39 protein-coding genes, 1 tRNA gene and 2 pseudogenes (1 of these 42 running past the window's edge) are annotated in these 57,671 nt (G+C 70.9%); 29 read left to right on the forward strand and 13 right to left on the reverse strand.

Annotation, left to right across the window (positions count from 1 at the left end; genetic code table 11):
* A protein-coding gene (locus ACF061_RS20095) for an AMP-dependent synthetase/ligase (protein WP_392268248.1) crosses the window boundary here: on the reverse strand, nt 1-1,527 show its 5' portion. The gene continues 300 nt to the left of window position 1, outside the view; the window shows 1,527 of its 1,827 coding nt (coding positions 1-1,527); it begins with the start codon at nt 1,525-1,527; its stop codon lies off the left edge, out of view.
* Nucleotides 1,528-2,097: 570 nt separating this feature from the next.
* The gene (locus tag ACF061_RS20100) at nt 2,098-2,961 is read right to left on the reverse strand and encodes a LysR substrate-binding domain-containing protein (RefSeq protein ID WP_392268365.1); all 864 of its coding nucleotides are present in this window, start codon (nt 2,959-2,961) and stop codon (nt 2,098-2,100) included.
* A 193-nt stretch (nt 2,962-3,154) separates the two neighbouring features.
* On the opposite strand from ACF061_RS20100, the gene ACF061_RS20105 reads away from it, so the two are divergent.
* The gene (locus ACF061_RS20105; RefSeq protein WP_392268249.1) at nt 3,155-4,201 is read left to right on the forward strand and encodes a bile acid:sodium symporter family protein; all 1,047 of its coding nucleotides are present in this window, start codon (nt 3,155-3,157) and stop codon (nt 4,199-4,201) included.
* A 205-nt stretch (nt 4,202-4,406) separates the two neighbouring features.
* On the opposite strand, the gene ACF061_RS20110 is transcribed toward ACF061_RS20105, so the two are convergent.
* Nucleotides 4,407-5,324, reverse strand: coding sequence for a zinc-binding alcohol dehydrogenase family protein (locus tag ACF061_RS20110; RefSeq protein ID WP_392268250.1), 918 nt, complete (start codon nt 5,322-5,324; stop codon nt 4,407-4,409).
* A gap of 141 nt (nt 5,325-5,465) precedes the next feature.
* Between ACF061_RS20110 and ACF061_RS20115 the strand changes: the two genes are divergently transcribed.
* Nucleotides 5,466-5,903, forward strand: a complete 438-nt coding sequence (locus ACF061_RS20115) for a MarR family winged helix-turn-helix transcriptional regulator (protein WP_392268251.1) — start codon at nt 5,466-5,468, stop codon at nt 5,901-5,903.
* An 81-nt stretch (nt 5,904-5,984) separates the two neighbouring features.
* Here the strand turns inward: ACF061_RS20115 and fdhD are convergent, their stop codons facing one another.
* Nucleotides 5,985-6,833 carry a formate dehydrogenase accessory sulfurtransferase FdhD gene (gene fdhD, locus ACF061_RS20120; RefSeq protein WP_392268252.1) on the reverse strand — a complete coding sequence of 283 codons (849 nt, stop codon included), beginning with the start codon at nt 6,831-6,833 and terminating at the stop codon, nt 5,985-5,987.
* A gap of 419 nt (nt 6,834-7,252) precedes the next feature.
* On the opposite strand from fdhD, the gene ACF061_RS20125 reads away from it, so the two are divergent.
* Both ACF061_RS20125 and ACF061_RS20130 read left to right on the forward strand, forming a co-directional pair.
* The gene (locus tag ACF061_RS20125) at nt 7,253-8,200 is read left to right on the forward strand and encodes a beta-ketoacyl-ACP synthase III (protein ID WP_392268253.1); all 948 of its coding nucleotides are present in this window, start codon (nt 7,253-7,255) and stop codon (nt 8,198-8,200) included.
* A gap of 467 nt (nt 8,201-8,667) precedes the next feature.
* A tRNA-Leu gene (locus tag ACF061_RS20130) sits at nt 8,668-8,752 on the forward strand.
* Nucleotides 8,753-9,816: 1,064 nt separating this feature from the next.
* Here the strand turns inward: ACF061_RS20130 and ACF061_RS20135 are convergent.
* From ACF061_RS20135 to ctaD, 3 genes are all read right to left on the reverse strand, one after another.
* Complete coding sequence (locus ACF061_RS20135; protein ID WP_392268254.1) at nt 9,817-10,617, reverse strand: N-formylglutamate amidohydrolase; 801 nt, start codon at nt 10,615-10,617, stop codon at nt 9,817-9,819.
* 298 nt (nt 10,618-10,915) lie between these two features.
* Nucleotides 10,916-11,518: a hypothetical protein gene (locus tag ACF061_RS20140; protein WP_392268255.1), complete on the reverse strand. Its 603-nt coding sequence runs from the start codon at nt 11,516-11,518 to the stop codon at nt 10,916-10,918.
* A 3-nt stretch (nt 11,519-11,521) separates the two neighbouring features.
* Nucleotides 11,522-13,270 carry a cytochrome c oxidase subunit I gene (gene ctaD, locus ACF061_RS20145; protein WP_392268256.1) on the reverse strand — a complete coding sequence of 583 codons (1,749 nt, stop codon included), beginning with the start codon at nt 13,268-13,270 and terminating at the stop codon, nt 11,522-11,524.
* A 758-nt stretch (nt 13,271-14,028) separates the two neighbouring features.
* Between ctaD and ACF061_RS20150 the strand changes: the two genes are divergently transcribed.
* From ACF061_RS20150 to pglX, 8 genes are all read left to right on the forward strand, one after another.
* Nucleotides 14,029-14,490: a hypothetical protein gene (locus ACF061_RS20150; RefSeq protein ID WP_392268257.1), complete on the forward strand. Its 462-nt coding sequence runs from the start codon at nt 14,029-14,031 to the stop codon at nt 14,488-14,490.
* An 8-nt stretch (nt 14,491-14,498) separates the two neighbouring features.
* Nucleotides 14,499-16,322 (forward strand): alpha/beta hydrolase, encoded by a 1,824-nt coding sequence (locus ACF061_RS20155; RefSeq protein WP_392268258.1) that lies wholly within the window; start codon nt 14,499-14,501, stop codon nt 16,320-16,322.
* Nucleotides 16,323-16,390: 68 nt separating this feature from the next.
* Nucleotides 16,391-16,999: a hypothetical protein gene (locus ACF061_RS20160; RefSeq protein WP_392268259.1), complete on the forward strand. Its 609-nt coding sequence runs from the start codon at nt 16,391-16,393 to the stop codon at nt 16,997-16,999.
* Between the two features lie 313 nt (nt 17,000-17,312).
* Nucleotides 17,313-18,551, forward strand: coding sequence for an Ig-like domain-containing protein (locus ACF061_RS20165; protein ID WP_392268366.1), 1,239 nt, complete (start codon nt 17,313-17,315; stop codon nt 18,549-18,551).
* A 237-nt stretch (nt 18,552-18,788) separates the two neighbouring features.
* Nucleotides 18,789-19,628: a hypothetical protein gene (locus ACF061_RS20170; RefSeq protein ID WP_392268260.1), complete on the forward strand. Its 840-nt coding sequence runs from the start codon at nt 18,789-18,791 to the stop codon at nt 19,626-19,628.
* A gap of 64 nt (nt 19,629-19,692) precedes the next feature.
* Complete coding sequence (locus tag ACF061_RS20175; RefSeq protein ID WP_392268261.1) at nt 19,693-20,280, forward strand: hypothetical protein; 588 nt, start codon at nt 19,693-19,695, stop codon at nt 20,278-20,280.
* Between the two features lie 227 nt (nt 20,281-20,507).
* Nucleotides 20,508-25,184 carry a BREX system serine/threonine kinase PglW gene (gene pglW, locus ACF061_RS20180; protein ID WP_392268262.1) on the forward strand — a complete coding sequence of 1,559 codons (4,677 nt, stop codon included), beginning with the start codon at nt 20,508-20,510 and terminating at the stop codon, nt 25,182-25,184.
* Nucleotides 25,181-28,795 carry a BREX-2 system adenine-specific DNA-methyltransferase PglX gene (gene pglX, locus ACF061_RS20185; protein ID WP_392268263.1) on the forward strand — a complete coding sequence of 1,205 codons (3,615 nt, stop codon included), beginning with the start codon at nt 25,181-25,183 and terminating at the stop codon, nt 28,793-28,795. Before pglW ends, pglX begins: the two co-directional genes overlap by 4 nt.
* Here pglX and ACF061_RS20190 read toward each other — a convergent pair.
* A complete protein-coding gene (locus tag ACF061_RS20190; protein ID WP_392268367.1) occupies nt 28,722-29,282 on the reverse strand; it encodes an ATP-binding protein in 561 nt (186 codons plus the stop codon). The genes pglX and ACF061_RS20190 overlap by 74 nt on opposite strands.
* 191 nt (nt 29,283-29,473) lie before the next feature.
* Here ACF061_RS20190 and ACF061_RS20195 point away from each other — a divergent pair, with 191 nt between their 5' ends.
* From ACF061_RS20195 to ACF061_RS20225, 7 genes and pseudogenes are all read left to right on the forward strand, one after another.
* A complete protein-coding gene (locus ACF061_RS20195; RefSeq protein WP_392268264.1) occupies nt 29,474-30,304 on the forward strand; it encodes a helix-turn-helix domain-containing protein in 831 nt (276 codons plus the stop codon).
* Nucleotides 30,301-30,495, forward strand: a complete 195-nt coding sequence (locus tag ACF061_RS20200) for a DUF397 domain-containing protein (protein WP_392268265.1) — start codon at nt 30,301-30,303, stop codon at nt 30,493-30,495. Before ACF061_RS20195 ends, ACF061_RS20200 begins: the two co-directional genes overlap by 4 nt.
* 230 nt (nt 30,496-30,725) lie before the next feature.
* On the forward strand, nt 30,726-31,088 hold the full coding sequence (locus tag ACF061_RS20205) for a hypothetical protein (protein ID WP_392268266.1): 363 nt from the start codon (nt 30,726-30,728) through the stop codon (nt 31,086-31,088).
* Nucleotides 31,085-32,377, forward strand: a complete 1,293-nt coding sequence (locus ACF061_RS20210; protein WP_392268267.1) for a hypothetical protein — start codon at nt 31,085-31,087, stop codon at nt 32,375-32,377. The genes ACF061_RS20205 and ACF061_RS20210 overlap by 4 nt, the downstream gene beginning before the upstream one ends.
* Nucleotides 32,378-32,398: 21 nt before the next feature.
* Nucleotides 32,399-33,388 carry a hypothetical protein gene (locus ACF061_RS20215; protein WP_392268268.1) on the forward strand — a complete coding sequence of 330 codons (990 nt, stop codon included), beginning with the start codon at nt 32,399-32,401 and terminating at the stop codon, nt 33,386-33,388.
* A 134-nt stretch (nt 33,389-33,522) separates the two neighbouring features.
* Nucleotides 33,523-33,624 (forward strand): annotated as a pseudogene (locus ACF061_RS20220) (IS5/IS1182 family transposase); the annotation flags it as partial.
* Nucleotides 33,625-33,688: 64 nt separating this feature from the next.
* Nucleotides 33,689-34,564: a hypothetical protein gene (locus ACF061_RS20225; RefSeq protein ID WP_392268269.1), complete on the forward strand. Its 876-nt coding sequence runs from the start codon at nt 33,689-33,691 to the stop codon at nt 34,562-34,564.
* A 67-nt stretch (nt 34,565-34,631) separates the two neighbouring features.
* Here the strand turns inward: ACF061_RS20225 and ACF061_RS20230 are convergent.
* A pseudogene (locus ACF061_RS20230) lies at nt 34,632-35,003 on the reverse strand (transcriptional regulator); the annotation flags it as partial.
* 71 nt (nt 35,004-35,074) lie between these two features.
* Here ACF061_RS20230 and ACF061_RS20235 point away from each other — a divergent pair.
* Nucleotides 35,075-35,746, forward strand: coding sequence for a hypothetical protein (locus ACF061_RS20235; protein ID WP_392268270.1), 672 nt, complete (start codon nt 35,075-35,077; stop codon nt 35,744-35,746).
* Between the two features lie 499 nt (nt 35,747-36,245).
* On the opposite strand, the gene ACF061_RS20240 is transcribed toward ACF061_RS20235, so the two are convergent.
* Entirely contained in the window at nt 36,246-36,644 is a 399-nt protein-coding gene (locus ACF061_RS20240; protein WP_392268271.1) for a PIN domain-containing protein, read from the reverse strand.
* Nucleotides 36,641-36,937 carry a hypothetical protein gene (locus tag ACF061_RS20245; protein ID WP_392268272.1) on the reverse strand — a complete coding sequence of 99 codons (297 nt, stop codon included), beginning with the start codon at nt 36,935-36,937 and terminating at the stop codon, nt 36,641-36,643. The genes ACF061_RS20240 and ACF061_RS20245 overlap by 4 nt, the downstream gene beginning before the upstream one ends.
* 119 nt (nt 36,938-37,056) lie before the next feature.
* Between ACF061_RS20245 and ACF061_RS20250 the strand changes: the two genes are divergently transcribed.
* From ACF061_RS20250 to ACF061_RS20265, 4 genes are all read left to right on the forward strand, one after another.
* Nucleotides 37,057-40,947, forward strand: coding sequence for a phage resistance protein (locus tag ACF061_RS20250; protein ID WP_392268273.1), 3,891 nt, complete (start codon nt 37,057-37,059; stop codon nt 40,945-40,947).
* The gene (gene pglZ, locus ACF061_RS20255; RefSeq protein ID WP_392268274.1) at nt 40,944-43,865 is read left to right on the forward strand and encodes a BREX-2 system phosphatase PglZ; all 2,922 of its coding nucleotides are present in this window, start codon (nt 40,944-40,946) and stop codon (nt 43,863-43,865) included. Before ACF061_RS20250 ends, pglZ begins: the two co-directional genes overlap by 4 nt.
* Nucleotides 43,866-44,186: 321 nt before the next feature.
* Nucleotides 44,187-45,536 (forward strand): BREX system ATP-binding protein BrxD, encoded by a 1,350-nt coding sequence (gene brxD, locus ACF061_RS20260; protein WP_392268275.1) that lies wholly within the window; start codon nt 44,187-44,189, stop codon nt 45,534-45,536.
* A complete protein-coding gene (locus ACF061_RS20265; protein ID WP_392268276.1) occupies nt 45,536-47,743 on the forward strand; it encodes a DEAD/DEAH box helicase in 2,208 nt (735 codons plus the stop codon). Before brxD ends, ACF061_RS20265 begins: the two co-directional genes overlap by 1 nt.
* A gap of 145 nt (nt 47,744-47,888) precedes the next feature.
* Here the strand turns inward: ACF061_RS20265 and ACF061_RS20270 are convergent, their stop codons facing one another.
* Nucleotides 47,889-48,341: a hypothetical protein gene (locus ACF061_RS20270; RefSeq protein ID WP_392268277.1), complete on the reverse strand. Its 453-nt coding sequence runs from the start codon at nt 48,339-48,341 to the stop codon at nt 47,889-47,891.
* A gap of 370 nt (nt 48,342-48,711) precedes the next feature.
* On the opposite strand from ACF061_RS20270, the gene fusA reads away from it, so the two are divergent.
* The 5 genes from fusA (at nt 48,712) to ACF061_RS20295 (ending at nt 56,192) form a co-directional block, all read left to right on the forward strand.
* Nucleotides 48,712-50,808: an elongation factor G gene (gene fusA, locus ACF061_RS20275; protein ID WP_392268278.1), complete on the forward strand. Its 2,097-nt coding sequence runs from the start codon at nt 48,712-48,714 to the stop codon at nt 50,806-50,808.
* A 777-nt stretch (nt 50,809-51,585) separates the two neighbouring features.
* The gene (locus tag ACF061_RS20280; RefSeq protein ID WP_392268279.1) at nt 51,586-52,902 is read left to right on the forward strand and encodes an ABC transporter substrate-binding protein; all 1,317 of its coding nucleotides are present in this window, start codon (nt 51,586-51,588) and stop codon (nt 52,900-52,902) included.
* Nucleotides 52,903-52,907: 5 nt separating this feature from the next.
* Complete coding sequence (locus tag ACF061_RS20285; protein ID WP_392268280.1) at nt 52,908-53,906, forward strand: carbohydrate ABC transporter permease; 999 nt, start codon at nt 52,908-52,910, stop codon at nt 53,904-53,906.
* Entirely contained in the window at nt 53,899-54,804 is a 906-nt protein-coding gene (locus tag ACF061_RS20290) for a carbohydrate ABC transporter permease (protein WP_392268281.1), read from the forward strand. Before ACF061_RS20285 ends, ACF061_RS20290 begins: the two co-directional genes overlap by 8 nt.
* Nucleotides 54,801-56,192 carry a GH1 family beta-glucosidase gene (locus tag ACF061_RS20295; RefSeq protein ID WP_392268282.1) on the forward strand — a complete coding sequence of 464 codons (1,392 nt, stop codon included), beginning with the start codon at nt 54,801-54,803 and terminating at the stop codon, nt 56,190-56,192. The genes ACF061_RS20290 and ACF061_RS20295 overlap by 4 nt, the downstream gene beginning before the upstream one ends.
* Nucleotides 56,193-56,292: 100 nt before the next feature.
* Here ACF061_RS20295 and ACF061_RS20300 read toward each other — a convergent pair whose 3' ends face one another.
* A complete protein-coding gene (locus tag ACF061_RS20300; RefSeq protein ID WP_392268283.1) occupies nt 56,293-57,114 on the reverse strand; it encodes an SAM-dependent methyltransferase in 822 nt (273 codons plus the stop codon).
* Nucleotides 57,115-57,671 lie beyond the last annotated feature (557 nt).

Here is a 57,671-nt window from a genome sequence, read left to right on the forward strand (position 1 = left end):
GGGGCGGTCGTTGCCGACGACGATGCACTGGGAGACCAGCGGGTGGTCGCGCACCCGTTCCTCCAGCACGCCCGGCGCCACGCTCTTGCCGCCGGAGGTGACCAGGATCTCCTTCTTGCGGCCGGTGATGGTGAGGTAGCCGTCCTCGTCGAGGGCGCCCAGGTCGCCGGTGGCCAGCCAGCCTTCGTGCAGGGTCGCGTCGGTGGCCTTCTGGTTGTTCAGGTAGCCCTGGAAGACGTTGCCGCCGCGCAGCCAGACCTCGCCGTCGTCGGCGATGTGCACCGTCACGCCCGGGATCGCCCGGCCGACCGTTCCGTACCGGGTGCGCTCGGGCGGGTTGGCGGTGGCGGCGGCCGTGGACTCGGTCAGCCCGTAGCCCTCGTAGATCTGTACCCCGGCGCCCGCGAAGAACAGTCCGAGCCGGCGGTCCATGCCCGAGCCGCCCGACATCGCGTTGCGGATCCGGCCGCCCATCGCGGCGCGCACCTTGGCGTACACCAGCTTGTCGAAGAACTGGTGCTGCACGCGCAGGGCGGCCGACGGACCCGGCCCGACGCCCCAAGCCTTCGCCTCCACGGCGTCCGCGTACTTCACGGCGATCTCGACGGCCTTCTCGAAGGGCCCGTCCCGGCCCTCCCGCTCCGCCTTGCGGCGGGCCGCGTTGAACACCTTCTCGAAGATGTACGGCACCGCGAGGACGAACGTCGGCCGGAAGGCCTGGAGGTCGGGCAGCAGGGCGGCGGCGTGCAGTTGGGGCTGGTGGCCGAACCGGACCCGGCCGCGGACCGCGGCCACCTCCACCATCCGCCCGAAGACGTGGGCGAGCGGCAGGAACAGCAGGGTCGACGCCTCGTCGCCCTTCTTGGAGTGGAACACCGGTTCCCAGCGCGAGAGGACCGTGTCCGCCTCGAACATGAAGTTCCCGTGCGACATGACGCAGCCCTTGGGGCGGCCGGTGGTGCCGGAGGTGTAGATGACCGTCGCGACCGACTCCGGGGTGACCGCCTCGCGGTGCCGGTGCACCACGTCGTCCCCGATGTGCGCGCCCGCGTCGTACAGTTCCGGCACGGCGCCCGAGTCCAACTGCCACAGCCTGCGCAGGTTCGGCAGCCGGCCGATCACGGTGGCGATCGTCATCGCGTGGTCCTCGTGCTCCACGACCGCCGCCGTCACCTCCGCGTCGTACAGCATCCAGAAGCACTGCTCCGCCGAGGAGGTGGGGTAGACCGGCACCACCTGCGCGCCGATCGTCCACAGCGCGAAGTCGAACAGCGTCCACTCGTAGCGGGTGCGGGACATGATGGCGACCCGGTCGCCGAACCGGACGCCCTGGGCGAGCAGCCCCTTGGCCAGGGCGAGGACCTCGTCGCGGAACTCGGCGGACGTCACGTCCCGCCACGTCCCGCCCTCGTCCTTGCGGCCGAGCGCGATGTGCGCCGGATCGTCCCGGGCGTGCTGGAACACGACGTCGGCCAGCCCGCCCACCGGTGGTGCCGCCGTCGACGGAGGGCTGGTGAACTCGCGCAAACCCCGCTCCCGCTCCTCTGGCTCACTTGTGACGCTCCGCACAGCGCCGTGAAAGCTACCCCACGGGGCGGTGGGGCGGGAGGGGGGTCGAGAGCGGGGGCGCTCGCGTACGCACTGGTCAGCGTCGGAAAAAGCGCTCACATGGGGCGCGGCCGGACAGAAATCCTTACGGTTCCGTAAGTTTCGGTGCGGTAATCTCCACCGACCTCCACCGAATCTGTACGCCGCCCGGCCGGCGCCCCCGTGCCTACGACGTCCCCGTGCCTACGACGTCCCCGTGCCTACGACGTCCCCGTGGCTACGGCGTCCCCGTGGCTACGGCGTCTCCGTGGGTACGGCGTCCCTGTGCGCATGGCGTCCCCCGTGCCGTGCTCGCCCGCGCCCCTGGCCGCGTGACCCCCCGACCGCGTGAGCGCGCCGGATCGCGGCACCGCGGCACCCGCCCGGACCGCGGCACCCGCACCGGCCCGCCGGACGCGGACCCGCACTCGCACGACCGGCCACGACACGGGCGCGCAGTCGGCCGCGACACTGCTCGCAGGCGGCGGCCGACCGCAGGCGGCGGTGGCCTCAGCGGCGGTGGAGGCGGTCGCCGCCGGCCAGGATCGCCGCCGCCAGGGCGTCGGCCGCGGACTGGGCGGAGGGGCGGTGGCGGCCGTGCACCAGGACGAAGTCGACCCGGCCCAGCTCCGGCAGCCCCGCCCGCTCCGGGATACGGACCAGACCCGGCGGGATCAGGCCGCGGGAGTGCGCCATCACGCCGAGGCCCGCGCGGGCGGCGGCGATCAGCCCGTTGAGGCTGCCGCTGGTGCACGCCACGCGCCAGGGCCGGCCCTGGCGCTCCAGCGCCTCGAAGGCGAGCGCCCGGCTGATCCCCGGCGGCGGATAGACGATCAGCGGCACCGGACGGTCCGGGTCCAGGCGCAGCCGCTCCGCGCCGATCCACACCAGCCGGTCGTGCCAGACGGGTTCGCCGCTCGGGTCCTGCGGACGCCGTTTGGCCAGCACCAGATCCAGCTTCCCGGCGGCCAGCTGCTCGTGCAGCGTGCCCGACAGCTCGACCGTCAGTTCGAGATCGACCTCCGGATGCTCGTAGCGGAAACCCTCCAGGATCTCCGGCAGCCGGGTCAGCACGAAGTCCTCGGACGCGCCGAACCGCAGCCTGCCGCGCACCCGCGTGCCCGTGAAGAACGCCGTCGCCTGCTCGTGCACCTCCAGGATCCGCCGGGCGAAGCCCAGCATGGCCTCGCCGTCCTCGGTGAGCTCCACCGAGTGGGTGTCGCGGGTGAACAGCAGCCGTCCGGTGGCGTCCTCCAGCCGGCGCACGTGCTGGCTCACCGTCGACTGCCGCAGCCCGAGCCGCCGCGCCGCCCGGGTGAAGCCGAGCGTCTGGGCGACTGCGAGGAAGCTGCGCAGCTGTGCGGGGTCGTACACACCGGACAGGCTAGACCCCTTCATCATGATCCGCGATGACAGTCAGAGCGGTAGGACGGATTCCCGATCGCCCTGGTGAGGAGGACCATGGACCGGGAACCCGCCGCTCCCGGGACGAACGGGCACGGGGCGGGCACGGACGGGCATGGCGCCCTGCCCCGTACCGCCGACGAGCACGAGTGACTGGAGCGATGTGAAACGCCTGCGCTGGCCGAGCTGGATGCCGGTCGACCCGTACATCGTGCTGCTGATCGGCACCGTCGGTCTGGCCGCGCTGCTGCCTGCCCGCGGCGCGGCCGCGGACGTGGCCTCCGGCGCCTCGACGGCCGCGATCGCCTTCCTGTTCTTCCTCTACGGCGCCCGGCTCTCCACCCGTGAGGCGCTGGACGGGCTCAGGCACTGGCGGCTGCACATCACGGTCCTGGTTTGCACCTTCGTCGTCTTCCCGCTGCTCGGCCTCGCCGCCCGCGGTCTGGTTCCGACCCTGCTGAACCAGCCGCTCTACCAGGGGCTGCTCTTCCTCACGCTGGTTCCCTCCACCATCCAGTCGTCGATCGCCTTCACCTCCATCGCCCGGGGCAACGTGCCCGCCGCGATCTGCGCGGGCTCCTTCTCCTCGCTGGTCGGCATCGTCCTCACCCCGTTGCTCGCGGCCGCCCTGCTGGGCAGCGACGGCGGCGGCTTCTCCGCGCACTCGCTGGTCACGATCGTGCTCCAGCTCCTCGTGCCGTTCGTCGCCGGGCAGCTGCTGCGGCCCTGGGTCGGCGCTTTCGTCACCCGGCACAAGAAGGTCCTCGGGCTGGTCGACCGCGGCTCGATCCTGCTCGTCGTCTACACCGCGTTCAGCGAGGGCATGGTGCGCGGCATCTGGCACCAGGTCAGCCCCGTGCGGCTGGGCGGGCTGCTCGCCGTCGAGGCCGTGCTGCTGGCCGTGATGCTCGCCTTGACCTGGTACGGCGCCAAGGCGCTGCGCTTCGGCCGGGCGGACCGCATCGCCATCCAGTTCGCCGGTTCCAAGAAGTCCCTGGCCTCCGGGCTGCCCATGGCGAGCGTGCTGTTCGGCGCCCACGCCTCCCTGGCCGTGCTGCCGCTCATGCTCTTCCACCAGATGCAGCTCATGGTCTGCGCGGTGATCGCCAAGCGCCGGGCGCACGATCCCGAGGCGGCTGAGGAACCCGCCGAGGCGACCCAGCCCGCGGCGCCACGGCCGACGGTCGGCACGGCGGCCCGCTCCCGTTGACACCGGCGCGCTCCCGTTGACACCGGAGCACTCCTGGCGACACCGGCGGGCTCCCCGGGAGGCCGGCGCGCTTCCGCTTCCGCGCCCGGGGAGGCCGGGGCGCTTCCGCGGGGACCGGGGCGTCGCCGGCCCGGCCGGAGCCAGGGCGAGGGCGGGCCCGCCGTCGCGCGGCCGGGCGGCCCTGATCCGCCGGTCGAGCGGCGGATCAGGGCCGCAGGACCACCTTGCCGAGGTTGCCGCGGGACTCGATGACCTCGTGCGCCTTCGCCGCGTCCGCCAGCGCGAACTCGGCGTGCACGACGGGCCGCACCGCGCCCCGCGCGAACAGCCGCCACAGTTCCCGCCGCCACCGCTCGTACCGCTCTGGCTCGTCACGGGCGATCCGCGCCATCTGGAAGCCGATCACCGACTTCGCGCCCACCAGCAGGTCGTACGCCTGGATGGTTCCGCCGCCCGAGCTGTACGCCACCAGTCGTCCGCCCGGAGCGAGTGCGGCGATCGCCGGGGTGAGGAGATCGCCGCCGACCCCGTCCAGGACGTGGTCGACCGGTTCCCCCCAGGCGTCGTCGCCGTAGCGGACCACCTCGTCGGCGCCCAGCGAACGGACGAAGTCCGCCTTGTCCGAGGAGGAGACCGCGCCCACCACGCGGGCGGCTCCCCGGATCCGGGCGAGCTGCACCGCGAGGTGGCCGACGCCGCCGGCCGCCGCCGTCACGAGTACCGCCGCATCGCGCTCGGGTCCGGCCGCGGCCAGCGCGCCGAGGGCGATGAGGCCGCTGCGGACCAGGGCGACCGCGTCCACGGCGCCGGCCTCGTCGGGCAGCGAAGAGGCCATCTCCTCGCGCAGCGGCGCGTAGTCGGCGTAGCCGTGCCCGAAGCACAGCCCGGTCACCCGGTCGCCGCTCCGGTAGCGGGTGACGCCCGCGCCCACGGCCACCACCTCACCGGCGATCTCCCCGCCCAGCGCGATGGGGTCGGCGGCCTCGGTGACCTTCCGGACGACGGGCAGGGTGACGCCGACGGCCTCGCAGCGCACCAGGAGCTCGCCGGGGCCCGGCTCGGGGACGGGCACCTCCTCCAGGAACAGCGGGCCGCCGGTGGACTCGTACCGGACGCGTCGCATCGCACCTCCAGAACTCACGGGGACTCATCGGGATCTCATGCCGAAGCCGGGGAGTCACCCGAACTCGTTGGGGCTCCCAATGAAATGGACGATAGCGACTTTCATTGGGAAGTCCAACGACTTTCTCGGTAGGCTGCCGTCATGGCCGAAGCCCCCCTCGCCGAGATCCGCTCCCTGCCCAGCTGGCTGCTCGGCCGGGCCGCCGCCCGTGGCCGGGCCCTGGTCGCCGAGGCGCTGGCCGCCGAGGGACAGAAGATGTGGCACCACGTGGTGCTCTCCGCCGTCCGTGACCTCGCCCCCGTCGCCCAGGCCGACCTCGGCCGCGGTGTCGAGCTCGACCCCAAGGACCTCGTCGGCGTCCTCAACGACCTTCAGTCCGCGGGTCTCGTCCTGCGTGAGCCCGACCCGAAGGACCGGCGCAAGAACGCCGTCTCCCTCACCCCCGAGGGCGGCCGGCTGCTGGCGCGCTGCGAGAAGGCGGCACGCGAGGCCAACGACGAACTGCTCGCGCCGCTGTCCCCGGCCGAACGGGGGCGGCTCACGGAACTGCTGGCCCGGGTCTCGGGCACGCGGGAGTAGCACCGCCGGCCGGCCCCGACCCCGGCCGGTCGCGGCTGCCCCCTCAGCCCCGATCGCCGCTCGGCCCCCGACCGACTGCCCTCAGCCCCGGGGCGACGCCGTCCGCAGCGCGATGCGGTCCTCACCCGCGTACACGTTCATGGAGGCGCCCCGCAGGAAGCCCACCAGGGTCAGACCGGTCTCCGCCGCCAGGTCCACGGCCAGTGAGGACGGCGCGGAGACCGCCGCGAGCACCGGAATGCCCGCCATCACGGCCTTCTGCGCCAGCTCGAAGGAGGCCCGGCCGGAGACCAGCAGGATCGTGCGGGACAGCGGCAGACCGCCGTTCTGCAGGGCCCGGCCGACCAGTTTGTCGACCGCGTTGTGCCGGCCCACGTCCTCCCGTATGTCCAGCAGCTCGCCGTCCTCGGAGAACAGGGCCGCCGCGTGCAGCCCGCCGGTCCGGTCGAAGACCCGCTGGGCCGCGCGCAGCCGATCGGGCAGGCCGGCGAGCAGCCCGGGCTCCACGCGCAGCGGCGGCGTGTCCGCGATCGGCCAGCGGGTCGTCGTGCGCACGGCGTCCAGACTGGCCTTGCCGCACAGACCGCAGGACGAGGTCGTGTAGACGTTGCGTTCGAGGGTGATGTCCGGGACGGTGACGCCCGGAGCGGTCCGCACGTCCACCACGTTGTAGGTGTTCGAGCCGTCCGCGGTCGCCCCCGCGCAGTAGACGATGTTCAGCAGGTCCGAGGTCGCGGCCAGCACGCCCTCGCTGACCAGGAATCCCGCGGCCAGCGCGAAGTCGTCGCCCGGGGTGCGCATGGTGATCGCGAGCGGCTTGCCGTTCAACCGGATCTCCAGTGGCTCCTCGGCGACGAGCGTGTCCGGCCGGGCGGAGACCGCGCCGTCCCGGATCCGGATGACCTTGCGTCGTTCCGTCACTCGTCCCATGTCGTGATCAGCCCCGGTTCTCGTACGCACTGGTGGCCGGAAAGGCCCTTTCCCGCAGAGATTGCCACGGGACACCCCGGCGTGGTGCCCCGAGGTGACCTCGACGGACCGGCCGCCCCGGACGCGTGGGGTGGCGGCGCCGCGGCGAACTCCGTCGCGGGCCCGCTCCTCGCGGTCCGCGGCCACGCCCGACCCGTCCCGGATACCCACCGGGCGCGTTCCGACTCAGGTCCCGACGGCGTCGGCCCCGCGGGACACCCGCGGGCACGGTCGCCGCGTCGCACGTGCGCGCCGAACCGGTCGCTGACCGAAGCCGACAAGCCGGCCCTCCGTTTCCTGTGGTTTCACCCGCAGTCCTACCCGCGGGTCACTGATCAGACTGGGGGCTCACGCCAGCCACGGCAACGAGGGGACCACCGATGAACGGCTCGCGCATCACCGCCGTCGGCCACTACCAGCCGGCCAAGGTGCTCACCAACGACGACCTGGCGGCCATGGTGGACACCAGCGACGAGTGGATCAGCAGCCGGGTGGGCATCCGGACCCGGCACATCGCCGGGCCCGACGAACCGGTCGACGAACTCGCCGCGCACGCCGCGGCCAAGGCGCTGGCGGCGGCCGGGCTCGCCCCCGCCGACATCGACCTGGTCCTGGTCGCCACCTCCACGGCCGTGGACCGCTCCCCGAACACCGCCGCACGCGTCGCGGCCCGCCTCGGCATCCCGTCACCGGCCGCGATGGACGTCAACGTGGTGTGCGCCGGCTTCACCCACGCCCTGGCCACGGCCGACCACACCGTACGGGCCGGGGCCGCGACGCGCGCCCTGGTCATCGGCGCCGACAAGATGTCCGACGTGACCGACTGGACGGACCGGACGACCTGTGTGCTCGTCGGGGACGGCGCGGGCGCCGCCGTGGTCGAGGCCTGCCGGCCGGGCGAGGAGGCCGGGATCGGGCCGGTGCTGTGGGGTTCGGTGCCCGAGATGGGACACGCGGTACGGATCGAGGGCACGCCCCCGAGGTTCGCGCAGGAGGGACAGAGCGTCTACCGGTGGGCCACCACCCAGCTTCCGCCGCTGGCCCGGCGCACCTGCGAGCGGGCGGGCATCGCGCCCGAGGAACTGGCCGCGGTCGTCCTGCACCAGGCGAACCTGCGGATCGTCGAACCGCTCGCCCTCAGGCTCGGCGCCGTCGACGCGGTGGTCGCCCGCGACGTCACCGAGTCCGGCAACACCTCGGCGGCCAGCATCCCCCTGGCCCTGTCCAAGCTGGTCGAGCGCGGCGAGGTGACCGCGGGCGACCCGGTGCTGCTGTTCGGCTTCGGCGGCAACCTCTCCTACGCCGGGCAGGTCGTGCGCTGCCCGTGACCGGCGGGCGGACGAAGATCCCTCCGTCCGTCCGGCGCACGACACCCCCGTCGCACAACCCCCACGGCGCGGGGCCCGCCGCGCCCCGGCACGGCGGGGGCTCGGCAGGACGGGCTCCGTCCGCGAGCCGGTGAGCGCGCCGACCGGTGCATTCCGGCCCGTGCGTCCCGCGCATCCCATGCATCCCGCGCATCCGGTGCACGCGGTGCATGCGCTGAATGAGGTGCGCGCGGCGCACACGGAGCGCTCCGGGCCGTCGTCCCCCGTCGCCCTCCCGTGGCCGGCAACGGTCGAGCGCGACGAGAAGTGACATCGCCGTCACACCCCGCGCCCGGCGCCGCCGGGCCGTGACTCCGCGGGTCCGTACGGGTGCGGACAGGGCGGATACGCAGGTGAAAGGCGCTCCGAAACCTTGGTATTGTTGTCCATGTCGCCGCGGGGAGAACCCGCGAAGCGGCAGACACCTGGTCCGGGTGGCGGAATGGCAGACGCGCTAGCTTGAGGTGCTAGTGCCCTTTATCGGGCGTGGGGGTTCAAGTCCCCCCTCGGACACTTTGGGAAAACCCCCGCTCAGCGGGGGTTTTCGCGTATGCGTGGCGCTGACCGCCGAGGCGGGTCGGGGCCCGGCCCGCACCGCGTCGACGGTGTGCCTCCGAACAACGACCGGTCCGGCGCCGCGGGTGGCGGACCGTGCGGCACCCCGGAACGCGACCGTGCGGACGGGCGCGGAACCTCCACATGTCGCAGGCGCGCCCATACCGGACGGACGGTCCCGTCACTTGGCGCACGGGCCCGGTGCCGGTCGGGCACAATACGGCTGTGCCCGAGGAGCAGCACGAGGCCACGCTGCTCACCGTCGCCCACCAGCTCGCGCACGGCCTGGCCACGGCACACCTCAACGGGCTGGTCCGCGGCGCGCTCACGCCCCGCTGCGTGCTGATCGCCGGACGCGACGTCCAGATCACCGGCTGGATGACGGCGTCGGTGCGCGGACTGGCCGACCGGCACCGCGCCCCGCACCGGCCGGCACCGCGCCCCGCACCGACCGGAGCCGCGCTACCGTGCCCCCGAGGCGTCGGACCCCGACCACCGGCCGACGCCGGCGACGGACGTCTGCGCCCCGGCCGCGTCCTCGTCGAGACGGCGACGGGCCGCCCGGTGACCGGCGACCCCCCCGACGTCCTGGATTCTTCGGTGCCGGGGCTGCGTCCCGGTCTTCGCGACAGTCTGCTGGCGTGCCTGACCCGTGATCCCGGCGGGAGATCGACCGCGCACGAACTGGCGCGCACCTTCGAGGCCCTCGCCGGTGAACCCGAGCAGAAGCGCTTGGCGGTGACCATCGGGCGGAACGCCGTGCGGGCCCCGGTGCGACTCGATCCGGAAAGCGGAGCGAGCGGCTGCCACGGGCCGCACCTGCTGTGCCGGGGCCGACGGTCCCGCACACGCAGGGACCTCCTGCACCGGGTCCTGGACCAGCTGATCCGGCGCGATCCCGAGGGCATGGCCTTCGTCCTCGCCGACTACAACCGCAGCAGCGGCCTCGACCGGTACGCGGACCACCAAGCCGCAGCCGCAGCGACGCCGTATCCGTGGCCGCGCCGCAGCCCCCGGGGGCGTCAGCCCCGGCCCACCGCGTCCACGAGCTGGGCCAGCGCGTCGGCGAGGGCGTCCAGGCCGGGGCCGGCCGGGCCGCCCGGTTCGCTCATGTACACGTCCCGGCGGATCTCGATCATCAGCGCGCTGACCCTCGGGTCCTTCCCGTAGTACTCCAGCGGTACGTACGTGCCCTGGAAGGGACTGTTGACGCCGGTGCCGCCGAAGTCCGCGAACGCCTTCTCCGCCTCGGCGAGGAGATCGGCCGGGGTGTGGAAGCCGTCGTGCCCCAGGCAGATCGGGGGACGCGGGCCGTCGCCGTGCAGTTCGTAGGGGAGCGGGGCGGTCGGGTACGAGTGCACGTCCACGATCACCGCCCGGCCCACGGCCGCCAGCCGTTCGCGGACCGCTTCGGTCATGGCGGCGGCGTACGGGTGGAAGTACCGCTCCACCAGCGGCCGTCCGTCGTGACCGGCCGGACGCAGCTCCTCCCGGTGCGTGGTCCGCGTGTACACCGCGCCCATGCCCACCGACAGCATCTCCTCCCGCTCGTCGGGGAACCGTTCGGGATCGACCACCAGCCGCGAGAGCCGGTTGACGAACCGCCACGGCGTGAGTGAGCCGCGGGCGGCGGCGGCCGACGCGATCCGAGCCGTGTGCGAGTCGGTGATGTGGTCCAGTTCGCGTTCGAGCGCGGCGTCGTCGAGGGTGATTGTCTCGCGCACGTCCGCCGGGATGGTCCGCGAGGAGTGCGGGACGTGGAGGACGACGGGGGAGTCGGGCGAACCCGGAAGGTACTCGAAGGCGGATGACACGTTGTTCATCTGGAATGTCCTTGTGGCGCGTTGAGGTGGGTCGTACGTCGGGAGGCAAGCGCGCCTCCCGCCCGGCTGACCGGACGGCGCCTCACACCGTCCGATCAGGTGCGCTGATCATAGGACATGTCCTGGCTGCCGCCGCTGCCGCCGCTGCCGCCGCTCCTGCCGCTCGCGGTCGGTACCGGTGGCCGAAGCGGCGGTTGGCGCCGCAAGCGCGGAACGGGACGGCCCGGATGCCCTGGTGCGCCGGTGCCAGGGCGAGTTCGGGGGAACACCGGGCGGCGGAGGCCCCGGGCGTCGCCCGTCAGACCTTCCGCCGGGCCGCCTTCCCGCCAGGGGAGTCCCCCGGCCGGACGGTCGTCGAGGTGGTGCGGCGGGCCGCCCGGGCGCAGGCGGCCGCCGCGGCGAGGAACACGGCCGGCACGGCGGCCGGAGCGGCGGCCGCCGACCGGCCCGCGCCGCCCGCCGCGCCGAGGACGGCGTGCGGGGGCAGGGCCGCGACGGACACGGCGGCGGCCGCACCGCACCCCACCATGACGGCGACGGCGACGGCGACCCGGGCGCGGCCCGGACCGGCCGGCGGCGGAACATGGCCCAGCCGTGCCCAGTGGCGCGCGGTCTCCCGCGCCTCGTGCCGGCGCCGTACGGCCGCGTACAGGCGCAGGACGGTCGTGGCGGCGCCACCGACGACCGCCGCGGTGAGCGGGGTCCACCACCCCTCGGCCACCAGCAGCAGCACCGCGAGGACGCCCGCGCCGGCCCAGCCGGTCACGCAGGCCGCCGCCGCGATACGCCGTGAGTCGGGCCGGTCGGCGCCGGCCCGCAGGTCGGCGAGGGCCGGCAGGTACCACACGCAGCCGGCGGCGGTGAGCGCCGCGGTCCCCAGCGCGGCGACGATGTGCGACACGGCCTACCTCGCCGCCGCTTCCACCACGGCGGTCCCGGCTTCGGCGTCCGCCGCGTCGGCCCCGGCGATCTCCGGATGGTGCAGGTCGAACGCCGGGGACTCGCTGCGGATCCGGGGCAGGGAGGCGAAGTTGTGCCGGGGCGGCGGACAGGACGTGGCCCACTCCAGCGAACGGCCGTACCCCCAGGGGTCGTCGGTGTTCACCGGCCGGCCGTACTTCGCGGTGCGCCACACGTTGTAGAAGAACGGCAGGACCGACAGGCCCAGCAGGAACGCGCCGATGGTGGACAGGGTGTTGAGGGTGGTGAAGCCGTCGGCCGCGAGGTAGTCGGCGTAGCGGCGCGGCATGCCCTCGGCGCCCAGCCAGTGCTGCACCAGGAAGGTGAGGTTGAAACCCACGGTGAGCGTCCAGAAGGTGATCCTGCCCAGCCGTTCGTCGAGCATCTTGCCGGTGAACTTCGGCCACCAGAAGTGGAATCCGGCGAACATCGCGTACACCACCGTGCCGAACACCGTGTAGTGGAAGTGCGCCACCACGAAGTACGAGTCGGAGACGTGGAAGTCCAGCGGCGGAGAGGCCAGGATCACGCCGGTCAGCCCGCCGAAGACGAACGTGACCAGGAAGCCCACGGTCCACAGCATCGGGGTCTCGAAGGAGAGGCTGCCTTTCCACATGGTGCCGATCCAGTTGAAGAACTTCACCCCGGTCGGTACGGCGATGAGGAAGGTCATGAAGGAGAAGAACGGCAGCAGCACGCCGCCGGTGACGTACATGTGGTGGGCCCACACGGTCACGGACAGTCCCGCGATGGCGATGGTCGCGCCGACCAGGCCCATGTAGCCGAACATCGGCTTGCGGGAGAAGACCGGGATCACCTCGGAGACGATCCCGAAGAAGGGCAGCGCCAGGATGTACACCTCCGGGTGCCCGAAGAACCAGAACAGGTGCTGCCAGAGCAGGGCGCCGCCGTTGGCCGCGTCGAAGATGTGGCTGCCGAACTTCCGGTCGCACTCCAGCGCGAAGAGCGCCGCCGCCAGCACGGGGAAGACGATCAGGACGAGCAGCGCGGTGAGCAGCACGTTCCACACGAAGATCGGCATGCGGAACATGGTCATGCCCGGCGCGCGCATGCAGATGATCGTGGTGATGAAGTTGACCGCTCCGAGGATGCTGCCGAAGCCGGAGAGCGCCACACCCATGATCCACATGTCGGCGCCGAGCCCCGGCGAGTGGACGGCGTCCGACAGCGGGGCGTAGAGGAACCAGCCGAAGTCGGCGGCCCCGTCCGGAGTGAGGAAGCCGAAGGCGGCGATCGACGAGCCGAACAGGAACAGCCAGAAGGCGAGCATGTTCAGCCGCGGGAAGGCGACGTCCGGGGCGCCGATCTGCAACGGCATGATCCAGTTAGCGAAGCCGGTGAACAGCGGCATCGCGAACATCAGCAGCATGATCGAGCCGTGCATCGTGAACGCCTGGTTGAACTGCTCGTTCGACATGATCTGCAGCCCGGGCCGGGCGAGTTCGGCACGCATCGCCAGCGCCATCACCCCACCGACGACGAAGAACACGAAGGCGGTGACGAGATACAGCGTCCCGATCCGCTTGTGGTCGGTGGTGGTCAGCCACTGCACCCAGGACGGCCGGCGGGAGGCGTGCCCTGTGCCCGCGGGCGGCGCCTCCCGCCCGCGGCCGGGCGCGACCTCGTCTCCCGGCCCCGCTGCTGTCGCCTGTTGTACCCGCACCTCGTCCACCGGACGGTGCCTCCCGCTCTGCTTGCTGCGACCTCGGAACGACGCGCCGGAGGAGCGCGGGCACGGGCGCGGACATCGGCACCGGCCCCGGCCCTTCCGGCCGCCGCCCAATGATCACCAGGGCGCCATGGAGTGCCGTAGGGCCGAGCAGCCCTCGGTTCGAGGGCCCGGTGGGCCTCGGGGCGGGGACCGACGGTCCTGTCTGCCGGTTCCCGGCAGCTTGACGCCCCTGGTTTCGCCGCGCCCGCCCCCTGGAAGGACCGGCCCCGGTCACTCATGCTGTCCCCATGGTCTTCACCAGCCATGCGGTGGTCGTCGAACCAGTGCCCTTCCCCTGGCTGGTCGACGCCCTCGCCGTGGTCCGCTCCGCGGCCGAGGAGAGCCGGGCGGAAGTTCGACGACTGGTGGGCCGCGGCGGACACCGGCCGTGCCCCGCCCTCCGCTCCGGCGTCGGCGCGTATCGACCACCGATGGGCGCGCGCCGAGGCACGTGCCGTGCCCCGACCTCGCGACCAGCCGCTACGCCGAGGCCTCCAGCAGGCGCCCAGTGGCCGATTCCTGCTGGAGTCCGCGCGCGTGCGGTGACGGAACTCGGCTTCCCCCGTCCGGGTACGGATACTCAGGGGCCAATTGAGTGATCGCGCGGATCCGGTACAGCGCACGCGCCCTATAGCGTCGGCCGCGGTGATCTCAACGCACACTGGGGAAGCTGGACGACAGTTCCGGGAGCACCCGGGCCACGGGGGAGGAGACCACGCATGGCGTGGGACGAGTGGGAGCAGCTGAAGCAGGACGCCGCCGACCGGCACACGACGCACATGCAGCTCAATCAGTATCCGGCCGGTGACGGTCCCGGCCCGTCGGTCAGCGGCGTCACCGGCGGCGTGAAGTCCACCCAACAGGCGTGGAACAAGGCGGCGGAGGGCGTCGACGGGCTCAGGACGAACGTGGGCAAGGCGCTGAGCCGCCTGGACGACGGGCAGAAGGGGCTCGGCGGGGACTCGGGATGCCTGTCCGCCGGCGCCCAGAAGGAGGTGTACGACTCCTGGGCCCGCTACGTCAAGAGCGTCGGCGAGCGCTGCGGCAGCGTCAAGGGGATCCTCGAACAGGTCGGACACGACCTGCTGATGACGGACGACTCCGTCAGGTCGGCGTTCGGCGTCATCAAGACCAAGTACGCCGACACACCCGCGGTCGGCGGCCAGGACGCCGGACGGTAGCGGCGGCCATGGACCTCGCGACACTCAAGCAGTTGGAGCCGTCCGAGTTCGAGGAGGCGGCCGACGGTTACCGCGCCACCAGCGACATGGCGAGCGCGGCCAAGGACCACCTCGACAATGTCGTCGTCGCGGGCATGCGCAAGTCCCTCAAGGGCCAGGCCCTCGAAGCGGCCCTCGGCGAACTGAAGGACCTCTCGGCCGACTTCCACTACACGCAGATCGAATGCGGACTGGTCAGTACGGCGCTGAGTGGCTTCGCCCACGACATCGACGCCGCTCGCAGAAGGCTCCTGTCCGCCCTGGACGACGCACAGGCCATGAAGTTGACGGTCAACGCGGACGGCAGCGTCACCTACCCGGAGGCGCCGGCGAAGGACGGCTCCGGGACGCCCGCCCAGGGCGGCACGGTCAGCGGGGCGACCGACCCGGCGGTGCAGGGCATCGCCCGCCAGTCCGCCCACTTCGACCCCAACCCCCACCACGCCGAGGCCCTCGACGTCGCCGACCGGATCACTGCCGCGCTGAGGGAGGCGACGGAGGCGGACTCCAAGTGGGCGCCGAGAATACGGGCGTTGAAGGCAGACGACGACCTCACTGTGTCCAACCAGGACCTCAAGGACGCGCAGTCGGACATGGCCGGCGTCCGCGACGCGGCCAAGAACTACCTGGATTCCATCGCCGCCCCTCCCCAGGACGGCAGCCCGCAGCAGAACGCCGACTGGTGGAAGGGGCTCAGCCCCGAGGAGCGGGAGGCCTACCTCTCGCTCCATCCGGACGTTGTCGGGCGGCTGGACGGGCTCCCGTCCGAGACCCGCGACGAGGCCAACCGCATCGTCCTCGACGAGAAGCAGGCCGAGTACCAGCTCCGGATCGACTCCATCCCGAAGCCGCCCGCCAACGAGTGGACGTGGATCAACGCGGGCGGATGGGCGTCCAAGGTGCACACCGACGAATGGATGGAGTGGGACAAGAAGTACGGCGACGAGTACCGGCACCTGGAGTCGTCGCTGAAGGGCATGAACGCCATCCGGACCCGGTTCGACCAGACGGGCGAGGGCGGGCTGCCCGAGGCGTACCTCCTCGCGTTCAGTCCGGAGGGCCACGGCCGGGCGGTCGTGGCCACCGGGAACCCCGACACCGCCCAGAACCAGGCGGTCTATGTGCCCGGCACGACGGCCAACCTCGGGAAGGTCGGCGGCGACATCGACCGGATGACCGAACTGTGGCGCCAGACGCAGCAAGCCACCCCGAACGCGTCCGTGTCCACCATCACCTGGCTCGGCTACGACGCCCCCCAGGACATCGTCAAGGACTCCCCGTTCGAGCACTACGCCTACGACGGGGCACCCGCCTACCGGCAGTTCATGGACGGCTTGGACGTCTCGCACAGTGGCGCCGGCGATGCGCACCGCACGGCCATCGGGCACTCCTACGGCACCACCCTCATCGGGGCGGCCGCCCAGACCGGGAACCTCAATGCGGACGACGTGATCTTCGCGGGCAGCCCGGGCGTCAAGGTCGGCTCGGCGGAGGAGATGGACGTTCCAAAGGGACATGTGTGGAACGAGGAGGCGGACGGGGACAAGGTCCCGGACATCGGTCGCTGGGGCCACGGCGGCAGCCAGTGGAAACTGGGCGGCGGCACATTCATCATCCCCAGCGACGACATCTTCGGGGCCCATCAGATGAACACGGACGCCGAGGGCAGCGGCCCGTCGGCGACCACCGGAGCGGAGGGCCACAGCCAGTACTGGAACAAGGGCTCGACGGCGCTGAAGAACCAGGCGCTGGTCGTGGTCGGCGAGTACGGCGACGTCACGGCTCCCCGGTAAAGCGCGCCCCGGCTCGTAGAGTCACACCCGAACCACCACGGACCTGCCGAACGACACTTAGGACCTGCATGCTCCGCGCACCGTTCACCACTCCTCATCGGCATCGCCTGGGCAGCGCCTCCTTCACCCTCGCTCTCGTACTCACCGGACTCCTCCTCAGCGGATGTGGCATGACGGACGACGACAACACCAAGCCCCCGACCGCCGGCGCCGGCACGTCGGACGACGCCGGCACGAAGATCCCCGACGCGGGCACCGCCTCGACCGACGACGCGGCCGCCAAGGTGAAGTCCGTCTCCAGCCAGATCTACGACTTCCTCGGCGTTCCCGGCAGTGCCTCAGAGCCCGGACCGGGTGTGAGGGCGTGCGAGGGCAGGGACCCCGACACGTATTTCCAGGTTTACCATCCCTGGAACTTCAAACCCGCCTCAGGCGCCGACGTCGACGTGGCCATGAAGAACCTGAAGGGGAAACTGTCCACGGGCGGCTGGGTGATCAAGAGGTCCTACCAGGACAACAGCGCCAACAAGAACCTCAACATCATCGCCGACAACGACGCCGCGAAGGCGAGCGTGTGGATCGTCGCCTACAGCAAGCGGACCACCCCGAGCATCGGCATCGAGGTCACCTCCGGCTGCTACCGGGCACCCGAGGGGGAGACGGTACGGCACTCCTGACAGCGCCCTGACCGACGGGCCGGAGCGACCCGGACGCGCCGGGCGGATCGAAGGCGACCCGGGCGTGCCCGGCGGGCAGGAGGCGGTCGGCGGGGCGTCTGCGTGCAAGTACCGGCGCGGGCCGGGTTCGGTCACGCACGGTTGTGACCTTCGGGCAGGGCGTCGCGGGCGGCACACTCGGCGGCACGTGGCCTTCGGCACACTATGCCCATTTTGGTCTAGTCGGTGTGTAAAAGTGGTGCGAAAGGTGGTTGCACTCCTCCGGTGGCCAGCTTCGAAGACTCACAGACCAAGGGCATGGGAGAAGCGTTTGATCACGGCACGTAAACGACACACCAGGTTGGCGGCCGCCGCCGGCGTACTCGGCGGTGTGCTCGCGGTCACGGCCCTCGGCGGTACCGCCATGGCTGCCACCGGGAACGACGGCGCCGGGAACCACGTGAAGGCGCAGGCTCCGGCGGATCAGGCCGCCGCCCAGGACGCGTCCGACGCCCAAATAAAGATCACGCCTGGGCAGGGCGCCCACAATGTCGGGGTCAATGCCCCGGTCAAGGTCACCGTCAGCGACGGCAAGCTCACCAAGGTGACCATGACCGCCGTCGCGACCGGCACCGTGCTTCCGGGCACCCTGTCCGCGGACGGCACCTCCTGGAAGCCGGACGGCGGGCTGGAGCGGGCCACCAAGTACCAGATCGCCGCGGAGGCCGCGGACGCCGAGGGCCGCTCCGCGGCCGAGAACGCCACGATCACCACGGTCTCCCCGGCCAACGACTTCATCGGGCACGTCTCCCCCCAGGACGGCTCGACCGTCGGCGTGGGCATGCCGGTGTCGGTCACCTTCGGCAAGGCGGTCGGCGACAAGGCCGCCGTGCAGTCGAAGATCCAGGTCAGCTCCAGCAGCGGTCAGCGAGTCGTCGGCCACTGGCTCAACGACGGCCGTCTCGACTTCCGCCCGCAGAGCTACTGGAAGCCCGGCTCCACCGTCACCGTCAAGCTCACCTCCCACGGCGTCCAGAAGACGGTCACGTTCAAGGTCGGCCGCAGCCAGATCAGCACGGTCGACGCCGGGACGAAGCAGATGACCGTCGTGCGGAACGGCAAGACGATCAAGACCATCCCGATCTCGTCCGGCAGCCCCGAGCACCCGACGTACAACGGTCAGATGGTCATCTCCGAGAAGTTCCAGCACATCCGCATGAACGCGGCGAGCGTCAACCTCACGGAGAAGGACGGCAAGCCCTCGTACAACATCGCGGCCGTACCCCACGCCATGCGCCTGACCGACTCGGGCACGTTCATCCACGGCAACTACTGGGGCGCCGACTCGGTCTTCGGCAAGGCCAACACCAGCCACGGCTGCGTGGGCCTGAAGGACGTCAGGGGCGGCAGCGACGGCAAGCAGCCGGCCGCCTGGTTCTTCGACCACTCGCTGATCGGCGACGTCGTGATCGTCAAGAACTCCGACGACAAGGCCAAGCTGGCCCCGGACAACGGCTTCAGCGACTGGAACATGCCGTGGAGCCAGTGGGTCGCGGGCAGCGCGACCGACTGACGCGAGGCCGCACTCCTCCGCGCACCCCTGAACGCGCGTCCCCTCCGCAAGGCGGCGGCCGGCACCATGCCGGCCGCCGCCTTGCGGCGTTGCACCGAGCAGTTCGCGCACATGCACGTCAAGGCATTTCAAGCGCTGTCACTTGCCCATGGGCGCCAGGCCTGTCAATCCGTCTGATCCCATGACTGGGCCGCCCTTCAGGCGTCAGACTGGACTTGAACGCCAATGGAGGTGCGGGTGACACATCGGACATGTGACGGATGGGTTCACAGCCTCAAGGCGCATACCCTGTGCTTCACCGGCAAGGTCGTCGTAGACGGCGAGTGGATGGTTCGCGAGGAGTGTGCCCGCAGGGCCAAGCAGCGGGGTGCAACGACCAGAACCGACTTCTCCAACGGCATCACCCTTGTCGTCCACGGCGATCTCGCGGGCAAGCAGGTCTCCGATACTCGGCGGAACTACAGCGGCACGTTGGTCGCGGCCGAGCGTGAGCGTGGACAGGGCCGTCACGTGCATGTGGTGGATGGACATGGCTTCGGAGATCTCATTCATGGCTTCTCCGCACCGTGCCTGAAGCTGCGGCACCCGCCGCAGGGCGGCGGCCCCGTGGTGGTTCCCGCACACGCTGCGTACGGTGTACTTGGCGCTCCCCTTCACATCCGCAAGAGCAGTCGGCATCAGCCGACCGAGCTCACCGTGGATCTCAGTTCGTTGGACGAGGGAACCGCGGCCCACGAGTCCACTGTCGGAGCGCTCATCGGACACTTGGCCCGCAGAGGTGTCGAGGTGCACTCACACGCACGCAACAGCCCGCGGTTCGACGCAGGCTGGGTGATCGGAAAAGACATTTTCGTCGGCGAGGTGAAGAGTCTGACTGGTACGAGTCAGGATCAGCAGATCCGCTTGGGCATCGGCCAGGTGCTCGACTACGCGCATCAGCTTCGGCTCGCGGTCTCCGGCCGGTCCGTACGGCCAGTCCTCGTACTGGAGAAGGTTCCGGCAGACGACAGGTGGATCTCACTGGCCCAGGAGGTGGGCATCCAGTTGACCTGGGCTCCGGCCTTCCACGGAGTCTGAGCCACTTCGAGTGCACCGGCACCCGATTGCCGGCAGAGTCCACGCGACACATGAGGGGGGACCCATGAAGGTCACCTATTTCTGCTTTGAAGGCACACCGGAGGAGTTGGACGCCTCCGAACTGGTTCACAAGCTCGTCCACCAGCAGTCCGCTACGGCCGACGCGGCTCGGCAGTCGCCTGTGGCGGCCGCCGATCTCCATAACGATGACGAGGCGGACTTCGCGCGGCTGATCGAGGGCGAGGTGCCAGGAGTCGCGGAGGAGGGACAGGACACCGTGAAGGCACAGCTCGCCTTCAACCCCGCTGCTCAGCAGTTCATCAAGTTCATGACGGTAGCCGGCTCCTGGGAGAGCGTCGGAGTCCACGGCATCAAGCGCCAGACATCGCAGGAGGGCGATCCACTCGACTACACCGGCTATCTCCGACTCCGTCGCAAGGGCAGCCAGTACGGCGGTTTCGCCTATGCCTTCCCCTCGACAGGCTTGATCAACCTTCGCCTTCAGCACAGCGACGAGATCGCGAAGCTGGCGTCGGACGCCTACGCACTCACCACAGGCCATCGTCAATACAGGATGAGCATTCAGATCCGCGACGAAGAAACGCTGAGGCAGGCGCTCGCCCTGGCCGAACTCGCTTACAGCGCCACATGACGGTCGACTGGTCGGTCGTGCCACGGCCATAGACTTTTAGGGCAACTTACCACTTCAAGCCGATATGCCCCTATGGGGTGGAATTCTGAGTCCGGTCATACAGAGGTATGTCCTATAGTCCTGTCCTTCACGAAGTCTTCCCACGTAGCAGGCAGCCATTAGGATCTCTGACAGGCCCGTATCCGGGGAACGACGGGCCTCGAGGGAACGAACGACTGGGGACAGGCATGCGGGAAGGCCGGTGGGTCACGGTCACCGAGTCCGAGTTCGAGCACGAACGCCGCGGCCTGGAGGCGATCCGGGAGAAACTGCCGGACTCCGACCCCTGGCGTGCCTGGTCGAACTTCACCTTCACCGCGAACACCGGCCACGTCCGCGAGGTCGATCTGCTGGTCGTCGCCCCCGGCGGCCTCTGCATGATCGAACTCAAGGACTGGCACGGCTCGGTCACCTCCGAGAACGGAACCTGGGTGCAGACCACGCCCAGTGGTTACCGCCGCACGCACGGCAACCCGCTGCACCTGGTCAACCGCAAGGCCAAGGAGCTGGCCGGGCTGCTCGCCCAGGCCGGCGCCAAGCGGGTCTGGGTCGCCGAGGCGGTCTGCTTCACCGACAACAGCCTCCGCGTACGGCTGCCCGCCCACGACCAGAACGGCGTCTACACGGTCGGCGAGCTGGTCGACATGCTCAAGCAGCCCCCGTCCGACGAGCGGCGTCGCGTCACCGCGGTCGGCTCGCGCGAGGTCGCGGCGGCCCTGAAGGGCATCGGCATCCGCAAGAGCGACGCACAGTACAAGGTCGGCCCCTACGAGCTGAAGCGGAAGGCCTTCGATTCCGGCCCCACCTGGGCCGACTACCTTGCCGACCACAGCGACCTGCCCGAGGCCGCGCGCGTGCGCATCTACCTCAGCGAGCGCGGCTCCGACGCCTCCCTGCGCCAGTCCGTCGAGAACGCCGCCCGGCGCGAGGCCGCGGTGCTGGGCCGCTTCAAGCACCCGGGCGTCGTCCAGCTCAAGCAGTACTTCCCCTCCGGGCACGCCGCCGGTCCCGCGCTGATCTTCGACTACCACCCGGCCACCTTGAAGCTGGACGAGTACCTGGTCCAGTACGGCGAGAAGCTGGACATCCTCGGCCGGATGGCACTGGTGCGCCAGCTCGCCGAGACGATGCGCTCAGCGCACGCCAGCCGCATCCACCACCGCGCGCTCGCCGCCCGCTCCGTCCACGTCGTCCCCCGGCCGCGCGGCCGGAAGGGACAGGCGGTCGGGGAGGAGGCCGCCTGGCTCACCCCGCAGCTGCAGATCTCCGACTGGCAGATCGCCACCCAGCGCAGCGGCGACTCCTCGCAGGGCCAGGGCATGACCCGGTTCGCGCCGACCGCCCTGTCCGCCATGCACCTGTCCGACGACGCCGACGCCTATCTCGCGCCGGAACTCACCGCCCTCCACCCCGACCCCGTCTACCTCGACGTCTACGGGCTCGGCGTCCTCACCTACCTGCTGGTCACCGGCAAGGCCCCGGCCGCCAGCCAGGCCGAGCTGCTCGCCCGCCTGGAGGCGGGCGAGGGCCTGCGCCCCAGCTCCCTGGTGGACGGCCTGTCCGAGGACGTGGACGAGCTGGTGCAGGCCGCCACCGCCTACCGGCCCGGCCAGCGCCTCTCCAGCGTCGACGAGTTCCTGGAGCTGCTGGAGATCGTCGAGGACTCCCTCACCGCCCCCGCCGCCGCCCTCGAAGGGCAGGCCGAGGACGAGGCCGGGACGACCGTCGACAAGGACCCGCTGGAGGCCGTCGCCGGCGACGTGTTCGCCGGCCGGTGGGAGATCCGCCGCCGTCTCGGCACCGGATCCACCAGCCGCGCCTTCCTCGTCCGCGACCTGGAGGCGGAGACCCGCAGGACGCGCCCGCTGGCCGTGCTGAAGGTCGCCCTGTCCGACAGCCGCGGCGAGATCCTCGTCCGCGAGGCCGAGGCGATGCGCCGCCTGCGCCCCCACTCCGGCATCATCCGCCTCGTCGAGCCCGAGCCGCTGCAGATCGGCGGCCGCACCGTCCTGGCGCTGGAGTACGTCGGCGACGAGCGCGAGGACGGCGGCCAGGCCGCCGAGGGCACGGCCCGCCCGCGCCGCCGCGAGGAGACCGTCGCCCGCCAGCTCCGCGAGCACGGCCGCCTCCAGGTCGACCAGTTGGAGGCGTACGGCGACTACCTCTTCGGCGCCGTCGACTTTCTGGAGGGCGAGGGCGTCTGGCACCGCGACATCAAGCCCGACAACATCGCCGTCCGGGTCCGCCCCAACCGCACCCGCGAGCTGGTCCTCATCGACTTCTCGCTGGCCGGCTACCCGGCGAAGAACACCGACGCGGGCACCGAGGGCTACCTGGACCCCTTCGTCGACGTCATCACCCGCGGCTCCTACGACTCGCACGCCGAGCGGTACGCCGTCGCCGTCACCCTGCACCAGATGGCCTCCGGCGAGCTGCCTAAGTGGGGCGACGGCAGCGTCCTGCCGCGCATGACCGACCACAAGGAGTGGCCGCACCCCACCATCGCGGCCGAGGCCTTCGACCCGGCCGTGCGGGACGGGCTCGTCGCCTTCTTCGAGAAGGCCCTGCACCGCGACGCGGGCAAGCGGTTCCCCGAGCTGAAGCCGATGCGGGACGCCTGGCGCAAGGTCTTCCTGGACGCCTCGCAGACCGTCCCCTCCAGCCACCGCGCCCGCCCCGCGGCCCCCGCCGAGGGGACCGCACCCGCCGAGGGCGCCGCCGCGGCCATCGCGGACGCCGAGCCGGAGAGCGCCGAGCAGCAGCGCGACCGCCTCGCCGCCGAGGTCACCCGCGACACCCCGCTCACCGTCTCCGGCCTCACGACCACCGCGCAGTCCTTCCTCTACGGCCTCGGCCTCACGACGGTCGGCGAACTCCTCGACTACAGCCGCCGCAAGCTCGTCAACGCCCCCGGCCTCGGCGCCAAGACCCGCAACGAGGTCCAGCAGCGTCAGCGCGAATGGGGCGAGCGGCTGCGCGAGATCCCCGTCTCCCCGCTCACGCCGAAGGGCCGGGCGGAGGCGAAGGAGGAGCTGGAGCAGCTCACCGCCGCCGAGTCCGCCCTCGTCGGCCGGCTCGCGACAAGCGAGTCGGCGGGCGCGCTGTCCGCGCGCACCCTGCGCTCGGTCAGCCTCGACACCCTCGCCACCGTCTTCGTGCCGGCCGTCAACAACAACGGCTCCAACCGCAACAAGGCGGAGATGGTGCGGCTGCTGCTGCGCCTGCCCGACGAGCACGGCGTCCTGCCCGGCATCGGCGTCTGGCCGAAGCAGAAGGACGTCGCCGACGCGCTCGGCCTCAGCCACGGCCGCATCCCGCAGATACTCAAGGAGGAGCGCAGGCGCTGGAAGGCGGAGCCCGCCGTCCAGGCACTGCGGGACGAGATCATCGACCTGCTCGTCGGCATGGGGCGCGTCGCCTCCGCCGTGGAGATCGCCGACGCCCTCGCCGTAAGGCGCGGCACGCACCTCGCCGGACGCGAGCAGCGGCGCGCGATGGCCCTGGCGGCGGTACGGGCCGTCGTCGAGATCGAGCAACTCGTGCCGCAGGAAGCCGAGTTCCAGCACCAGCCCAACCGCAAGGCGACCGACGAGTCGCTGGGCGCCGGCCTGCTCGCCCTCGACGTCCGCGAGAACGACGCCCCGGACACCCCGACCGCGCCCGGTCTGCTCGACTACGCGACCCGCCTCGGCAAGACCGCCGGCCGGCTGGCCGAGCTGGACACCCTGCCGACGGCCGCGACCGTCCTGGCCGAACTGGGCGCGCTGACGGTCCCGCCCGGCGCGATCGACTGGGACGAGCGGCGCATGGTGGAGCTGGCCGCCGCCGCGTCGCTGAACGCCGCCGCCACTCCGCGCCTGGAGATCTACCCGCGCGACCTGCCGCTCGTCCGGGCGCTGCGTCTCACCCAGGCCGGTCTCGTCCGCTGGATCCCGGGCGTACCGGAGGGCCGGCAGCCCGGCCTGACCGGCGAGGACGTGCACGAGCGGGTCCGCTCCCGCTTCCCCGAGCTGGTCGTCCCGGACGGCCGCGGCGGCACGACCCACGAACTGCCGACCGCCGGCCCGCTCACCAAGGCGCTGCGCGACGCCGGCTTCGAGCTGTCGCTGAGCATGCGCGAGGACACCGGCACGCTGCGCTACCTGCCCACGCGGGTGGACGAGGCCTCCAGCTACCTCACGACGGGCGCGGGGCGGCAGTCGACGCGCACGGGCGCGGTGACCCGGTACGCGGACGACCCGCAGCTCGCGGGCGCGGTGCGCGCGGAGGAACGCCTCCTCGCCTCGGCCCGCCGGGACGGGTACCGGGTGCTGACCGTACGGCAGCAGCTCGTGCGGGACGCGGTTCGCGAACTGGGCGCCGAACGGCTGGGCGCGCAGGTGGTGTCGGTGACCGAGCTGTTCCTGGAAGCCCTGCACGGGCAGGTCACTCCGGGCGCCAAGCCGACCTGGGAGACCCTGCTCAAGGCGGACGCCGCCGAGCCGGGCTCGAAGGGCGCGGTGCGGTTCGCCGAGTACGCGCGCACGGCCTGGGGCTCGGTCGAGCCCCGGATCGCCGAGCTGCTGGGCGCCGGCGGTAGTGGCGGTGCGGGCCCGGTCCTGCTGACGGAGGCCGGGGTGTTCGCCCGGTACGACGCGATGGGCGTCCTGCACCGGCTGGCGTCGGCGGCCCGGCGGGGCGGGCGGGGGCTGTGGCTCCTGGTCCCGCAGAGCGACCCGTCGCGCGAGCCGAGGCTCGGGCAGGTGGCCGTGCCGTACCAGGCCGGCCTGGGGGAGTGGATCCAGCTTCCGGACACGTGGGTGGGCAACGCCCATCGCGGGTCCGGCGAGGTTGTGGCGAGTGGTGTCGAGGGAGACGCGAAGTGATCGACCGCAAGGCTCTGTTGGACGACCTGAAGCAGCAGGTCAAGGCGGTCGAGGCCGACCTGGGCAAGCAGGTGAGGGCGCTCGGTGAGGTCGGCGCGCGGCTGCGGGCCGAGTACGACAAGGCGCGCAAGCTGGGGCGTACGGCGGCGACGTGGACCTCGTGGCTGGACGAGCGGGTCACGCAGGTCGCGGTGGCGTGGGTGCTGGGCTCCGTCTTCGTGCGGTTCTGCGAGGACAACCGGCTGATCCCCGAGCCGTACCTGACGGGACCGGACGGCGACCGGCGCGAGCTGGCGGAGTCGCGGTACGACGCGTACGTGGAGTCGGACGACAACCCGACCTACCGGGGGTGGCTGGAGAAGGCGTTCGACGAACTGGGCCAGGGCCAGGCGGGCCGGCTGCTCTTCGACAAGCGGCACAACCCGCTGTACCAGATCCCGCTCTCGCACGACGGTGCGCGCGAGCTGGTCGAGTTCTGGCGCGGGCGGGACGAGGCGGGCGTCCTCGTCCACGACTTCACCGACCCGCTGAACGAGGACGGCACGGAGGGCTGGGACACGCGGTTCCTGGGCGACCTGTACCAGGACCTGAGCGAGGCCGCCCGGAAGACCTACGCGCTGCTCCAGACGCCGGAGTTCGTGGAGGAGTTCATTCTCGACCGGACGATGAACCCGGCGGTGCGGGAGTTCGGGTACGAGGAACTGAAGATGATCGACCCTACGTGTGGGTCGGGGCACTTCGTGCTGGGCGCGTTTCGGCGGCTGGTGCGGTTGTGGGGGGAGGGGCAGCCGGGGCGCGATGTGCACGAGCGGGTGCGGGCTGCGCTGGACTCGGTGCACGGGGTGGACATCAACCCGTTCGCGGTGGCTATTGCTCGGTTCCGGTTGTTGATTGCTGCGATAGCGGCCAGTGGAATCAGCAGCATGGCTGAGGCTGAGAAATATGAGTGGCCGATTCACCTTGCGGTAGGCGACTCGCTGATCAAGCACCGGTACCGACAGGGGAACCTGTTCGACGGATCTGAAGTCGCAGGGACAGACGAACTCGCGGATTTCAAATACGAGACCGAGGATGTGCACGAACATCCAGAAATTCTGCGGTCGGGGCGATATGATGTAGTGGTAGGAAATCCGCCGTACATTACGGTGAAAGACAAGGAGCTCAATAAGCTCTATCGGGATCTGTATGACGCGTGCAGTGGAAAATATGCACTGTCGGTTCCGTTCGCTCAGCGATTTTTTGAGTTGGCAAAGCGGGGGAACTCGGGTGATCGTGGTTACGGATTGGTTGGGCAGATCACCGCGAACTCCTTTATGAAGCGCGAGTTCGGTGCAAAACTGATCGAAAGTTACTTTGCGCATGAGGTAGAGCTCACTGAGGTGATCGACACGTCCGGGGCGTATATCCCAGGTCATGGGACGCCGACCGTGGTCTTGGTTGGCAAGCGACGTGAGGGAAGCCGACGCTCAACGACCATTCGTACCGTTCGCAGTGTGCTGGGGGAGCCCGGTGTGCCGGAGAATGCTGCGGATGGTCTCGTCTGGCGGGCAATCGTCGATCAGATCGACACTCCTGGGTCGATTAGCCAGTGGGTGTCAGTTAACGACATGGAGCGGACTCGGTACTTCGGTGAGCACCCATGGGTACTTACCGCAGGTGGCCGGGAAATGCTTGAACAGCTTGAAGTGTCAGCATCCAAGAAGCTCAAGGAGATCGTAGAGCCGATTGGATTCTCTGTTATTACAGGAGATGACGACCAGTTCGTTTATCCACGACCGCTTGCTCGCTGGATTCCCAGTCATGATGTGAATCTTCGGCCGTTCTTGGTTGGTGACCGAATTCGTGATTGGGGAAGCTTTCCTGGCGCTGATGCGATCTATCCCCTAGGGGCTTCACCTGACGGGCGTCGCGCACTCGAAGAGCGGCATCTATGGACGCGGCGACAAATGCTTCGCACGGGCCTCATGTTCTCGAAGACCAAGGAGCAGCGTGGCATTCCTTGGTCCGACTACACGTTCCATAAAGCGGACCGGATTGAAGCGCCGCACCTAATTGCTTTTTCGTTCATGGCTACTCACAATCACTTTGTGCTAGAGCGTAGTGGGAATGTACTTAACCACTCGGCTCCGGTTGTCAAGTTGCGTGAGGGGGGTGCAGAACAGGATTACCTGGGATTGCTCGGGCTACTCAACAGCTCCACTGCCGGATTCTGGCTCAAGCAGGTGAGTCACAACAAAGGCAGTACGGTTGACTCCAAAGGTGCCCGGCAGTCCACGGTTCCGTTCGAGGACTTCTATGAGTTCACCGGAACCAAATTGCAAGAGTTCCCGCTTCCTGCGGAACATCCGACCGGTCATGCTGCTGTCCTGGACGCTCTTGCCGGGCGCTTGGCTACGGTCAGCCCTGCAACTGTCGTTGCTAAGGCCAGCCCCACGGGTGATGTGCTGCGTAACGCCAAGGCATGCTGGGAGTCGACTCGTGCTCGCATGATTGCTTTGCAGGAAGAATTGGACTGGCAGGTCTACTCTCTCTACAACCTCCACACGGAAGACCTGCGTCTCTCCGAGAATCCTGACGACCCTCAGATTCCCGAACTTTCCCTTAGCGAGCGTGCCTTCGAAATTGCTCTCGCCCGCCGCGTAGTTGCCGGTGAGGCCAGTGACGATTGGTTCAAGCGGCACAACTCCACGCCCATCACAGAGATCCCCGCCCACTGGCCTGCCTCCTACCGGCAGGTCGTCCAGAAGCGAATCGACGCCATCGAGTCGAACCGGGCCATCGGCATGATCGAGCGGCCCGAGTACAAGCGCCGCTGGGCCACCGAAGGCTGGGACGCGCTCCAGGAGAAGGCCCTGCGCTCCTGGCTGCTCGACCGGATGGAGAGCCGCGACCTCTGGTTCGACGAGAACGCGCAGCCGACCATCCTTACCCTGGCCCGCCTCACCGACGCGCTTTCGCGCGACGAGGACTTCGTCTCCGTGGCCAAGCTCTATGCGCCCCGCAAGGAACTCGCGAAGGTCGTCGCCGAACTGATCACCGATGAGCACGTGCCGTTCCTCTCCGCCCTGCGTTACAAGCCCTCCGGGCTGAAGAAGCGCGCAGACTGGGAAGAGGTCTGGGACCTCCAGCGCAAGGAGGACGCCGCTCCCGACGAGCCGGCCAAGCGGAAGATCCGGGACTCCATCCCCGTGCCGCCGAAGTACACCTCGGCCGACTTCCTGCGCCCCTCCTACTGGAAGGCGCGCGGCAAGCTGGACGTGCCCAAGGAGCGGTTCATCTCCTACGGGCAGACCAACGCCGCCACCCCCGAGCTGTACGGCTGGGCCGGCTGGGACCACCGGGAGCAGGCGCAGGCACTGGCGACCTACTTCACCAACACCGCACTGTCCACCGAGGAGATCACCCCGTTCCTCGCCGGCCTGCTGGAACTCCAGCCCTGGCTGTCCCAGTGGCACAACGAGTTCGACATGCTCTACAGCGGCTCCCCGGCGGACTTCTTCGCCGGTTACCGCCAGACGCAGCAGGGCGAGCACGGACTCACCGACGACGACCTCCGCAACTGGCGTCCCCCGGCCGCGACCCGAGGTCGTCGCGCAGCAGCGAAGAAGTAGCCAGAAGCAGATCGACATCCGTCGGTTGAGGGGCCACCCGGTGCGTGAGCGGGTGGCCCTTTGCCTGCGCGTGCAGCTCCGCCCACACGGTCTTGCCCGGGGCTGCTGGGCGAGGACTGACGCCCCAGTCGTCCGCGAGGGCGGCGACCAGAAGGAGGCCCCGGCCGGATTCGGAAAGCGAGTCGGTCGCCGGGGGGCTGGCCGGAGGTTGTTTCTCGGTGCGGGTGTCGGTCACCTCGATACGGAAGGTGCCGTCGGCCAGAGTGAGTTGGACGTGGAAGTCCCGGCCGGGGACGTGGCCGTGGCGTACGGCGTTGGCGGTGAGTTCCGCCGTGATGAGGGTGAGCGTCTCGTTGACCGGGGTCGTGTAGGGGTGGCCCCAGTCGTCCAGGCGGTGCGAGACGAGTCGGCGGGCGAGGCGGGCACCGCGCGGGGTCGAGGTGAAGCGCATGGTGAACTCGCGTTCGAGTGTGGGGTGCTGCGGCATATGCCCGTTCGGGGGAGTTGCTGACTTCATGGAGTCAACCGTGGCGGACTCTGCGTAGCGTTGACCAGGAGCGATGAGCTGACGGGTGCGGGCTGTACACGCGGGCGGTGCGCTTGTACGTGATGTCGAGCGTGACCGGTTCCCGGGCTCCGAGTTGGCTGACTGGGCGGCTGTACGAGAGGAGCTACGGCGTGGACGACGAGGTTCAGCAGCCGGAGTACGAGGTCGGGACGGGCATGCTGTGCGTGTTTGGGCGGCAGTTGAAGCTGTTCCGGGAACGGGCGGGGATGGACCGCGCGAGGCTCGGGTCGCTGACGGGTTACTCGGCCTCGACGATCGCCTCGTTCGAGCAGGGGAGACGTATCCCGCCGCCGAGGTTCATCGACCAGGCGGACGAAGTGCTCCAGGCGGGTGGGGTGTTGAGTGCGAGCAAGGAAGAGGTGGCTCGGGCTCAGTATCCGGCGTTCTTTCGGGACGCGGCCAAGTTGGAGGCCGAAGCGGTTGAGCTTCACGTATATGCCAACCAGGCGGTGCCTGGACTATTGCAGACGGAAGAGTACGCGCGGGCGGTGTTCATCAACTGGCGCCCTCTACTGCATGAGGACGTGGTCGAGCAGAGGGTGACAGCGCGCTTGGCCCGGCAGGAAATCTTCTGCCGCACGCAGTTGCCCACCCTCAGCTTCGTTATCGAGGAGTCGGTACTGCGTAGACCACTGGCCGGGTGGAACGTCATGCGAGGGCAGTTGGAGCAGATCCTGCTCAACGGACAGCGGCGTAACGTGGAGATCCAGGTGATGCCGACTGAGCGGGACGAGCACGCCGGACTGGCTGGTCCGTTCACCTTGATCGAGACGAAGGAAGGGCGGAGGATCGCGTACGTGGAGGCTCAGCAGGACAGCCGCCTCTACACGGCGCGGAAGCCAGTCCGGGAGATCGAGGAGCAGTACGGACTCCTTCGGGCCCAAGCACTCACTCCGCGCGAGTCGCTGGCCTTCGTCGAGAAGTTGCTTGGAGAGAGATGAACGTCGAACAGCTAGTACCTGAGTCGGCCTGGTTCAAGAGCAGCTACAGCAGCGGGGCTGGCGGCGAATGCGTAGAGGTAGCCGCCACCCCCGCCAGGGTCCATGTCCGCGACTCGAAGGACACGACCCGCGCCGTACTGGCCGTGGACCCCACGACTTGGACCGAGTTCGTCGCCTTCGCGGCACTCTGAACCGAGCGGGGCCCTCGGCGAGCGCACCGCTTGCCGAGGGCCCCGCGCCCGTCCGCTCCCGCAACATCTTCAGCCTTGAGTCGCCCGCCCTCGAACTCAGCCCAGGCCCCCACTCTTTGCTCACCTTGACAGAACTTTGCCACTCCTTGAACGGGATCGCGAGGGCGAACCGACTCGGTGAACTACCGTCTTCGGGCCGGTCAGCCGACTCAGGGGGAGCAGAAGACGCCATGGGCGACCACAGCGACGGCAAGGTACTCGACATCAAGATCGCCGATCTGAAGGCGACAGCCCCGCAGTTCCACACGCACAGCTCCGACCTGGCCAAGGCGCTGACCAAGCTCAAGACCGCTCTGGCGGCGGCCGGCTCGCCGTGGGGTGACGACGAACAGGGACGGAAGTTCCACGAGTCCTACGGCCCGCACGTCAAGAGGATGGAGACCGCCGCCGGGATTCTCGCGCTCGGCCTGGCCAGCATCGAAGCGGCCATGACCGACATGGCCGACGGTCACATCGACAACGAACTGCTGGTCCGCTCGATGTTCAGCAAGATCCAGCCCGCCCCGCACGACGGCAAGGGGAACACGCGGTGAGCGCGGCCGACAAGGCCAAGGAGATCGTCCAGGACCTGACCGGCATGTGGTGGCCGGATGCCGACGAAGGGGGGCTGCGCGACGCGGCCAAGGCCTGGCGGGCCTTCGCCGACGACCTCGAAGACGTGACCGTCGCCGCGAACAAGTCGGCGCGCGGCATCATCGAGCACAACAAGGGCGAGGCGATATCCGCCTTCGACGACCCGTTCTGGCGCCGCTACTACTACGACGGCCACGGCTGGCTCCAGGACATGATCGACGGCGCCCGCGACATGGCCAAGGCCCTCGACCAGTACGCCGACGTCGTCCACAAGGCCGTCAAGCACCTGGAACACGAGCTGGAGATCGTCGGCGCCACCATCGTCGCCGGCACCGCCCTCGCGGTCTTCACGTTCGGCATCTCCGAGGGCGCCGCGGCAGCCGCCACCGCCTCGATCCTGGAGCTGTCCGCCACGCTCGGCGTCACCGTGTCCACCGAGATCGCCACCATCGCCGGCACCACCCTGGCCACGGCCGCCATCGGTGGACTCGAGTCGATCACCGTCGACCTCGCCGTCACCCAGCCCGTCGCCATCGCCACCGGCGAGAGCAAGGGCCTCAGCCTCGACGAGGTGAGCGACTCCGCCCGCTACGGCATGGAGTTCGGCGGCGCCTTCGGGGCGGGTGGGAGCACAGCCCGCGTCGTCGCCGAGAACGGCGGCATGGAAAGCCTGTTCAACGGCTTCCGGCTGAACAGCGCGGCCCTCGACGAGATGGGCAAGTCCCGTACGTGGAAGCTGATCCAGTCCCCCGACTCGAAGATTCCCGCTCCTCCGGCGCGGGCCGGCGACTACGAGCTGGTCTCGGGCGACCCGGTCTACTTCGGCAAGAACACCACCACGGTGGGCTACGACGAGCGCACCCTGAACAACCTGCAACGGGTCGCCCGTGTCCCCGGCGTACACGACGTGGTCGTCCACGGCACGGACGAGGGGGTCTTCGTCCCCGGCCGCGTCAACGCCGCGGGAAAGACCCTCACGGACTTCGAAGTGCACCCCAACCACATCGCGGACGCGATCCGCAGCAACCCCGACTACCACGGTGAACCGGTGCGCCTCATCTCCTGCTACTCCGGCGCCGACGCGAGACCGCCCGAGCTGCCCCTCGCGCAGTCCGTCGCCAACGAGCTCGGCGTGCCCGTGACGGCGCCCACGAGCAAGGTGGGCACGTCCCCCCAGCTCGGCCTCAACCAGACGCCCACCATCGGCGACAATGGCTACTGGCGCACCTACCTGCCCATGGCCCACTAGGGCAGGCTCACAGGAGTGGAAATGATCAAGCGAGCGGGCTTCTACCGGGAGATCGGCGGCCGGGCCACCACGGCGGACGATGCGCCGTCGCTGCGAGACGCCGTACAGGACAGTGGGCCCTGGGACGAGGACCGTGTCCTCGCCTACCTGGAATCGGGCCTGGAGATCTACTCCACGATGGGCGCCGAGCGCGACGTCCTCACGGGCGAGGAGTGGATCGCCGGCTCCGGATCCCTGATGACGGACGGCACCTGGCTCTGGCCCGTCGATCTCACGCACTACGTACGGCGTCACCACGCGGCCCTGCCGCAGGAGTTCCTGGACCACATCCGGGCCAACGACTACACGGTCCCCGCCGTGCCCGACGAGCAGGCCAGGCGCGTCTTCTGGGAGGAGTTCCCGGACACCGCCCCCGCCGCGGCCCCGCCCAAGGCCGCCGGCTTCTTCACCTGGTACGTGCCGAAGCTGGACGGCGCGCGCGCCCATCAGCTCCTCACGTACCTGGAGACCGCCGGGCTCTTCGCCGTGCACCCGCTGACCAACGCCCTCTTCGGATTCCGCGAGACGCCGGCCGGACACCGGGAGCCGCTGATGGGTGAGGGCGCCGCCCTGGCCGCCGCCCTGGCCGACGACCGGTACTCGACGATCGAGTTCACCTGCTGGAAGGGCTACGACCAGTCCCTGACCGGCATCGTGCGACGCACGGACGAGACGACGCAGGGCATCACGCTGCGCCTCACCGACGTCCCCGCGCCCGACCGTGAGGAGGCGGTCGCGGCACTGGTGCGCACGCTCGATCAGGGCGCGGCCGACTGCCGCGGATTCGTCATCGACCGAGCCGGCGTTTCGGCTGCCCAGGACTGGGACCGCATCCTCGTCGGCGACGGAGGGCACTTCACCGTGTGGCCCGACACCGTCGGCATCCTCCGGGACCGCGTGGGCGACCACCCCGAGCTGGCCGACAGCAAGCCGACTGCTTACGGCCCGCTCGACGTCTTCCACCGCCCGTGAACCGTCCGCCGACAGGACCCGCTCGGCGCCTCGCTCTGTGCCCCTTGGTACTCCTTCCACGTCACGTCGAAGCGCACGGAGCCGGCGCCGGCACTCAGGCCCACCCACGTGTCACCGGCCGAGCAGACCATCGCCCCCTCAAGTCCTGGTAGCTGCTGCGCGAACTGCGGTGCTCGACCACCCGGATCACCAGCCTCGTCCAGGCCGCCCTCACCCTTCATCCGGCCGGCTCGGAGCGAGGATGGAAAGCGCTCGGTGCATGCCGGCCCTTGGAGCGCGGAGCTCCTGTAAGTTCCTGCCATGAAGCAGGGTAAAGAGGTCGAGAACCCCGAGTCGCGTTTCTTCACGGTGCTGTTGGCGGCGGCGAAGCTTCCGGGCGTGCGTATCCACAGGGAGGCGTACCTCCGAAGCGCGCTGGCTCGCCACTGCTCCGAGGAGGAGATCCGACGAGCTGTAGAAGAGACTCCCGCCGCGGCGGGCATCACCGTCGAGCTCCTCGACAAGGTCGCCAACGACTCCATCCGCTACGAGACCGCCAAAGTCAGCGCTCTCTCGGCCGCCGCCGGGATACCCGGCATCCTCGCCCTTCCCGCCACGGTGCCCGCCGACGTGGCCCAGTACGTCGGCCACATGCTGCGCATCGCGCAGAAGCTCGCCTATCTCTACAGCTGGCCCGATCTGTTCTCCGACGAGGGCGACGACGTCGATGACGCGACCATGGGGGTGCTCACGCTGTTCTTCGGCGTAATGTTCGGCACCCAGTCGGCGAACGTTGCCGTGGGGAAGGTCGCCGGGATGATGTCGAAACAGGTCGCGAAGAAGCTGCCCCAGAAGGCGCTCACCAAGGGTGTCATCTACCCGCTCGTGAAGAAGTCCGCGGCTTACCTCGGCGTTCAGATGACCAAGCAGTCTTTCGCGAAGACCGTCTCCAAAGCCATCCCCCTCGTAGGGGCCGCCGTCTCCGGCGGGCTCACCTTCGCGACCTACCTGCCGATGGCCAAAAGACTCAAGAAGCACCTCGCCGGCCTGCCACTGGCGGACCCGTCGCGCCGAGTGACGGAGGAGGACGTCGTGGACGGCGAAGTCGTGGAGGAGTACGACTCCTTCGCCTCGGCGGACGCCGAACCGCACGGCGCGGACACCACTGCCGTCAAGCTGGAGGAGCCCAGGTCCTGATGCGCGAGTGCCCTCCTGGCTGCCCGAGGCTCCGGCCTTCCGTCTTCGACGTACGCACGCAACGCCATCACCGTGGGTTCAGGGGTCGGTGGGCCGAGACGATGACGTTGTGGGCGTCAACCCCGTACACCGCCGACTCGCCGAGGGTCTTCCGGACCTTTCCGTAGAGCGCGCTGTTGTCGGCGTCGTCCAGCCACAGCCCGGCGTGCCGGTCCTCGGCGACGACCAGGCGGTCGTCGAGCACCCAGAAGCCGTTGGCAGGAACGATCTTGACGGGCGCCGCGGAGGGGATGACGCCCAGCCCGACCGTGGCCATGCCGATCATGCCGTTGAGACGGTCGAGTCGGCTCGCCGGCACCGAGGGCGGGCAGTCCAGCGATCCGGCGCCGGGGGCGGCGCACGACAGGTCGAAACCCCGGCCCCCTGGCCGAGTGGCCCACCCCCGAAGTAACTTCATATGGCATCCATCCGCTCCACTCCGTCTCCATGTTTCTCGGGGGAACGATCTCCGTGCTTCACCGGACATACTTCGGCGCGCTGGGCGCTGCCGCCATCTCCCTGGCGCTTGCCGCGTGTGGCGGCACCGCCACGCCCACGGCTGCGCAGCCTGCCATGCCGAGCAGCTCCGCCGCGGCCGGTCCGGCATCCTCCTCCCCGACTCCCCACGCGGCGCTCCTCACCAAGGCCCAGCTCACTTCCGCTCTGCTGTCGCTGGAGCAGATGCCCGCCGGCTGGTCGACCGACGGCGACTCCAGCCCGGGCGACAAGACGTTCTGCGACTACCGTCAGCCGCACAAGGCCCGGATCCAGGTCTCCCGCAGCTTCCAGAAGGGCGGAGGGCTGACCGCCACGGTCACGACTGTGGGCATTCGGCAGTACGTGAGCGCGAGCGACGCCGCCGAGTCGTTCACCGCGATGGAGAAGGCACTGGAGACCTGTCATCAGGAGACCTATCAGGGGTCGGTGCTGAAGTACGCGCCGATGAGCGTGGACAAGCTCGGCGACCGGTCCTTGGGCGTGCGCATCGACAGCGACGGCACCACCCTGCTCCAGCAGTTCACCCTCGACGGACCCGCCTTGATCAACGTCGGCACCGGCGGCCTCACGAACGCGGATGCCGACACGGCCACCAAGCTCCTTCGCGACCAGGTCGACCGGTACGAGGCCGCGGCCCGCAAGTAGGCCGGGCCGCGAGAGCCGCACATCGCCGAGCGATGACGGGTGGACGGACGGTCACACCGAGGACCGGGGCGGTCGCGTTGAGGAGGGAATCGAGCTGATGACCGTGTCGTCGCGCGGCGGGAACGCGGCCTGGGTTCCGAGCATCCCTTCACGGTCGCGGGCCGTCGGCTGCTCGACGAGTACCGATCGGGGCGACGGCGCCCGCCGCGACCGCCCGGCGGATGACGGCGGGGGCGTGACGAGGTTCAGCGACCGGAGTGCGGAGCCGGTCGTACTGGCGCAAGGTCCCCGCCGGCACCTCGGCGACAGCCTGGCGTCCCCGGTGCCGGCCCGTGCGCCCGGCGCTTGTCAACCCGCTCACGCGGGGTCGGCCCGCGGTGACCGTCGGCGTTCGGGCGTCCGTAGGATGGGCAGGCCGTGGGTGCCGCCGCCCTCCCCGTACGGGGAGGGCGGACACTCCGGGGAAGCGAAGTACGAAGGGGGACGGTCCGTGTTCGGCTCAGAGCTTCACGACCAGGACGCGGTCGGCGCACAGCTTGCGCATGTCGTCCTCGTCCGACGTGAACACGGTGACCGGGCCGTTGTGCCGCAGGGCGACGGCGGCGAGGGCCGCGTCGATGGCGTACTTGTGGCCGTGCAGGCCCGCCTCCGTCAAGAGGCCGGTCGCTTTCTTGGCGATCTCCTCCGTCACCGGCTCGATACGGATCTTGGAGAGAGCCCAGTGCCACTTCGGCAGGTGGCGCGTCGGGTCGTATGCCTCAATGAGAGTCATGGAGGTGGTGACGACCGGGATACCCGCATCGTCGGCGTGCCTCAGGTAGGCACCCATGCGACGCCCTCCGCGCACCCACTGGGAAAGCCCTTCGCTGTCGAGTACGTAGATCCGGTTCCCGGTCATGCGGCATCCCGCTTCTGCCCGTGCCGCTGCTCACCGGCTTCGTGGGCCCCGGTCCGCTCGGCGTGCCGCCGCTCCAGGTCGCGGTGCTCGGCCTCCACCTCGGCCAGTTCCGCCTCGGTGATCTCCCCGTACTCGGACTCCCACCACCGCACCGCCTCGTGCAGACGCTCCTGCTCCCGCTGGCGCTCTATGGCGTGCGTGACATAGCGGCTGAAACCGCCGGGGCCGACCTCGGCGCGGATGGCCTCGGCCAGCTCTTCGGGGAGCGTCACGGTGTACTTCTTGGTTGCCATACCATCGACCATACCGACGGTTCCGAAGAGACTGCCAGCCCGGACGGACAGCTTCACACCATCGAGTGCGCCGCTGAGTGCGCGTAGAGGACCTCCACAGAAGGAGAGCGAGACACCCCATGGCCCAGCAGCCGCTCCTCCGCGATGTCATCGACATCAAGGAGTCCATCTCCACCTCGGACTTCGTGCTGTCCCTCGCCGAGGCGACGACAGACGAGGGCGCCCAGCACGCGCTCAAGGACTACGTCGTCACCGAACGGCTGCTGGAGAACTTCGACGAGGCGCTGAAGCTCATCAAGTCCGCGCTGGACGGGCACCGCTCGAAGGCGGCGTATCTCCACGGCTCGTTCGGTTCCGGTAAGTCGCACTTCATGGCCGTGCTGTACGCGCTGCTCAGCGGCAACCCGGCCGCCCGCGCCCGCACCGAGTTCGACCCGGTGCTGACCAGGCACGACTGGCTGAGCACCGACGGCAAGAAGTTCCTGCTCGTGCCGTACCACATGCTCGGCGCGAAGGCCCTGGAACAGCGGGTGCTCGGCGGGTACGTGCACCACGTCAAGAAGCTGCACCCGCAGGCGCCGACCCCGCAGGTGTACCGGACCGACTCCCTCTTCGACGACATCCGCGCGCTGCGCGTCAGCACGGGCGACGAAGCCGTCATCCGCGGCCTGGGCGGCAGCGGCGCGGGCGACGACGACGAGGACGAGTGGGGCGAGGGCTTCGCCTGGACCCCGCAGCTCCTGGACATCGCGCTCGCCGCCGAGGAGAACCACGAGGCCGGCGTCCCGCTCAACCTCACCAACCCCTCCACCCCGGCCGAGCTGCGCGCCAAGCTGGTCAACGACGCCGGCACCAACCTCCTCCCCGGCTTCACCAAGAACGCCGCCGAGGACGAGCACGGCTTCATCTCCCTGGACGCCGGTCTGTCCGTCATCGCCGAGCACGCCAAGTCGCTCGGCTACGACGGCCTGATCCTGTTCATGGACGAGCTGATCCTGTGGCTGGCCACCCTCATCCACGACGAGAAGTTCGTGGCGCGCGAGGCCAGCAAGATCACGAACTTCGTGGAGGGCGGCGACGCCCGCCGCGCCATCCCCGTCGTGTCGTTCATCGCCCGCCAGCGCGACCTGCGCGAGCTGGTCGGCGAGGAGGTGTCCGGCGCCGCCGAGTCGTCCATCCAGGACACCCTGAACCTGGCCTCCGGCCGCTTCGACAAGATCACTCTGGAGGACCGCAACCTCCCGCAGATCGCCCACGCCCGCCTCCTCAAGCCCAAGGACGCCGAGGCGGCACAGCAGATCGACGCGGCCTTCGAGCAGACCAAGCGGGTCGGCCCGCAGGTCTGGGACACCCTGCTCGGCTCGGAGAAGGGCACCACCGGCGCGGACGCGGAGGCGTTCCGGCTGACGTACCCGTTCTCGCCGGCGTTCATGGACACCCTCGTCCACATCTCGTCCGCGCTCCAGCGCTCCCGCACCGGTCTGAAGCTGATGGGCCAGCTCCTCGCCGACCACCGCGACGAGATCCGCCTCGGCCAGCTCGTCCCCGTCGGCGACCTCTACCCGGTGATCGCGGAGGGCGGCGACAAGCCGTTCACCGACAGCCTGAAGGTCGTCTTCGAGGCCGCCGACAAGCTCTACAAGACCAAGCTGCGGCCCTACCTGCTCAGCTCGTACGACATCACCGAGGACGACGTCGAGCAGTACCGCAACCGGCCCGAGTCCCTCACCGACCCCAAGCGGCTCACCGGCTGCAAGATGTTCGTCGGCGACAACCGGCTAGTGTGCACGTTGCTGCTGTCGGCGCTCGCGCCCAGCGTGCCCGCGCTGTCCGAGCTGACCATCCGGCGGCTCGGCGCGCTCAACCACGGGTCGGTCCTCGCCCCCATCCCGGGCGCCGAGGTCGGCATCATCAAGAACAAGGTCGCCGAGTGGGCGGCCAGGTTCCCGGAGATCAAGGAGACCGGCACCGACGCCAACCCCGGCGTCCGCCTCGAACTGTCCGGCGTCGACGTGGACTCCGTCATCGCCAACGCCCAGGTCAACGACAACCCCGGCAACCGCGTCGCCCTCGCCCGCCGCCTGCTCTCCGAGGAACTGGGCGTCGAGCACGGCCAGTTGAACGACCAGCTCAGCTTCATCTGGCGCGGCACCGCCCGCACCGCCGAGATCGTCTTCGGCAACCTCGCCGACGAGGACGAGCTGCCCGACCACGACCTGATGCCGCAGGAGGAGGGCCGCTGGCGCATCGCCATAGACCTCCCCTTCGACGAAGGCGAGTGGGGCCCGGTCGAGGACGTCAACCGCATCCAGCGGCTGCGCGAACGCCAGCAGGGCGAGCGGTCCCGCACCGTCGCCTGGCTGCCCGCGCACCTGTCCGCGCAGCGCTTCGCCGACTTCCGGCGCCTCGTCGTCATCGACAAGGCACTCGCCGACGAGCACCGCTTCGACACCCAGTACGCCGGCCACCTCAACGCCGACAACCGCAGCCGCGCCAAGGGCCTCCTCGAAACTCAGCGCGAGGCCCTGCTCAAGCAGGTCAAGGGCGCCTTCAAGCAGGCGTACGGACTCGCCCAGAAGCAGGCCGCCGACGTCGTGCCCGACTTCGACGACCACCTCGTCGCCCTGCCCGACGTCGACAGCCTCACCCTGTCCTTCGGGCAGAACATGCACGACGGCATCCGGCACGTCGCGGGCAAGCTGCTCGCCCACCAGTACCCGGCCCACCCCGACCTCGACCCCGACGCCACCGGCACCGCGGTCAAGCCCGCCGACACCAAGAAGGTGTTCACCCACGTCCGGGCCGCCGCCGAGGCCCGCGACGGGCGGGTGGAGGTCCCGGCCGCCGAGCGCAAGCTCATGCAGCGGATCGCCGGGCCGCTGCGCCTCGGACAGCAGAAGGAGGCGTACTTCGAGCTGTCCCGCTACTGGGCCGACCACTTCCGCCAGCTCGCCAGCGCGGAGGGCGTCGCCGGGGACCTGTCCCTGATCAGGCTGACCGACTGGACGGACAAGCCCGACCCGCGCGGCCTGCCCGACTTCCTCGCCCGGCTCGTCGTCGCCGCCTTCGCCGAGATGGACGACCGGGTGTGGGTGCGCGGCGGCACCGTCCTCGACCCCGCGCCCGAGCTGACCGCGATCAAGGACCACGACGCGCTGCGCAGCCAGCCGCTGCCCGCCGAGTCCGACTGGGACACCGCACGCGAGCGCTTCGAGACGATCTTCGGGGCGAAGCCGCCCGCGCTGCGGCGCGGCCGGATGGTCAACCAGTTCGCCCGCCAGATCATCGAGGCCGCCCGCGCCCACCGGGACCACGCGGCCGACCTGGTGCACCAGCTGGAGACCCACGCCTCCTTCCTCGGCCTCGACCAGACCGCCGACACCGGACGGCTCGCCCTCGCCCGCCGCTCCCTGGAACTGCTGGACGCGCTCACGGCCGAAGCAGGCAAGGGCGCGGCCGGGGCGAAGAAGACCGTGGAGGCCCTCGCCTCCTTCGACCTGGGCGAGACCGGCGCCGACCGGTACGGCACCTGCGTCAAGAAGGCCCGTGCCGTCGCCGAGGCCGTCGCCTCCGCCCCCTGGTCCACCCTGGAACTCGCCGCCGGACTCGGCCCCGAGGGCGAGGCACTGCTCGACTCGCTGCGCAACGTGGCCCGCGACGACCAGCGCACCGCCGACCTGCGCGATGCCCTCGCCCGCACCCAGCGCGAGGTCGTCGCCCTGATCAAGCGCACCCAGGCGGCCGCCACCCCGCCGCCCGCGCCCGTCACGCCCCAGCTCTCCTCGGCCGACGACCTGTCCCTGAACACACCGACCAGCGACCCGCGCATCCCGTACACCCCGTCGCAGGAGACGCCCGCCCCGGCGAGCGCCGGCGGCACCGCGCGGAAGTCCGGACGCCGCAGCACGACCGTGTCCCGGGCCGCCGCCGACCTCCAGGCGGAGCTGGCCGAACTGGCCGCCCGCCACCCGCACGCGACCATCGAGATCACCTGGCAGGTCATCGAATGACGGACACCGCCACCGCCGCGCCGGGCGCGGTCCGGCTGAACACCGCGACCGTCACCCAGTACCTGTCCTCGCAGTCGTCCCTCGCCACCTCTCTGACGGGTCAGGAGCAGGGGCGGCGCCGGATCGTGCTGCTGCGGTCCGCGCCGCAGTGGGACGGCCCCGCCGAACCCGCCTGGGGCGACGGCCGCACGGCCGGCGTCGCGGTGGCGCCCTCCCCGCTCGCCGTCCACGAACTCGTCCTCGACCACCTGGCGGGCCGCCGCCCCGGCCCAGCCGTCCTGGTCGTCCTCACCGACCGCGAGCAGTACGAACTCGACCCGGCGATCCTCGCCCGCGTCCACAAGCTGCGCATCGACACGGTCGACAGCTGGGACGTCGTCCGCGAGGCGTTCGGCGCCCGGCAGATAGACCCCCGGCTCAAGGACGTCAACTGGGCCGCCGAGGCCCTGCTCGACGCCACCCCGCCCGGCGGCTGGTCGGCCGTGCCCGGCGGCTGGCTGTCCCGCCAGTACGCCCTCACCGCGCTCGCCCAGCGCCGCCTGCGCCTGGGCCGCTACGACACCGAGGGCGGCACGCGCCGCCCCGGCGACGACCGGCTCGACGCCCAGGCCCTGCTGCACTGGTCGACCCGGCCCGGTGCCCCCGAACGGTTCCTGACCCTGCGCGGCCCCGAACGCGCCGGACTGGCCGCCTTCCTCGGCGAGGAGGACCAGGCGGGCCTCGCCGGACGCGCTCTGCTCGCCCTCCTCGACGCCGAACGCGGAGCGGACGCCGCCGCCTTCGGCCTGGTGTGCGCGGCGCTGTGGCAGCACGCCGAACCCGCCCCGGAGACCTACCGGGCCCGGGGCCGCGCCGAACGCTACTTCGGCGACCAGCCCCCGGCGACCGGCGACCAGCTCGACGCCCTGGTGACCGTCTTCGGACGGGCCGCCGAGGAGCACGTGACCACGCTCCTGGCGAGCGGACACCGCACCGGTGGCACCGGCGCCGACCAGGCCCGCGAGGCACGTCGCACCGTCGGCATCGTGCTCGACCGGGCGTCCGCGCTGGCCCGCCAGTTCGGCGCGGAGCAGGCTGTGGAGGCGAGCCCCGTCCTGCGCGGCGGGCTCGAGGCCCGCTTCACCGCCGTGGGCCGAGCCCTCGCGGCGGGCGACCCGGCCGCGGTGTCGGACGCCGTCCGCCGTCTGGAGGACCACCGGCTCGCCGCCGAGCCCGACGAGTCCGCGCGCGTCGAACGCGCCCGCATGGGGCAGCGCCTCGCCCGCTGGCTGGCCACCGACCCGCCCGCCGACGCGCCCACCGTCGCCGACGCCATACGGCGACACGTCGCCGAGACCGGCTGGGCGGACCTCGCCCTGGAGCACATCGAGGCCGGCGGCGACCCGGACCCCGTTCTCAAGGCCGCCTACGACACCCTCGGCACCCGCGTCAGGGACCGGCGCCGGCAGATCGACGCGTCCTTCGCCCGTTCCCTGGCCGCCTGGACGCAGGCCGGCACCCAGCCCGGCTCCATGCTCACCGTCGAGACCTTCCTCGACCGCGTCGTCGGCCCGGTCGTCCGGCGCGGGGAGGAACGGCGGGTGCTGCTGCTCGTCCTCGACGGCATGAGCGCCGCCATCGCCAACGAACTCGGTGAGGAACTTCGCCGCTCCTGGGCCGAGTTCGACCCGCTGCCCGAGGGCGACACGCCACACCGGCGGGCGATGGCCGCCGCCCTGCCCACCGTGACGGCCGTGTCCCGCACCTCCCTCTTCGCGGGCGCCCTGATGAAGGGCGTCCAGGCCGACGAGAAGCGGCTCTTCCCCGCACTGAAGCTGTGGGGCGGGGCCCCGGCCGCCGTGTTCCACAAGGACGACCTGCGCACCGAGACCGCGGGCGACACCTTCGGCCCGGCGCTCACCGAGGCACTCGGCGACGGAAGGACCCATGTCGCCGTCGTCCTCAACGCCATCGACGACCGGCTCGCCAAGGAGCAGAAGCTCGGCGACGGCGCCTGGCGGATCGACGACGTGCCCGGCCTGCGCGACCTGCTTCGGGTGGCGGCCGCCCAGGGCATGGCGGTCGTCCTCACCAGCGACCACGGCCACGTCGTCGACCGGCACGGCACGAAGGTCGACATGGCCGTCGATCCCGCGTCCGCCCGTCACCGCCTGCCCGGCGACGGCCCGCTCGCCGAACGGGAGATCGCGTTGTCCGGACCGCGGGTGGTCTGGCCCGAGCCCGGCGCGTCCATCGTCACCCTGTGGGACGCCGACTCCCGCTACACCGCTCTCAAGGCCGGCTACCACGGCGGCGCCTCACTCGCCGAGGTCACCATCCCGGTGCTCGCCTTCCTGCCGTTCGGGGCGGAACCTCCCAAGGGATGGCGGGAACTGGGCGACCAGCGGCCGGACTGGTGGGCCCCGGAGCAGATCGGAAGGACGCCGTCGGCGAGCGAGCCCACCACCCGGCCCGCAGCCGGAACGGTCTCCGCTCCCAAGAAGCCGACCGGGAAGGCCAGGAAGGAACAAGCGGAGGTCGCCCGGACCCACGACGCGCTCTTCGACGTCGCGCTGACCACCGGAGGAGACGACGCCCTGCTCACCCCGACAGTCGTCTCCCGGACCGAGACGCTGGTGACGGCGCTGCTCGACTCGGAGACGTACCAGGCCCAGCTCGGCGGACTGGCCCGCAAGCCGCAGCAGGAGCAGGTCCACAAGGCGCTCGCCGCCCTGCTGGACGCGGGCGGCACCCTGCCCGTGACCGCGCTCGCCCAGCGCGCCGGCATGCCCGTCACCCGGGGCGACGGCTTCGCCGCCGTCCTGCGGCAGCTCCTCAACTACGACGGCGTACAGGTCCTGGAGACCCTGCCGGACGGCCGCACCCTACGGCTCCACGAGGCATTGCTGCGCGAGCAGTTCGTGCTGGAAACGGGCTGACGGAACAGCTCGGACGGCGCCCCGGAGCGCCCGCAGCCCTCGCCGCCGGATCCCGCTCTCTCCGAGCGGACTCGGGACGAGGGCTGCTCCTGGTGCCGGCGTACACCGGACGCTGGGGCCGCGAGGTACGGGACACCTGCGCGAAGACGGTGAGGGCCGAGATCGCATGCCCGCAGTGAGGAGCAGCCCCAGCCCGTCACCTCATGCACCTCTCCATTGTCCTGACCGTGCCCCGTCGATCCGAGCGGTGCAGTGGTGCAACGGCCACGCTGCACCTCCGGCCGCGCACTCCGTCGCCCAGGAAATGAAACACTGGTCCCCGTGAGCACCACCGGATCCAAGCGCCCCGCACAGGTCAGCGCGGCTCGCCGCCGTACCGTCATCGACGCCCTGCGCCGCGGGGCCGTACCCGAGAGCGGGCTCGACCTGCTCGCCACCGGGCTCGACCGGTTCGAGGCTGCCCTCGACGCGGAACTGGACGCCGTCGCGTCCGGCGGGGCTGTGTTCAAGGCGGTGCGCGGTGAGTACGGCTCCGGCAAGACCTTCTTCACCCGCTGGCTGGGGGAGCGGGCCAAGCGCCGCAACTTCGCCGTGGCCGAGATCCAGATCTCGGAGAACGAGACGCCGCTGCACAAGCTGGAGACCGTCTACCGGCGGCTCACCGAGCGCCTCACCACCTCCAGCTTCCCGCCCAGCGCCCTGCGCCCGGTCGTCGACGCCTGGTTCTACGCCCTGGAGGAGGACGCCCTCGCCGCCGGCGCGACCGAGGACGAACTGCCCGGCGAGGTGGAGAAGCTGCTCGTCGCACGGCTCGCCGAGGTCTCCCGGCACGCCCCGTCGTTCGCCACCGCCCTGCGCGGCTACCGAGCCGCCCTCGCCGACGGCGACGAGGCGACCGCTGCGGCCGTGCTGGCGTGGCTCGGCGGCCAGCCGCACGTCGCCGCCTCCGCGCGCCGGTCCGCCGGGGTGCGCGGCGACCTCGACCACTTCGGGGCACTCGGCTTCCTGCAGGGCCTGCTCACCGTGCTGCGCGACTCCGGGCACACCGGACTCTTCGTCGTCCTCGACGAGGTGGAGACGCTTCAGCGGGTCCGCTCCGACGCCCGCGACAAGGCGCTCAACGCGCTGCGCCAGCTCATCGACGAGGTGCACTCCGGCCGCTTCCCCGGTCTGTACCTCGTCATCACCGGCACACCGGCCTTCTACGACGGTCAGCAGGGCGTCCAGCGACTGGCCCCGCTCGCCCAGCGGCTCGCCACCGACTTCACCACCGACCCGCGTTTCGACAACCCCCGCGCCGTCCAGATCCGCCTGCCCGGCTTCACCCAGGACTCCCTGGTCGGCCTCGGCATCACCATCCGGGACCTGTACGCGGACGCGGCCACGTCACCCGAGCGCGTACGGACGGTCGTCGACGACGTCTACGTCGGGGACCTCGCGCGGGCCGTCGGCGGAGCCCTGGGTGGGAAAGTCGGCGTGGCGCCCCGGCTGTTCCTCAAGAAGCTCGTCGGGGACGTCCTCGACCGGGTGGACCAGTTCGACGACTTCGACCCCCGTCGGCACTACAAGCTGACCGTCGCGAGCAGCGAGCTCACCGACGTGGAGCGGAACCTGGCCGCCGCGGTCACCGGCGGCTCCGGTTCCGCCGACGACATCGACCTGGAGCTGTGATGGCGGACGCCGAGAACCCGGCCGGGGCAGGATCGGCCGGGGGTGAGGCCGACGTACTCGACCGGCTCGACCCGGTCGTCCTGCACCACATCGTCAACACCCTCGGCTGGCCCGACCTGCGCCCCCTCCAGCGGGCGGCGATCACCCCGCTCATGGACGGCGAGGACGCCGTCCTCCTGGCGCCGACGGCGGGCGGCAAGACAGAGGCGGCCTGCTTCCCCCTGCTGTCGGCGATGGCCGAACACAGGTGGACCGGCACCTCGGTGCTGTACCTGTGCCCGCTCAAGGCACTCCTCAACAACCTGGTCGGCCGTGTCGACACCTACGCCCAGTGGCTGGGGCGGCGCGCCATGCTCTGGCACGGCGACACCAAGGAGTCGCAGCGCCGGCGCATCCGCACCGACCCACCGGACATCCTGCTCACCACGCCCGAGTCGCTCGAGGCGATGCTCATCGGCGTCAAGACCGACCACGCGAGGCTGCTGGGCGGCGTACGGGCCGTCGTCGTCGACGAGGTCCACGCCTTCGCGGGCGACGATCGCGGCTGGCACCTGCTGACCGTACTGGAACGGCTGGAACGCGTCACCGGACAGCCCATCCAGCGGATCGGGCTGTCGGCGACGGTCGGCAACCCGGGACAGTTGTTGCACTGGCTGCAGGGGGCCGGCGCGGGGAGCCGCACCGGACAGGTCGTGGCTCCCGGGGTCGTACTGCCCGCGTCCGGCGGGACGGACAGCGGTGACAAGGCCACCGCGGAGCAGCCACCCAGGCCGGCCGGAGAGGTGGAACTCGACTACGTGGGCTCCCTGGACAACGCCGCCAAACTCATCGCGGCCCTGCACCGGGGCGAGAAACGGCTAGTGTTCTGCGACTCGCGCCGCCAGGTCGAGGAACTGGGCGCCGCGCTGCGCGCGCGCGAGGTGACCGTCTTCCTGTCCCACGCCTCCCTCTCCGTCGACGAACGCACTCGCTCCGAGCAGGCGTTCGCCGAGGCGCGGGACTGCGTCATCGTCTCCACCTCCACCCTCGAACTCGGCATCGACGTGGGCGACCTGGACCGTGTCATCCAGATCGACTCACCGGGCACCGTCGCCTCCTTCCTGCAACGCATCGGCCGCACCGGCCGGCGCGCGGGCACCGTGCGCAACTGCCTGTTCCTCACCACTCGCAAGGACACGCTTCTGCAGGCGGCCGGGCTGCTCCTGCTGTGGGCGCGCGGCTGGGTGGAGCCGGTCCTCCCGCCGCCCGAGCCGCGCCACCTCGTGGCCCAGCAACTGCTCGCAGTCACCCTGCAACAGCACAAACTGGGCGACCAGTTGTGGGACCAGCAGTGGAACGGCCTCGCCCCCTTCGACCACTCCGCCGCGCCGATCCTGCGCCACCTCACCGACGAGGGCTTCCTGGACACCGACGGCGGCATGCTGTTCGTCGGGCCGGAGGCGGAACGACGCTTCGGCAAGCGGCACTTCATCGAACTCACGGCGTCCTTCACCGCCCCCCCGCAGTTCACCGTCCTGTCCGGCCGCACAGAGATCGGCCGCACCGACCCGAGCGTCCTCACCGAGGAACGGCCAGGGCCCCGGAGACTGCTGCTCGGCGGACGCAGTTGGCAGGTCACCTACATCGACTGGACGCGCAAACGCGTCTTCGTCGAACCCGCCGACGGCGGCGGCATCGCCAAGTGGATGAACGGCGGCATCGCCGGCCTGTCCTACGCCCTCACCCGCGCCATGCGCGAGGTGCTGCTGGGCGAGGACCCGCCTGTGTCCCTCACCCGCCGCGCCGGGGCATGCCTGGCCGAGCAACGCGAGAGCGACGCACCCGACACCGTGCACCCGGCCGGCACCCTCGTCACCCGCACCGGCACCGACGTCCGCTGGTGGACCTGGGCCGGCTACCGCGCCAACGCCACCCTCGCCGCCACCCTGCAATCGGTCACCGACCCCTTGCAGCGCCCCACCGACTGCTGGCTGCGCCTGCGCGAGGACCTCGCTCCCGCCGACTGGCGCGCGGCCCGCGAGAACGTCGGCGAGAACCTGGTCCTGCCGGACATCGACCGGCGCGCCGTACGCGGCCTGAAGTTCTCCGCCGCCCTGCCCGAACGCCTCGCCGTCGCCACCGTCGCGGCCCGCTTGGCCGACTTCGATGGCGCCCGTGCGGTGTTGGCGGAGCACGTGCGTCTCGTTGCCTTCAGCGGTTCCGCCTGAGACCGCGGGAACATGTCTCTCGAGGCGCTGGGAAGCGGGCCTCGCCCGGCCGTAGCCGGCCTGGAACCGCGCTCGTCATACGGGCTTCGTCTACGATCCGGAAGGGAAGGACCCAACCGCTGCAGCGGGCTCGACCCTCGCCCGCTCACCTGCTCGGCGCCTCCACGCGTGCGGTGACGCCAAGGTCACGGCGCATCTCGTCACGCAGGTCGGTCAGCCGGTCCCACAGGCCGTCCATCCGGCGGCTCAGTTCCTGGAGGTCCTCCGCCTGCTCCGACTGATCCGTGTCCAGACGCTTGACCAGTCCGTAGATCCGCCGCAGCGAACCGTTGGCGGCTCCCAGAAGCGGCAGCACAGCATCGGACACGATCATGTGGGACTCCGCGTGCTGGACGACGTAGGCACTCCAGCGTTCCTCCAGATCCGCCCTCTGCGTATCGTCGAGGGTGCCGGTCTGGCGAAAGCCGTGCATGCACCCCGCCAGAGCGTCCCGAGCCGCTCGCGCCGTGGCGTTCAACCGCGTGTACGCGGCCCGCCGGTCCTCCAGTAACCGGCTGTCCCACTCACGGATCCGGTCTTCTTCGCGATGCCGCTCCACCCGCTCGTGGTTACGAGCCCGTACTCGTCCTAATTCGCTACCCGGCGTCTGGTCGGTTTCCTAGACTCACCAACACCTTGCGCGCCGTCCCGACCGGTGGCGGCGCGCGCACCGTGACCATCGAGGGGAGCCCGGCCGTGCGTGACCGCAACCGCACCGCTGCCGTCGTCCCCCCGTCGCGGTTCGAGGTGATCCTGGTGTCCTCGGGGCTCCGGTGCCCGCTGCGCGGCCGGTACCGGATGTCCGTGTCGAGGACCTGACCCGCCATCAGGAACCGCCCGCTGCTCACCGGCGGGCGTCAGGTCGGGTGTGTGCCCGGCACGGGAGATCGCGCCGCCCTTTTCCGGATCGTCCCGAAAGGCCATGGGCCGTGCGCAACACCAGCAACCCCCTCGCCGTCGTCCGCAACCTCGGCATCCTCGCCCACGTCGACGCCGGCAAGACCACCGTCACCGAGCGGATCCTCTACGCCACCGGCGCCACCCACCGGCGTGGTGAGGTGCACGACGGCACCACCGTCACCGACTTCGACCCGCAGGAGCGGGAGCGCGGCATCACCATCTTCTCGGCCGCCGTGAGCTGTTCGTGGGACGGGCACCGGATCAACCTGATCGACACACCCGGGCACGTCGACTTCGCCGACGAGGTGGAGCGGGCGCTGCGGGTGCTCGACGGGGCGGTCGCCGTGTTCGACGCCGTCGCCGGGGTGGAGCCGCAGAGCGAGTCGGTGTGGCGGCAGGCCGACCGGCACGGCGTGCCGCGGATCGCGTTCGTCAACAAGATGGACCGGGCCGGGGCCGGCCTCGACGCCGCCGTCGCCTCCATCCGGGAGCGGCTGCACCCGGCGCCGCTGGTCGTGCAGTTGCCCGTCGGAGCGGAGGACGGCTTCCGCGGTGTCGTGGACCTGGTGCGCATGCGCGCGTTCCTCTGGGACGGGGACGGGGACGGCGGCGGCGGTGTCGCACCGGTCCCCGTGCCGGACGCCCTCCGCGAGGAGGCCCTGCGCCGTCGGCGGCTGCTCGAGGAGGCGGTGGCCGAGCGCCATCCGGCGGCTCTGGAGGAGTACTGCGAACGGGAGACGCTCACCGCCGCCACCCTCGCCGCCGCGCTGCGCGACCTGACCCGGACCGGAGACGCTGTCGTCGTGCTGTGCGGCTCCGCCTACCGCAACCGGGGGATCGAGCCGTTGCTCGACGCCGTCGTGGCCTACCTGCCCTCGCCGCTCGACGTTCCCGCGGTGCGGGGCACGGGTGGCGGCACGGAACCGGAGCGGCGGCCCGCCGACCCGGAGGCGCCCTTCGCGGCGCTCGCCTTCAAGGTGAACGCCACCGCCACCGGGCGCCTGACCTACCTCCGCGTGTACTCGGGGACGATCGAGAGGGGAGACACCGTGTGGGACCCGACCGCGCGGCGCACCGAGCGCGTCGGACGCATCCTGCGGGTGCAGGCCGACCGCCGGACGCCGCTGGAACGCGCGCTCGCCGGGGACATCGTCGCCGTGGTCGGGCTGAAGTCCGCCCGGGCCGGTTCGACGCTGTGCGACCCCGGCGCCCCGATCGTCCTCGAACCGCCCGGCACGGCCGAGCCGGTGGTGTCGGTCGCCGTCGAGGCTCGCAGGAGCACCGACACCGGCCGGCTGGCCTCGGCGCTGGTCCGGCTCGCCGAGGAGGATCCGTCGCTGGTCGTGCGGACCGACTCCGAGACCGGGCAGACCGTGCTGGCGGGCATGGGCGAACTGCACCTGGAGGTGGCCGTGGAGCAGCTCCGCCGGGCGCACGGGCTCGACGTCAACGTCGGCCGGCCACGGGTGGCGCTGCGCGAGACGGTCGTCCGAGGGGTGTCGGGATTCCTCTTCCGGCATGTCAAACAGGACGGCGGGGCCGGTCAGTTCGCCCAGGTCGTCCTGGACGTCGAACCGGCCGAGGGCGACGGGTTCGCCTTCCGGTCGGTCGTCGTCGGCGGCCGGGTGCCCCAGGAGTACGTCCGCTCGGTCGAGGCGGGCTGCCGTGACGCCCTGGCCGAGGGACCGCTCGGCGGCCATCCGGTGACCGGGCTGCGGGTGACCCTCACCGACGGCGCGACGCACTCGAAGGACTCCTCGGAGATGGCGTTCCGCACGGCGGGCCGGCTCGGTCTCAGGGACGCGCTGCGGGCCTGCGCGATGCGCCTGCTGGAGCCGGTCGCCGAGGTGACGGTGACGGTGCCCGAGGACGCCGTGGGCGGTGTCCTGGGCGACCTCGCGGCCCGGCGCGGCCGGATCTCGGGCCAGGTCGCGCGGGCCGGCACGGCGGTGGTCACGGCCACCGTGCCGCTGGCCGAGCTGTTCGGCTACGCGACCAGGCTGCGCAGCCGCACCCAGGGCCGGGGCACGTTCACGACCCGTCCCGCGGGTTACGCGCCCGCTCCGGCCCAGGACCAGAGCCCGGCCGCGACTCCGGCCCAGAGTCCGGGCCTGGCTCAGGCCTAGAGTCCGGGCTCGGTTCCGGCGTGGAGCCCGGGCTCGGTTCCGGCGTGGAGCCCGGGCTCGGTTCCGGCGTGGAGTCCGGGCTCGGTTCCGGCGTGGAGTCCGGGCTCGGTTCCGGCGTGGAGTCCGGGCCTTGCGTGGGGGCCCGGCTCCGGTTCCGGCGGCGAGCCCGGCTTAGCCCGGCTTGGGCCCCGGCTTCGGAGCCGTACGCCGGTCCGGCAGCCGCACGGGGCCGGGCGCCGTAAGCGTGCGGGGCGGCCGTGCGCCCGCCCCGCACGCCCGCGTCGCGCCCGTGCATTTCGGGAAGTGAACGTAGGGGCCGTCGAGAGCCCTCTCCGGGCGGCCTGGGCCTACTGGGAGTGAACGGGGCGTCAGGAGCGGTGGGGATTGGTGACGGCGGTCGCGGCACGGGCCGTTGACCGGCCGGCGCTCTTCGGACGCCGCGCGGGAGGCCGTACGGGAGTCGGGCGGGAGCCCGGCGGGCTCCTGGCCGGTCGCCGGGCCGGGCTGCCGATACCCAACCGTTGCACTGGGCCTGTCGGACGGTTTGGCCCAGGTCAGACGCTGTGCGGGGGGTGCGCGCGGCCGGCGGTCGGGGACCCGCCGCCGTCCGCTGCCGATTCGCCCTTGCCGTATCCCTTGACGGACCCTCCCCGGAAGGTTTAACTCACGTCCTAAATTAAGCCATGAGGGGCTTCGGAAGTCGAATGGGGACGAGTCGTCGTCGGCGTCCGGAGGTCTCCTCTGGCTCTCGACTCCCGGAAAGGGACACCAGGAGCCATGCGCAGCATCCGAGCCGCGGCCGTAGGCGCCGTCACCATGTCTCTCGCCCTCGCGGCCACGGCCTGCGGCGGCGGTTCGTCGACCGGCGGCGGTTCCGACGACTCGCCGAAGACGCTCACCTACTGGGCCTCCAACCAGGGTGCCAGCATCGAGGTCGACAAGAAGGTACTCCGGCCCGAGCTCGACAAGTTCGAGAAGCGGACCGGCATCAAGGTGAAGCTGGAGGTCGTGCCCTGGTCGGATCTGCTGAACCGGATCCTCACCGCGACCACCTCCGGCCAGGGCCCCGACGTCCTGAACATCGGCAACACCTGGAGCGCCTCCCTCCAGGCCACCGGCGCGCTGCTGCCCTGGGACGCCGAGAACTTCGCCAAGATCGGCGGCAAGGACCGCTTCGTCGACTCGGCCCTCGGCTCGACCGGAGCGCGGGGCAAGGACCCGGCCGCCGTGCCGCTGTACTCGATGGCGTACGCGCTGTACTACAACAAGAAGATCTTCGCCGACGCGGGCATCGCCAAGCCGCCGGCCACCTGGGCGGAGCTGACCGCCGACGGCAAGAAGATCCAGGCGAAGGGCAAGCAGGCCCTCGGCGCGGAGGGCGCCAACGTCTCGGAGAACATCCACCACGTCTTCGTCTTCGCCAAGCAGCACGGCGCGGACTTCTTCACCGCCGACGGCAAGCCCGACTTCACCGCCGACGGCGTGGTAGCGGCGGTCAAGCAGTACGTCGGCCTGATGGCCGAGGACAAGGCCATCCCGCGGGGCAACGCCGAGTACGCGCAGAACCAGTCGGTCAGCGACTTCGCCAAGGGCCGTACCGCGATGCTGCTGTGGCAGTCCGCCTCCGCCAACCTCAAGTCCCAGGGGATGAGCGAGGACGCCTACGGAATCACCCCGGTGCCCGTGCGGTCCGGCGTCCCCGGCGCCGGGAACCAGGTCAACTCCATGGTGGCCGGCATCAACATGGCCGTGTTCGGCAACACCCACAACCTCGACGGCGCCACGCAGTTCGTGAAGTTCATGACCAGTGACGACGAGCAGAAGATCCTGAACAAGGCGTACAGCACCATCCCGCCGGTCAAGTCCGCACAGGCGGACGCGGCCTTCGGCACCCCGGCCAACGCCGTGCTGAAGGACACCCTGGCCGGCAGCGCCGCCGCCCTGCCCCAGGTCGCCACCGAGTCCCAGTTCGAGACGACGGTCGGCACGGCGGTGAAGGAGCTGTTCGCCGACGCGGCGGCCGGCCGTGCGGTGACCACCGAATCGGTGAAGGCCAAGCTCCAGAAGGCCCAGCAGCAGATGCCGGCGAAGTGAGCGGGATGACCACCACCGTCACGACGGAGGCACAAGCGCCTCCCGCGCGCGGGGACTCCTCCGGCGGGGCGGCGCGCGGCCGGCGCCGCCCCGGGCGGATAAGGCGCATCGGCCTGCCGTACCTCCTGCTGCTGCCCGCGCTGCTCCTGGAACTGCTGGTGCATCTGGTGCCGATGGTGATCGGCATCGCGATGAGTTTCAAGGAGCTCACCCAGTTCTACATCCGCGACTGGGGCGCGGCGCCCTGGTCCGGCATCGACAACTACCGGCTCTCGGTGGACATCGACGGTCCGGTCGGCGAGGCGCTGTGGCACTCGTTCTGGGTGACCGTCGTCTTCACCCTGCTGTCGGTGGGCCTGTGCTGGCTGATCGGCACGGCGGCCGCGATCTGCCTCCAGGACTCCTTCCGCGGCCGCGGCCTGCTGCGGGCCCTCTTCCTGGTCCCGTACGCGCTGCCGGTCTACACGGCCGTCATCACCTGGGCGTTCATGTTCCAGCACGACAACGGCCTGGTGAACCACGTCCTGCACGACCAGCTCCACCTCACCGGCGAGCCGTCCTTCTGGCTCATCGGCGACAACAGCTTCTACGCGCTGCTGACCGTCTCGGTGTGGAAGGGCTGGCCGTTCGCCTTCCTCATCGTGACGGCCGGACTCCAGAACATCCCCAAGGAGCTGTACGAGGCGGCCGCGCTGGACGGGGCGGGGATGTGGCAGCAGATCCGCCGCATCACCCTGCCCTCCCTGCGTCCGGTCAACCAGGTGCTGGTCCTGGTGCTGTTCCTGTGGACCTTCAACGACTTCAACACCCCCTACGTCCTGTTCGGCAGGTCCGCCCCCGAAGCCGCCGACCTCATCTCCGTCCACATCTACCAGTCGTCCTTCGTCACCTGGAACTTCGGCACCGGCTCGGCCATGTCGGTCCTGCTGCTGCTCTTCCTGCTCGTGGTGACGGGCGGGTACCTGCTGCTGACCTCCCGGGGAAGGAGGACGGCCGATGTCTAGCACCGCACCCGCGCCCGCGCCCGCGCCCGGCCCCGCGCCCCGGCCGGCCCGCTCGCCGATGGCCCCGCCCCGTTCGTTCCTGTGGTTCCGGCGGATCTTCCTGACCCTGCTGACCGGTTTCGTGCTGGTCCCGGTCTACGTCATGGTCTCCAGCTCGCTGAAGCCGCTGGCCGACGTCTCGGGGAAGTTCCGCTGGCTGCCCTCCGGCCTGACCGTCCGCCCCTACATCGACATCTGGTCCACGGTCCCGCTCGCCCGGTACTTCGTGAACTCCCTGATCGTGGCCGGGGCGGCGACGGCCTGCTCGGTGGTGATCGCGGTGTTCGCCGCCTACGCGGTCAGCCGCCACTCCTTCCGCGGCAGACGTGTCTTCACCGTCACCGTGCTGTCCACGCAGATGTTCCCCGGCATCCTGTTCCTGCTGCCGCTGTTCCTCCTCTACGTCAACATCGGCAACGCCACCGGCATCGCCCTGTTCGGGTCGCGGGGCGGGCTGATCCTGACGTACCTGACCTTCTCCCTGCCGTTCTCGATCTGGATGCTGATCGGGTACTTCGACTCGGTGCCGCGCGATCTGGACGAGGCGGCGCTGGTGGACGGCTGCGGCCCGCTGGGCGCGCTGTTCCGGGTCGTCGTGCCGGCCGCGGTCCCGGGCATCGTCGCCGTGGCGGTCTACGCGTTCATGACCGCCTGGGGCGAGGTCCTGTTCGCCTCGGTCATGACCAACGAGACCACCCGCACCCTCGCCGTGGGCCTCCAGGGCTACTCCACCCTCAACGACGTGTACTGGAACCAGATCATGGCCGCCTCGCTGGTGGTCAGCGTCCCCGTCGTCGCCGGCTTCCTCCTCCTCCAGCGCTACCTCGTCACCGGACTCACCGCCGGAGCCGTGAAATGACCGAACTCCCCGACTCCGAGAGGACTTTCGTGACCATCGACCTCGCCGCGCTCCCACGCGACTTCCTGTGGGGCACGGCAACCTCCGCCTACCAGATCGAGGGAGCCGTCGCCGAGGACGGCCGCTCGCCGTCGATCTGGGACACCTTCTCGCACACCCCGGGAAAGACCGACAGCGGCGACCACGGCGACACCGCCTGCGACCACTACCACCGCTGGCGCGAGGACATCGGCCTGATGCGCCGACTGGGCGTCAACGCCTACCGGTTGTCCATCGCCTGGCCCCGGGTGGTGCCCGGCGGCGACGGCCCGGTCAACGCCAAGGGCCTGGCCTTCTACGACGAGCTGGTCGACGGCCTGCTGGCGGCGGGCATCACGCCGTCCGTCACCCTCTACCACTGGGACCTCCCGCAGACCCTCCAGGACCGGGGCGGCTGGCCCGAGCGGGCGACGGCCGAGCTCTTCGCCTCCTACGCGGCGGTCGTCGCCGACCGCCTGGGCGACCGGGTGGTCCACTGGACCACCCTCAACGAGCCCTCCTGCTCCGCCTGGATCGGCCATCTGGAGGGCAAGATGGCGCCCGGCCTGACCGACCTGACCGCGGCGGTCCGCGCCTCCTACCACCTGCTGCTGGGCCACGGCCTGGCCACCCAGGCGATCCGCGCCGCCGCCCCCGACGCCAAGGTCGGCATCGTCAACAACCTCTCCACCGTCTTCCCCGCCACCGACCGCCCCGAGGACCTCGCGGCCGCCCGCCGCCACGACGGGCACGTCAACCGCTGGTGGCTGGACCCGGTGCACGGCCGCGGCTTCCCCGCCGACATGCGCGAGGTCTACGGGGTCGAACTCCCCGAGCGCGCGGGCGACCTGGAGACCATCGCGGCACCGCTGGACTGGCTGGGCCTGAACTACTACTTCCCGGCCCACGTCGCCGACGACCCCGCCGGCCCCGCCCCGCACGCGCGCTCCGTGCGCCGCCCGGACGTGCCGCGCACCGGCATGGACTGGGAGATCGACGCGAGCGGCATCGAGACCCTGCTGCTGCGCCTCACCGACGAGTACGGCGCCCGGAAGATCCATGTCACCGAGAACGGCTCCGCCTTCTCGGACGTGGTCCGCCCCGACGGCTCGGTGGACGACCCCGAGCGCCAGGACTACCTGGTCGGGCACCTCGCCGCCTGCGCCTCCGCCGCCCGCAAGGGAGCCCCGCTGGCCGGCTACTTCGCCTGGTCGCTGCTGGACAACTTCGAGTGGGCGTACGGCTACGACAAGCGCTTCGGCCTCGTCCACGTCGACTACCGGACCCAGGCCCGCACCATCAAGGGCAGCGGACACCGGTACGCGGAGATCGTGCGCGCGCACCGGGAAGGGAGCCGGAAGGCGGCGTAGCCCTGCCGGCCCCCGGTGGGCGTGGGGCGCCGAGCCCGCACCGCGGGCCGGGGCGGACCGGGTGCGGGCGGAAGGAGGGGCCGGCCGGGGCGGCGGCCGGTCAGCGGTCCTTGCGGGCGACGGCGCCGTAGATGCCGATCGGCGGGGCGTCGCGCCGCGGGGGCTCCTCCGGGCGCCAGTCCGTCACCTTCACCAGGCCGGGTTCGACGAGGGTGAAGTCGCCGAAGAAGTCGAGGACCCGGTCGTGGGACCGCAGGTTCAAGGTGGCGGTGGCGCTGTTGTAGACGGCCGCGGCGTCCTCGCGCCGGTCCTCGTGCACATCGCCGGTGGCGTGCGAGAGGACGAGGTAGGAACCGGCGGGCAGCGCGTCGCGGAGCGTGGCGAGCACGCCCTCCGGGTCGTCCGCGTCGGACAGGAAGTGCACGACGGCCACCAGCAGCAACGCCACCGGCTGGTCGAAGTCGATGACGCGGCGCACCTCGGGGTGGTCGAGGACGGCGCGGGGATCGCGCAGGTCGCCGAGGACGACGGAGGTCCCGGTGCCCTCCAGCAGCGCCATCGAGTGCGTGCTGACGATCGGGTCGTTGTCGACGTAGGCGATGCGGGTGTCGGGGGCGATCGAGCGCGCGATCTGGTGCACGTTCGGCTCGGTGGGCAGCCCCGTCCCCACGTCCAGGATCTGCCGGACGCCGCCCTCGGAGACGACGTGCCGGACGGCGCGGTGCATGAAGTGCCGGTTGGCGAGCACCCCCGCCCGCACCTCCGGGGCCGCCTTCATGAACCGCTCGGCCGCCGCCTGGTCGACCTCGTAGTTGTCCTTCCCGCCGAGGAAGTAGTCGTACATCCGGGCGGGATGGGGCTTGCTCGTGTCAATCTCGAACAGGTGGGCGGCGTCGCTGTCGCCGCTGCTGAGGGAGGTCATCGATACCTGGCTCCGTCGTCAACTCGCGTCCCACCGCCGGTAGTACGGCGGTGAGGGGCTGTCAGGACACCATCTTCGCACCGCCCGCGCGGTCGGTACGGGGCGGGGCGGGTCGCTTCGCACGGTGTGCGCACCCGGGACGGGCTCGATCCGGGCCGGGCGCGTCGCGAAATGGGGCATTCCCTGTCACGCGTCCGACCCCCGCGGGACGACGCGCGGGGCGGGTCGTCGGCCGGTCGGCCCGGAGTCCCGCGAGGGGGAGCCGTGACACAGGGACGGAAGACCTGTGACGGCACCGGGGGCCGCGGGGGTCGGGTGACCGTCCGGTGCGGTGCCGACCACTGCCCACACCGTCTTGCCGGAGCCGCCGCCGCGGTCGGTGACGCCCCAGGCGTCGGCCAGGGCGGCGACGGGTACGGTGCGGCTGTCCCCGTGGTGAGGGGGAGTGGAGGTCGGCCTCCGTACAGCGGGCTTCTGTACCGGCGCCGCCGCCTGCGCGGGGTGAGGTGGGAGGACGTCGTCGACGGGGTACGGCACGGGTCGTCGCGGTGGGGTTC

This window comes from Streptomyces sp. NPDC015220, from assembly GCF_043079345.1.
Classification (GTDB): Bacteria; Actinomycetota; Actinomycetes; order Streptomycetales; family Streptomycetaceae; genus Streptomyces.

Bases quoted from the DNA above. Each gene is read 5' to 3' on its own strand.
- ACF061_RS20280 (WP_392268279.1), top strand. From the start codon at position 51,586: ATGCGCAGCATCCGAGCCGCGGCCGTAGGCGCCGTCACCATGTCTCTC.
- ACF061_RS20155 (WP_392268258.1), top strand. From the start codon at position 14,499: ATGGACCTCGCGACACTCAAGCAGTTGGAGCCGTCCGAGTTCGAGGAG.
- ACF061_RS20300 (WP_392268283.1), bottom strand. From the start codon at position 57,114: ATGACCTCCCTCAGCAGCGGCGACAGCGACGCCGCCCACCTGTTCGAG.
- ACF061_RS20245 (WP_392268272.1), bottom strand. From the start codon at position 36,937: ATGGCAACCAAGAAGTACACCGTGACGCTCCCCGAAGAGCTGGCCGAG.
- ACF061_RS20190 (WP_392268367.1), bottom strand. From the start codon at position 29,282: ATGCCGCAGCACCCCACACTCGAACGCGAGTTCACCATGCGCTTCACC.
- pglW (WP_392268262.1), top strand. From the start codon at position 20,508: ATGCGGGAAGGCCGGTGGGTCACGGTCACCGAGTCCGAGTTCGAGCAC.
- ACF061_RS20175 (WP_392268261.1), top strand. From the start codon at position 19,693: ATGAAGGTCACCTATTTCTGCTTTGAAGGCACACCGGAGGAGTTGGAC.
- ACF061_RS20250 (WP_392268273.1), top strand. From the start codon at position 37,057: ATGGCCCAGCAGCCGCTCCTCCGCGATGTCATCGACATCAAGGAGTCC.
- ACF061_RS20240 (WP_392268271.1), bottom strand. From the start codon at position 36,644: ATGACCGGGAACCGGATCTACGTACTCGACAGCGAAGGGCTTTCCCAG.
- ACF061_RS20150 (WP_392268257.1), top strand. From the start codon at position 14,029: ATGGCGTGGGACGAGTGGGAGCAGCTGAAGCAGGACGCCGCCGACCGG.
- ACF061_RS20215 (WP_392268268.1), top strand. From the start codon at position 32,399: ATGATCAAGCGAGCGGGCTTCTACCGGGAGATCGGCGGCCGGGCCACC.
- ACF061_RS20285 (WP_392268280.1), top strand. From the start codon at position 52,908: ATGACCACCACCGTCACGACGGAGGCACAAGCGCCTCCCGCGCGCGGG.
- ACF061_RS20110 (WP_392268250.1), bottom strand. From the start codon at position 5,324: ATGCGACGCGTCCGGTACGAGTCCACCGGCGGCCCGCTGTTCCTGGAG.
- ACF061_RS20290 (WP_392268281.1), top strand. From the start codon at position 53,899: ATGTCTAGCACCGCACCCGCGCCCGCGCCCGCGCCCGGCCCCGCGCCC.
- ACF061_RS20135 (WP_392268254.1), bottom strand. From the start codon at position 10,617: ATGAACAACGTGTCATCCGCCTTCGAGTACCTTCCGGGTTCGCCCGAC.
- ACF061_RS20125 (WP_392268253.1), top strand. From the start codon at position 7,253: ATGAACGGCTCGCGCATCACCGCCGTCGGCCACTACCAGCCGGCCAAG.
- pglZ (WP_392268274.1), top strand. From the start codon at position 40,944: ATGACGGACACCGCCACCGCCGCGCCGGGCGCGGTCCGGCTGAACACC.
- ACF061_RS20205 (WP_392268266.1), top strand. From the start codon at position 30,726: ATGGGCGACCACAGCGACGGCAAGGTACTCGACATCAAGATCGCCGAT.
- ACF061_RS20225 (WP_392268269.1), top strand. From the start codon at position 33,689: ATGAAGCAGGGTAAAGAGGTCGAGAACCCCGAGTCGCGTTTCTTCACG.
- ACF061_RS20115 (WP_392268251.1), top strand. From the start codon at position 5,466: ATGGCCGAAGCCCCCCTCGCCGAGATCCGCTCCCTGCCCAGCTGGCTG.
- ACF061_RS20200 (WP_392268265.1), top strand. From the start codon at position 30,301: ATGAACGTCGAACAGCTAGTACCTGAGTCGGCCTGGTTCAAGAGCAGC.
- fdhD (WP_392268252.1), bottom strand. From the start codon at position 6,833: ATGGGACGAGTGACGGAACGACGCAAGGTCATCCGGATCCGGGACGGC.
- ACF061_RS20265 (WP_392268276.1), top strand. From the start codon at position 45,536: ATGGCGGACGCCGAGAACCCGGCCGGGGCAGGATCGGCCGGGGGTGAG.
- ACF061_RS20160 (WP_392268259.1), top strand. From the start codon at position 16,391: ATGCTCCGCGCACCGTTCACCACTCCTCATCGGCATCGCCTGGGCAGC.
- ACF061_RS20295 (WP_392268282.1), top strand. From the start codon at position 54,801: ATGACCGAACTCCCCGACTCCGAGAGGACTTTCGTGACCATCGACCTC.